Annotated in this window: 60 protein-coding genes and 1 pseudogene (1 of these 61 only partly in view); 22 read left to right on the plus strand and 39 right to left on the minus strand. The window is 48.2% G+C overall.

Going from position 1 to position 57,131, the window contains the following annotated elements; translation table 11 throughout:
- Positions 1-19, minus strand: partial view of a hypothetical protein gene (locus tag JOE49_RS25705; protein ID WP_013311672.1) — the 5' portion only. 341 nt of this gene lie to the left of the window's left edge; the window shows 19 of its 360 coding nt (coding positions 1-19); it begins with the start codon at positions 17-19; its stop codon lies off the left edge, out of view.
- A 163-nt stretch (positions 20-182) separates the two neighbouring features.
- On the opposite strand from JOE49_RS25705, the gene asnB reads away from it, so the two are divergent.
- A complete protein-coding gene (asnB, locus tag JOE49_RS25710) occupies positions 183-2,027 on the plus strand; it encodes an asparagine synthase (glutamine-hydrolyzing) (RefSeq protein WP_028541532.1) in 1,845 nt (614 codons plus the stop codon).
- Between the two features lie 170 nt (positions 2,028-2,197).
- Here the strand turns inward: asnB and JOE49_RS25715 are convergent, their stop codons facing one another.
- From JOE49_RS25715 to JOE49_RS25725, 3 genes are all read right to left on the minus strand, one after another.
- Positions 2,198-2,830 carry an XTP/dITP diphosphatase gene (locus JOE49_RS25715; protein WP_013311674.1) on the minus strand — a complete coding sequence of 211 codons (633 nt, stop codon included), beginning with the start codon at positions 2,828-2,830 and terminating at the stop codon, positions 2,198-2,200.
- Positions 2,830-3,591, minus strand: coding sequence for a ribonuclease PH (gene rph, locus JOE49_RS25720; protein WP_160788899.1), 762 nt, complete (start codon positions 3,589-3,591; stop codon positions 2,830-2,832). The genes JOE49_RS25715 and rph overlap by 1 nt, the downstream gene beginning before the upstream one ends.
- Positions 3,592-3,683: 92 nt before the next feature.
- Positions 3,684-4,742 carry a GerMN domain-containing protein gene (locus tag JOE49_RS25725; protein WP_023990027.1) on the minus strand — a complete coding sequence of 353 codons (1,059 nt, stop codon included), beginning with the start codon at positions 4,740-4,742 and terminating at the stop codon, positions 3,684-3,686.
- A 152-nt stretch (positions 4,743-4,894) separates the two neighbouring features.
- Between JOE49_RS25725 and JOE49_RS25730 the strand changes: the two genes are divergently transcribed.
- Positions 4,895-5,452, plus strand: a complete 558-nt coding sequence (locus tag JOE49_RS25730) for a phosphatidylglycerophosphatase A family protein (protein ID WP_023990028.1) — start codon at positions 4,895-4,897, stop codon at positions 5,450-5,452.
- A 57-nt stretch (positions 5,453-5,509) separates the two neighbouring features.
- The gene (locus JOE49_RS25735) at positions 5,510-5,962 is read left to right on the plus strand and encodes a GNAT family N-acetyltransferase (protein WP_160788900.1); all 453 of its coding nucleotides are present in this window, start codon (positions 5,510-5,512) and stop codon (positions 5,960-5,962) included.
- A 127-nt stretch (positions 5,963-6,089) separates the two neighbouring features.
- On the opposite strand, the gene JOE49_RS25740 is transcribed toward JOE49_RS25735, so the two are convergent.
- From JOE49_RS25740 to JOE49_RS25760, 5 genes are all read right to left on the minus strand, one after another.
- Positions 6,090-6,881, minus strand: a complete 792-nt coding sequence (locus JOE49_RS25740) for an SDR family NAD(P)-dependent oxidoreductase (RefSeq protein WP_023990030.1) — start codon at positions 6,879-6,881, stop codon at positions 6,090-6,092.
- Between the two features lie 105 nt (positions 6,882-6,986).
- Entirely contained in the window at positions 6,987-7,625 is a 639-nt protein-coding gene (locus JOE49_RS25745) for a TetR/AcrR family transcriptional regulator (RefSeq protein ID WP_023990031.1), read from the minus strand.
- 218 nt (positions 7,626-7,843) lie between these two features.
- Entirely contained in the window at positions 7,844-8,479 is a 636-nt protein-coding gene (locus JOE49_RS25750) for an NAD(P)-dependent oxidoreductase (RefSeq protein WP_209943449.1), read from the minus strand.
- 75 nt (positions 8,480-8,554) lie between these two features.
- Complete coding sequence (locus tag JOE49_RS25755) at positions 8,555-9,565, minus strand: MBL fold metallo-hydrolase (protein WP_053325997.1); 1,011 nt, start codon at positions 9,563-9,565, stop codon at positions 8,555-8,557.
- A 23-nt stretch (positions 9,566-9,588) separates the two neighbouring features.
- Positions 9,589-10,374, minus strand: coding sequence for a class I SAM-dependent methyltransferase (locus tag JOE49_RS25760; protein ID WP_028541526.1), 786 nt, complete (start codon positions 10,372-10,374; stop codon positions 9,589-9,591).
- Between the two features lie 259 nt (positions 10,375-10,633).
- Here JOE49_RS25760 and JOE49_RS25765 point away from each other — a divergent pair, with 259 nt between their 5' ends.
- Positions 10,634-11,512: a DUF72 domain-containing protein gene (locus JOE49_RS25765; protein WP_053325998.1), complete on the plus strand. Its 879-nt coding sequence runs from the start codon at positions 10,634-10,636 to the stop codon at positions 11,510-11,512.
- Here the strand turns inward: JOE49_RS25765 and JOE49_RS25770 are convergent.
- The 5 genes from JOE49_RS25770 to JOE49_RS25790 are packed head-to-tail and all read right to left on the minus strand — an operon-like array spanning position 11,504 to position 16,546.
- A complete protein-coding gene (locus JOE49_RS25770) occupies positions 11,504-12,622 on the minus strand; it encodes a tetratricopeptide repeat-containing glycosyltransferase family 2 protein (protein WP_053325999.1) in 1,119 nt (372 codons plus the stop codon). The two genes, JOE49_RS25765 and JOE49_RS25770, sit on opposite strands and share 9 nt — an antisense overlap.
- A complete protein-coding gene (locus JOE49_RS25775) occupies positions 12,619-13,494 on the minus strand; it encodes a class I SAM-dependent methyltransferase (protein WP_209943451.1) in 876 nt (291 codons plus the stop codon). The genes JOE49_RS25770 and JOE49_RS25775 overlap by 4 nt, the downstream gene beginning before the upstream one ends.
- A complete protein-coding gene (locus JOE49_RS25780) occupies positions 13,487-14,836 on the minus strand; it encodes a nucleotide sugar dehydrogenase (protein ID WP_209943453.1) in 1,350 nt (449 codons plus the stop codon). Before JOE49_RS25780 ends, JOE49_RS25775 begins: the two co-directional genes overlap by 8 nt.
- Before the next feature lie 2 nt (positions 14,837-14,838).
- A complete protein-coding gene (locus JOE49_RS25785; RefSeq protein WP_053326002.1) occupies positions 14,839-15,819 on the minus strand; it encodes a polysaccharide biosynthesis protein in 981 nt (326 codons plus the stop codon).
- 19 nt (positions 15,820-15,838) lie between these two features.
- Entirely contained in the window at positions 15,839-16,546 is a 708-nt protein-coding gene (locus JOE49_RS25790) for a glycosyltransferase family A protein (RefSeq protein WP_209943461.1), read from the minus strand.
- 215 nt (positions 16,547-16,761) lie between these two features.
- Between JOE49_RS25790 and JOE49_RS25795 the strand changes: the two genes are divergently transcribed.
- Together JOE49_RS25795 and JOE49_RS25800 are read left to right on the plus strand one after the other, a co-directional pair.
- Entirely contained in the window at positions 16,762-17,475 is a 714-nt protein-coding gene (locus JOE49_RS25795) for a GT-D fold domain-containing glycosyltransferase (protein WP_023990040.1), read from the plus strand.
- A gap of 258 nt (positions 17,476-17,733) precedes the next feature.
- Positions 17,734-18,861 carry an SGNH/GDSL hydrolase family protein gene (locus tag JOE49_RS25800; RefSeq protein WP_209943463.1) on the plus strand — a complete coding sequence of 376 codons (1,128 nt, stop codon included), beginning with the start codon at positions 17,734-17,736 and terminating at the stop codon, positions 18,859-18,861.
- Between the two features lie 151 nt (positions 18,862-19,012).
- Here JOE49_RS25800 and JOE49_RS25805 read toward each other — a convergent pair whose 3' ends face one another.
- A complete protein-coding gene (locus tag JOE49_RS25805) occupies positions 19,013-19,429 on the minus strand; it encodes a hypothetical protein (protein ID WP_028541519.1) in 417 nt (138 codons plus the stop codon).
- Between the two features lie 164 nt (positions 19,430-19,593).
- Here JOE49_RS25805 and JOE49_RS25810 point away from each other — a divergent pair, with 164 nt between their 5' ends.
- From JOE49_RS25810 to JOE49_RS25825, 5 genes and pseudogenes are all read left to right on the plus strand, one after another.
- Positions 19,594-21,573 carry a methyl-accepting chemotaxis protein gene (locus JOE49_RS25810; RefSeq protein WP_209943465.1) on the plus strand — a complete coding sequence of 660 codons (1,980 nt, stop codon included), beginning with the start codon at positions 19,594-19,596 and terminating at the stop codon, positions 21,571-21,573.
- Between the two features lie 56 nt (positions 21,574-21,629).
- Positions 21,630-21,806, plus strand: a complete 177-nt coding sequence (locus tag JOE49_RS25815) for a YjfB family protein (RefSeq protein ID WP_081819216.1) — start codon at positions 21,630-21,632, stop codon at positions 21,804-21,806.
- Between the two features lie 188 nt (positions 21,807-21,994).
- Positions 21,995-23,350, plus strand: coding sequence for a dipeptidase (locus JOE49_RS25820; protein ID WP_025721870.1), 1,356 nt, complete (start codon positions 21,995-21,997; stop codon positions 23,348-23,350).
- 244 nt (positions 23,351-23,594) lie between these two features.
- Positions 23,595-23,726 (plus strand): annotated as a pseudogene (locus JOE49_RS26875) (putative RNA methyltransferase); the annotation flags it as partial.
- A gap of 123 nt (positions 23,727-23,849) precedes the next feature.
- The gene (locus tag JOE49_RS25825) at positions 23,850-24,464 is read left to right on the plus strand and encodes a methyltransferase domain-containing protein (RefSeq protein WP_226887829.1); all 615 of its coding nucleotides are present in this window, start codon (positions 23,850-23,852) and stop codon (positions 24,462-24,464) included.
- A gap of 74 nt (positions 24,465-24,538) precedes the next feature.
- Here the strand turns inward: JOE49_RS25825 and JOE49_RS25830 are convergent, their stop codons facing one another.
- The 3 genes from JOE49_RS25830 to JOE49_RS25840 all read right to left on the minus strand — a co-directional run bounded on the left by JOE49_RS25830 (position 24,539) and on the right by JOE49_RS25840 (position 26,196).
- The gene (locus JOE49_RS25830; protein ID WP_202404018.1) at positions 24,539-24,925 is read right to left on the minus strand and encodes a hypothetical protein; all 387 of its coding nucleotides are present in this window, start codon (positions 24,923-24,925) and stop codon (positions 24,539-24,541) included.
- A gap of 155 nt (positions 24,926-25,080) precedes the next feature.
- Positions 25,081-25,572 carry a hypothetical protein gene (locus tag JOE49_RS25835; protein ID WP_013311697.1) on the minus strand — a complete coding sequence of 164 codons (492 nt, stop codon included), beginning with the start codon at positions 25,570-25,572 and terminating at the stop codon, positions 25,081-25,083.
- Between the two features lie 141 nt (positions 25,573-25,713).
- Complete coding sequence (locus JOE49_RS25840) at positions 25,714-26,196, minus strand: hypothetical protein (RefSeq protein ID WP_023990049.1); 483 nt, start codon at positions 26,194-26,196, stop codon at positions 25,714-25,716.
- Between the two features lie 491 nt (positions 26,197-26,687).
- Between JOE49_RS25840 and JOE49_RS25845 the strand changes: the two genes are divergently transcribed.
- From JOE49_RS25845 to JOE49_RS25855, 3 genes are all read left to right on the plus strand, one after another.
- Positions 26,688-26,948, plus strand: a complete 261-nt coding sequence (locus JOE49_RS25845) for a hypothetical protein (RefSeq protein WP_023990050.1) — start codon at positions 26,688-26,690, stop codon at positions 26,946-26,948.
- Entirely contained in the window at positions 26,945-27,166 is a 222-nt protein-coding gene (locus tag JOE49_RS26605; protein ID WP_235322313.1) for a hypothetical protein, read from the plus strand. The genes JOE49_RS25845 and JOE49_RS26605 overlap by 4 nt, the downstream gene beginning before the upstream one ends.
- Positions 27,167-27,470: 304 nt before the next feature.
- A complete protein-coding gene (locus JOE49_RS25855; protein ID WP_075154672.1) occupies positions 27,471-27,719 on the plus strand; it encodes a hypothetical protein in 249 nt (82 codons plus the stop codon).
- A 216-nt stretch (positions 27,720-27,935) separates the two neighbouring features.
- Here the strand turns inward: JOE49_RS25855 and JOE49_RS25860 are convergent, their stop codons facing one another.
- A complete protein-coding gene (locus JOE49_RS25860; protein WP_007431813.1) occupies positions 27,936-28,163 on the minus strand; it encodes a helix-turn-helix domain-containing protein in 228 nt (75 codons plus the stop codon).
- A gap of 305 nt (positions 28,164-28,468) precedes the next feature.
- Here JOE49_RS25860 and efeO point away from each other — a divergent pair, with 305 nt between their 5' ends.
- From efeO to JOE49_RS25875, 3 genes are read left to right on the plus strand one after another with little or no spacing between them, the layout of a single operon-like run.
- Positions 28,469-29,347 carry an iron uptake system protein EfeO gene (gene efeO, locus JOE49_RS25865; RefSeq protein ID WP_023990051.1) on the plus strand — a complete coding sequence of 293 codons (879 nt, stop codon included), beginning with the start codon at positions 28,469-28,471 and terminating at the stop codon, positions 29,345-29,347.
- 4 nt (positions 29,348-29,351) lie between these two features.
- The gene (efeB, locus tag JOE49_RS25870; protein ID WP_209943472.1) at positions 29,352-30,716 is read left to right on the plus strand and encodes an iron uptake transporter deferrochelatase/peroxidase subunit; all 1,365 of its coding nucleotides are present in this window, start codon (positions 29,352-29,354) and stop codon (positions 30,714-30,716) included.
- A gap of 24 nt (positions 30,717-30,740) precedes the next feature.
- Entirely contained in the window at positions 30,741-32,570 is a 1,830-nt protein-coding gene (locus JOE49_RS25875; protein WP_209943474.1) for an FTR1 family iron permease, read from the plus strand.
- Positions 32,571-32,660: 90 nt separating this feature from the next.
- Here JOE49_RS25875 and JOE49_RS25880 read toward each other — a convergent pair whose 3' ends face one another.
- From JOE49_RS25880 to JOE49_RS25935, 12 genes are all read right to left on the minus strand, one after another.
- The gene (locus JOE49_RS25880; protein ID WP_053326007.1) at positions 32,661-34,073 is read right to left on the minus strand and encodes a type III PLP-dependent enzyme domain-containing protein; all 1,413 of its coding nucleotides are present in this window, start codon (positions 34,071-34,073) and stop codon (positions 32,661-32,663) included.
- Between the two features lie 83 nt (positions 34,074-34,156).
- Positions 34,157-35,245 carry a Gfo/Idh/MocA family protein gene (locus tag JOE49_RS25885; protein WP_209943476.1) on the minus strand — a complete coding sequence of 363 codons (1,089 nt, stop codon included), beginning with the start codon at positions 35,243-35,245 and terminating at the stop codon, positions 34,157-34,159.
- On the minus strand, positions 35,242-36,402 hold the full coding sequence (locus tag JOE49_RS25890; protein ID WP_209943478.1) for a UDP-glucuronosyltransferase: 1,161 nt from the start codon (positions 36,400-36,402) through the stop codon (positions 35,242-35,244). Before JOE49_RS25890 ends, JOE49_RS25885 begins: the two co-directional genes overlap by 4 nt.
- Positions 36,403-36,419: 17 nt before the next feature.
- Positions 36,420-37,952 (minus strand): hypothetical protein, encoded by a 1,533-nt coding sequence (locus JOE49_RS25895; protein WP_209943480.1) that lies wholly within the window; start codon positions 37,950-37,952, stop codon positions 36,420-36,422.
- Positions 37,953-38,001: 49 nt separating this feature from the next.
- Positions 38,002-38,814 carry an ABC transporter permease gene (locus JOE49_RS25900; RefSeq protein WP_071558329.1) on the minus strand — a complete coding sequence of 271 codons (813 nt, stop codon included), beginning with the start codon at positions 38,812-38,814 and terminating at the stop codon, positions 38,002-38,004.
- 1 nt (position 38,815) lies between these two features.
- On the minus strand, positions 38,816-39,622 hold the full coding sequence (locus JOE49_RS25905; RefSeq protein ID WP_028541504.1) for an ABC transporter permease: 807 nt from the start codon (positions 39,620-39,622) through the stop codon (positions 38,816-38,818).
- Positions 39,612-40,604, minus strand: a complete 993-nt coding sequence (locus JOE49_RS25910) for an ABC transporter ATP-binding protein (RefSeq protein WP_013311708.1) — start codon at positions 40,602-40,604, stop codon at positions 39,612-39,614. The genes JOE49_RS25905 and JOE49_RS25910 overlap by 11 nt, the downstream gene beginning before the upstream one ends.
- Before the next feature lie 69 nt (positions 40,605-40,673).
- The gene (locus tag JOE49_RS25915) at positions 40,674-41,759 is read right to left on the minus strand and encodes a hypothetical protein (RefSeq protein ID WP_245248487.1); all 1,086 of its coding nucleotides are present in this window, start codon (positions 41,757-41,759) and stop codon (positions 40,674-40,676) included.
- Positions 41,760-41,796: 37 nt separating this feature from the next.
- Complete coding sequence (locus JOE49_RS25920; RefSeq protein WP_023990061.1) at positions 41,797-42,042, minus strand: acyl carrier protein; 246 nt, start codon at positions 42,040-42,042, stop codon at positions 41,797-41,799.
- A 17-nt stretch (positions 42,043-42,059) separates the two neighbouring features.
- On the minus strand, positions 42,060-43,436 hold the full coding sequence (locus tag JOE49_RS25925) for a preATP grasp domain-containing protein (protein WP_023990062.1): 1,377 nt from the start codon (positions 43,434-43,436) through the stop codon (positions 42,060-42,062).
- 55 nt (positions 43,437-43,491) lie between these two features.
- Positions 43,492-44,685, minus strand: coding sequence for a radical SAM/SPASM domain-containing protein (locus JOE49_RS25930; protein ID WP_209943484.1), 1,194 nt, complete (start codon positions 44,683-44,685; stop codon positions 43,492-43,494).
- A 49-nt stretch (positions 44,686-44,734) separates the two neighbouring features.
- The gene (locus JOE49_RS25935) at positions 44,735-45,013 is read right to left on the minus strand and encodes an acyl carrier protein (protein ID WP_013311713.1); all 279 of its coding nucleotides are present in this window, start codon (positions 45,011-45,013) and stop codon (positions 44,735-44,737) included.
- Between the two features lie 353 nt (positions 45,014-45,366).
- On the opposite strand from JOE49_RS25935, the gene JOE49_RS25940 reads away from it, so the two are divergent.
- The 3 genes from JOE49_RS25940 to nagA are packed head-to-tail and all read left to right on the plus strand — an operon-like array spanning position 45,367 to position 48,183.
- Entirely contained in the window at positions 45,367-46,233 is an 867-nt protein-coding gene (locus JOE49_RS25940; protein WP_023990065.1) for a MurR/RpiR family transcriptional regulator, read from the plus strand.
- A 1-nt stretch (position 46,234) separates the two neighbouring features.
- Complete coding sequence (gene nagB, locus JOE49_RS25945; protein ID WP_160789215.1) at positions 46,235-46,966, plus strand: glucosamine-6-phosphate deaminase; 732 nt, start codon at positions 46,235-46,237, stop codon at positions 46,964-46,966.
- Positions 46,963-48,183, plus strand: coding sequence for an N-acetylglucosamine-6-phosphate deacetylase (gene nagA, locus JOE49_RS25950; RefSeq protein ID WP_209943486.1), 1,221 nt, complete (start codon positions 46,963-46,965; stop codon positions 48,181-48,183). The genes nagB and nagA overlap by 4 nt, the downstream gene beginning before the upstream one ends.
- 105 nt (positions 48,184-48,288) lie before the next feature.
- On the opposite strand, the gene JOE49_RS25955 is transcribed toward nagA, so the two are convergent.
- Positions 48,289-49,251 carry a YhcN/YlaJ family sporulation lipoprotein gene (locus JOE49_RS25955; RefSeq protein WP_028541499.1) on the minus strand — a complete coding sequence of 321 codons (963 nt, stop codon included), beginning with the start codon at positions 49,249-49,251 and terminating at the stop codon, positions 48,289-48,291.
- 195 nt (positions 49,252-49,446) lie between these two features.
- On the opposite strand from JOE49_RS25955, the gene JOE49_RS25960 reads away from it, so the two are divergent.
- On the plus strand, positions 49,447-51,024 hold the full coding sequence (locus tag JOE49_RS25960; protein ID WP_209943488.1) for an esterase/lipase family protein: 1,578 nt from the start codon (positions 49,447-49,449) through the stop codon (positions 51,022-51,024).
- A gap of 128 nt (positions 51,025-51,152) precedes the next feature.
- Here the strand turns inward: JOE49_RS25960 and JOE49_RS25965 are convergent, their stop codons facing one another.
- From JOE49_RS25965 to JOE49_RS25975, 3 genes are read right to left on the minus strand one after another with little or no spacing between them, the layout of a single operon-like run.
- Positions 51,153-51,800, minus strand: a complete 648-nt coding sequence (locus JOE49_RS25965) for a hypothetical protein (RefSeq protein WP_209943490.1) — start codon at positions 51,798-51,800, stop codon at positions 51,153-51,155.
- 54 nt (positions 51,801-51,854) lie between these two features.
- Positions 51,855-52,097: a helix-turn-helix domain-containing protein gene (locus JOE49_RS26755; RefSeq protein ID WP_209943492.1), complete on the minus strand. Its 243-nt coding sequence runs from the start codon at positions 52,095-52,097 to the stop codon at positions 51,855-51,857.
- Positions 52,040-52,396, minus strand: a complete 357-nt coding sequence (locus JOE49_RS25975; RefSeq protein WP_068941776.1) for a hypothetical protein — start codon at positions 52,394-52,396, stop codon at positions 52,040-52,042. The genes JOE49_RS26755 and JOE49_RS25975 overlap by 58 nt, the downstream gene beginning before the upstream one ends.
- A gap of 186 nt (positions 52,397-52,582) precedes the next feature.
- Here JOE49_RS25975 and JOE49_RS25980 point away from each other — a divergent pair, with 186 nt between their 5' ends.
- The gene (locus tag JOE49_RS25980; RefSeq protein WP_023990072.1) at positions 52,583-52,786 is read left to right on the plus strand and encodes a hypothetical protein; all 204 of its coding nucleotides are present in this window, start codon (positions 52,583-52,585) and stop codon (positions 52,784-52,786) included.
- A gap of 75 nt (positions 52,787-52,861) precedes the next feature.
- On the opposite strand, the gene JOE49_RS25985 is transcribed toward JOE49_RS25980, so the two are convergent.
- The 4 genes from JOE49_RS25985 to JOE49_RS26000 are packed head-to-tail and all read right to left on the minus strand — an operon-like array spanning position 52,862 to position 57,028.
- A complete protein-coding gene (locus JOE49_RS25985) occupies positions 52,862-53,800 on the minus strand; it encodes a DUF4340 domain-containing protein (protein WP_023990073.1) in 939 nt (312 codons plus the stop codon).
- Positions 53,797-55,188 carry a GldG family protein gene (locus JOE49_RS25990; protein ID WP_209943494.1) on the minus strand — a complete coding sequence of 464 codons (1,392 nt, stop codon included), beginning with the start codon at positions 55,186-55,188 and terminating at the stop codon, positions 53,797-53,799. Before JOE49_RS25990 ends, JOE49_RS25985 begins: the two co-directional genes overlap by 4 nt.
- A 5-nt stretch (positions 55,189-55,193) precedes the next feature.
- Positions 55,194-55,916 (minus strand): ABC transporter permease, encoded by a 723-nt coding sequence (locus tag JOE49_RS25995; protein WP_209943496.1) that lies wholly within the window; start codon positions 55,914-55,916, stop codon positions 55,194-55,196.
- On the minus strand, positions 55,913-57,028 hold the full coding sequence (locus tag JOE49_RS26000; RefSeq protein ID WP_068941945.1) for an ABC transporter ATP-binding protein: 1,116 nt from the start codon (positions 57,026-57,028) through the stop codon (positions 55,913-55,915). The genes JOE49_RS25995 and JOE49_RS26000 overlap by 4 nt, the downstream gene beginning before the upstream one ends.
- Positions 57,029-57,131 lie beyond the last annotated feature (103 nt).

Consider the following 57,131-nt stretch of genomic DNA (forward strand, 5'->3'; position numbering starts at 1 on the left):
CATCCTTGATGTAGTACATGGTCTCCCTCCTTCCTTGCGAGTAGACGGGTTTCCCCATCTGTAGTTTTCGGAACGGACAGACATTTTATGCTTCTTTTCGGCATATATACTGATGAACTGGGGATTTAGTTTTTGATTCATTCCAACACTGGATGAACACGACAAAGAGAGGATGAACAGACATGTGCGGAATTACAGGTTTCATACAGTGGAACGGAGACTTAATGCATCAATCTGAGCTGCTGCTGAATATGACACAAACGCTCTCCGATCGCGGACCGGATGCTGCGGGTACCTGGATATCCAACCCGTGTGCCTTCGGACACCGAAGACTGAGCGTAATGGACCCGGAAAATGGCGCTCAGCCCATGATCCGGCAGCTGGAGGATATCACTTATACGATTGTATATAACGGGGAAATATATAACGCGCCTGAGCTGAAAAAAGAGCTGCAACAGCGCGGGCATTTTTTCCGTACACAATGCGACACGGAGGTGCTGCTCGAATCCTATATCGAATGGGGCCCTGAATGTGTGGATCGGTTAAACGGCATTTTTGCGTTTGCGGTCTGGGATAGCGAGCGGGAGCAGGTATTTCTGGCACGGGATCGGCTGGGAGTGAAGCCGTTATTTTATAGCCAGACCGAAGAAGTATTCGTATTTGGCTCAGAACCCAAAGCACTGCTTCAGCATCCAGCAGTAGAAGCAGCAGTGGACGCCGAGGGATTGGCCGAAATTTTTATCATTGGGCCTGCACGTACCCCCGGACACGGCGTCTATTCGTCCATGAAGGAGCTACGTCCCGGGCATACGCTAACCTACACCCGCGACGGCGTGCGCATTCAAGCCTACTGGAAGTTGGAAAGCATTGCGCATGAGGATAACACCGAAGAAACGGCGCTCAAGGTACGAGAACTGTTGCTGGATACGGTGGAGCGGCAGCTCATTTCGGATGTTCCAGTGTGCACCTTATTGTCTGGCGGGCTGGATTCAAGCGCTCTATCCGCATTAGCTGTCGATTATTACAACCGTACCGGGCAAGGACAAGTTCATACGTATTCGGTGGATTATGTGGATAACGACAAGCATTTTAAAGCCCATGCGTTTCAACCCGGAGCCGATGCCCCCTGGATTCAGCGGATGGTGGATGAATTAGGGACAAATCATCACTGGATTGAATTCGATACACCAGAAGTCGTAGCAGCTCTGAACAACTCCACACTAACGCGGGATTTACCCGGCATGGCGGACGTGGATTCGTCGCTGTATCTCTTTTGCCGGGAGATTAAAAAAGGAGCCACGGTCGCTATTTCCGGCGAGGCTGCGGATGAAGTTTTTGGCGGATATCCTTGGTTCCACCGGGAAGATATGCTGAATTCGGGTACATTCCCGTGGGCAGTTGCACCCGATATGAGAGCCAGTCTGTTGTCTCCCGAGGTACGGGACTGGATCAAGCCGCTGGAGTATTTGAACGATCGCTACTCAGACGCGGTAGGAGAAGTGCCGAAGCTACCGGGGGAAACAGGAAAAGCTGCGCAAATGCGCGTCATGTCCTATTTGAACATCACCCGCTTTATGCCTACTCTACTGGATCGCAAGGATCGGATGAGTATGGGAGCTGGACTCGAAGTGCGGGTGCCGTATTGCGATCATCGATTGGTACAATATGTATGGAACATTCCGTGGAGTATCAAGATGACAGGCGGACGTGAAAAAGGTATTTTGCGCAAGGCGCTGGAGGGCGTATTGCCGGATGATGTGCTGTATCGCAAAAAAAGCCCATATCCCAAAACGCATAACCCTTCCTATCTTGAGGCTGTGAAAAAGCAGGCGTTGCAGCTGCTGGATGATTCCTCTTCCCCACTGCTCAAGCTGATCGATGCGCAAAAGGTACGCGATATTGCCGCCTCACCGGAGGCATCCACCAATCTGCCTTGGTTTGGTCAGCTGATGTCGGGTCCCCAGTTGTTTGCCTACTTGGCTCAAGTGGATAACTGGTTGCGCACTTACAAGGTAGCTATTCGATAAGCTACACTGAATGCTGGAGCAATAGAGCTTCTAAGCGGCAGCGGCAATTTTTCGCTGTGTACTATATGGGGAACAGAAAGTACCAAAAAGGCTATCCGCAGCTCATGACTGACGGATAGCCTTTTTTTTCGTTATGTGAATGGGGGGATGATTTCTCCCCTGTTACCAAGCTATGCCTGTGGATTACCCAGCTTTGTTGCCAAATCACGCAGAGCTATCCCTCGGTGACTGATAGCCTGCTTTTGTTCCAACGTCAGCTCGGCCATTGTCTTTTCAAACTCTGGCAAATAAAACAGTGGATCATACCCAAACCCGCCGCTGCCGGCGGTTTCAGTAGTAATCCAGCCTTCCACGGAGCCTGTCGATTCCAACGTCTCGCCAGTCTGCGGATTATATAGAATCAAGGTACAGACGAATTGAGCCGGGCTTAGCAAAGGCTGTCCCGTATCATCACCCAGCTGCTTCGATTCCAGAACGTCGAGCAGCTTAATATTGTTTTCGTGATCGCTGGCACCTTCTCCAGCATAACGGGCAGAGTATACCCCCGGCGCACCGTCCAGCAAGTCCACGCAGAGGCCGGAATCATCGGCCAGCACGGGCAATCCGAGCACATCTCCAACCGCTTTAGCTTTTTTCAGTGCATTTTCGGCAAAGGTTTTGCCATCTTCAACGACATCAGGAATGTCGGGATAATCGTACATGCTTCTGACTTCCTTGCCAAACGGCGCAAAAGCATGGGCAAATTCCCGCACCTTTCCTTTATTTTTCGTAGCGACAATGACGACCGGGCCATCCAGCCGCATTATGCGCCAGCTCCTGTACGTCCAGCACCGATCTTATCAGCAATCGGTCCAAGCACTTCTTTTTGGCGCTCAATCATTTGCAGAATCCCTTGTTCGCCCAAGCTAAGCAGTTGATCCAATTCGTTACGATCAAATGGGCTTTCTTCACCTGTACCTTGCAGCTCAACATATTTTCCGCTGCCAGTCATGACAAGATTCATGTCCACTTTGGCCTTGGAATCCTCTTCATAGTTCAGATCCAGCAATGCTTTTTCACCAACAACCCCTACGCTGACGGAAGCCAGGAAATCGGTAATTGGAAAAACAGGCAGCTTGTGCTGGGTGGCAATTTTATTGACCGCAATCACCAACGCTACGAAAGAACCGGTAATTGAGGTTGTGCGTGTTCCGCCGTCCGCCTGAATGACGTCACAATCCAACGTAATCGTCCGTTCACCAAGCGCCTGCAAATTGACCACTGAACGCAGCGCTCTTCCAATCAGACGCTGAATTTCCATGGTACGGCCTGTCAGCTTGCCACGCGCTGCTTCACGCTGATTACGGCTATGAGTCGCACGCGGAAGCATGGAATACTCTGCGGTTACCCAGCCTTTTCCTTGTCCCTTCATAAAGGGTGGTACGCGTTCTTCTACAGTAGCCGTGCAAATGACTTTCGTCTCGCCAACCTCTATAAAAACAGAGCCCTCCGCGTATTTATTTACTCCTGCTGTCAATTTCATCGGGCGCAGCTCATCACCGTTTCGTCCGTTAGATCTACTCATGCTTTTTCCTCCTACGTCGTATGCAACCTGTTCTTATATGTTTATTTTACCAAAGTGTGCAGGCAAAAGCACCCCAAGGACGATTCCCGCCCTTAAAGAGGGATTTCGTTAATATGTTGCGGCTTGGCTACAGGCTCTCCATAATTTTGATTATTTTGTCCAATCACGCTTTTTTCACCATTTAGTTCAATCCGAATTTTTGTTTTGACCGCATCATCTGAATTGTCTGCCGCTGTCAGCACAACCGATTCCAAAAATTCAGCAGGCACGGCTTCTCCCTTAGCAAACATATCATCCGAAAGAGATACCGTAATTACGTTGTCTTTGGAGCGTTCTACCGATTTCAGCGCCGTCTCCCCTGTCATCACTTCTTGTAGCCCATCCTTGGTCTGCGGCCCTTGAATCAATTGATGCAGCGCTGACTGGACACGATCTTTCTCAGGGCTAACCAACCGTGTTACAGGTACATAGTATTGAACTCCAGCAGGAGAAGAAGAAGAGAAATACACGGTGACTGGACTGGAATCCAGGGGTGTCACGCCATGACCAATTTCCAAATTAATACCTACTGCACGCGTCAATGGATGATCCAGCGGTGTGCCGCCAACAGGCATTTCGTTCAGTTTCTTGCCATCCACCCAGATCTGTACACTCTCAATATCGGGACGGTCGGTCAGGGTCCAGGTCAAACTCTCCATTAATTTTCGTTCTTCCTGTGGCTTATAGTTCGCGAAAGATTTATTGAACTCGACAACAGCCAGCTTGTTGTTCTTGTCCACCGTCACACTTTTCACTTCTGTACCCTGGGGTATTACACCTTTAAATCCCTCTGGTAATAATCCAGCATACGGCCCGCCCTCAACTAATGTTTCCAGCGCTGACTTGGCATCTGCCTGCACATCACCTGTAGCAATCGGTAAAGATACCGGGGCCAGCAAACCGTTATGATCTTGCAAAAAAACAGCCCTCAGTTGCCCCGTACTGGCGGGTGCTTTTCCCGTTACAGCCTTAATCATCGACTGCTCTGTCGTGGACGGCGGGGGGTCAATGGATGCCGATTCGTTGCCGAAAAGGCTGCAGCCCGACAACAACAGGGGTAGGGATAGCAGTCCAGCTACAGAGGTCATACGCCATGGGTGTTTTATATTCATAAGTGAAGTTCCTCCCTAACAATTTTGTACAGATTGTACTAATATGTATACGAGCCTCGCGTAAAAAATAACTACTTTTTCAGCAGACTGGACACACTGGTCATAATTGCAGTAGAAATCAGGATCTATACGAGGAGGGGAACTTCAACTTTATGGACAAGAAAAAAGCACCTTACAGCCTGAATAGTAAAAAGGTAGCCGATGCCACCCGCGAGTTGCTGCACAAGCGTGGTGTGAACCTGACTGAAATTGCAGAACTGGTCATGCTTTTACAAAAAAAATATTACCCGACCCTAACGATGGAAGAATGTATGGAGAATGTGGACAAGGTACTGATGAAGCGCGAGGTTCAAAATGCCGTGCTCACGGGCATCCAACTGGATATCCTTGCTGAACAAGGCGCTCTTCTTCCCCCATTGCAGGACATGATTGAGAATGATGAGGGATTATACGGTGTGGATGAGATTCTGGCCTTCTCCATCGTAAATGTGTACGGTAGCATTGGATTTACCAATTACGGTTATGTTGATAAACTCAAACCCGGTGTGCTGGAACGCCTGAATGATAAAAGCCTCGGGCCGATCCATACGTTCCTGGACGACATCGTGGGCGCTATCGCAGCTTCGGCCAGCAGCCGTATCGCCCATCGCAAACAGGCAGAGCGCGAGCAGGAGCTTGGGGAAGAAAGTGCACCGAATACAACACGTTAAATAACAAACAACGCTTGGAATACAACAGATATATACAGGGTTAGAGGAGAACTAGACATGGCAAACGTAACTGAAGGATATACATTCCGTACGATGCAGGCTGACGACTATGATCAGGCCATTGACCTTTGGAATGGCTTAGACGGATTGGGATTAAGCGAGGCCGACTCACCGGAGCGGATTGCACGCTTTTTACAACAGAACGAAGGACTTAGCTTTGTCTGTGAGCATGATGGAAGCATCATAGGCACGATTTTGGCGGGTCACGATAGTCGCAGGGGGTTTCTGTATCATCTGGGTGTAGCCACAGCACATCGTGGTCAAGGGATCGCGCCCAGACTGGTGGATAAAGCGTTATCTGCTTTGCTGAGAGAAGGCATTGATAAATGTCATCTGTTTGTGATGGAGCATAACGCAGGGGGTCAACGCTTCTGGTCAGCTAACGGCTGGGAGAAACGGGATGGAATTTTACTATATTCCCGAGAACTAGAACTAGGATCTAACGCTTGATCTATACAAATAGGAACACCGGGTCTGATTCAAGTCGAGCTATAAACGATCAGACCCGGTGCATAAAACTCACAGCTTATTCATTGGTATTCTAACATTTCAAGCTCAGATTACCTTTATTCATAAATTACAATCCATTTTGTGGACGCAGTGCACGTTCTACAATTCCCAGCGTGGATTGACGAGAGAAGAACCGGGACACCTGAGCTACCCAATAGTTTTGGCGACCGGAAATGATGTGACTACGCCCCTTTTCAAATGCTCTCAACGCGTTCTTCACAACGGTTTGGGGAGTTTCCCTAATTCCAATTGACGCTTCACTTGCGCCAACAATATCAAAAAACGGCGTTTCCGTTGAGCCTGGACAAAGGGCCAGAACTCTAAGCCCCCGTTTCCGATTTTCGGCCCATAGCGCTTCAGTAAAAGAAAGCACAAATGCTTTGGTTGCTCCATACACCGCCATATAAGGATCGGGCTGAAATGCAGCTGTGGAAGAAACATTGATTAATCCACCATCCCGCTTACGCAATAAATCAGGCATAAATGCATGTGTGATGTCGACTAAAGCAGCCACATTGAGCATCACTTCCTCATGCTGTCGTTCTCCTGAAACCTGCTCAAAGTATCCATAGGTGGCAAAACCCGCGTTGTTAATCAAGAGATCTACCTTTAGCTGTTGCTTTTGAACCTCCTGATGCAATGCTTGGGGTGCTCCTGGTGTGGAAAGATCCAACGCAATCACCGTTGCTTTTACGTTATATTTAGCTGAGAGTTCTTTAGCCAGTGTCTTTAATTTGGTTTCATTGCGTGCTACCAAAATGAGATTACATTTCTTAGCTGCGAGCGAATAGGCAAAGGCCTCGCCAATACCGGATGAAGCCCCTGTGATCAGAGCTATTTTATTTGCGTACATAAACATGATGACAACCTCCAAAGTATCGTTGTTTTATTTTAGAAACATTGTTACCACTACTCTATAATGAACTGAAGTCATCTACTATGACGACCTCAGTACACTTCATATTTACGATGGAGATGAGGATGTTTTAAATGCTACGAGCGCATTCTTCAGTGTAAATGCATACACTCCTTGAGCCATATCTACATCTGAAAAATGACCTGCAAACTGAAGATGTATGACTCCATGTAAAGCAGACCAAAACATCCGGACAACCAGCAGCGGATCATGTTCTTTCAATGCTCCCTGCTCCATAGCGTGTATGACGGTTTGCAGGATTTGAGACAGGGCCGTTGTGGTACCCTCCAAGCTCTGTTCATCCGGCTTGAAATCAGATAATGCCCCGCCAAACATCATTTTGTAATAGGCTGAATGAAGCTGCGCAAATTCCCAGTACGCCCAGCATAGAGCTTCAAGATCAGCGAGTACGCTTTCGGTAACGGGTACTTGCTGAAAGGATTCAGCCAATAGCCGACATCCATCCAGGTACATCTCATTGGCAAGACCATCCTTACTGCCAAAAATACTGTAAATAATCTTGGTGGAACAGCTTAATTTCTGCGCAACTCGCCGCACGGTCACGGCCTCTGGCCCTTCTTCCGCAAGAAGGATACATGCGGCATCAATGACATTTTTACGTAGCAATTGCTGTTGCTGTAGCTTCACTTCCGAATAGGTTTTATAGGGATGCGATGGCTCGGTCATGATTGAATGCACTTCCTTTTGCTTATTAAAAACTGTTGCTTGATGCTACTATAATAAATTTAAGATCTACACAAGATCTCAGGAAACATTGTTTCTGTTAAGAACCATAGTATTCTAAGCCTGAGTGTTTGTCAAATAAAAAAGAACGCAATGAGTAGGTACACTTACCGCGCTCTGGTTGAATGCTTAAAAATGAAGCTATGTTTGGCGTTCCACGATCAGTAGGCAATGCCTACCCGTGTACGGATAAATTCGTAACTCTTGCATTGACGATAGGTAAAATCAGCCGTATCCGCGGTGGTAATTTGTGAGCCGCCTTCAGGCAAAAAATCTTTTTCCACACGATAAATCCCTGTCCGCGCTCCATCCGGCAGATAGGTTGGACATACAATTGTCCAGTCTAGTGGCGATTCACGCAGCAATTCGTACACTCGCCGATGTTCCTCAGCCGCACGAGTGCTGCGTCGCCGGGTCTCGGAGGACTCGTACCGATACAGGTCCGATTCGGTCCGGCTTTGTAAAATCCCTGCCGTTCCTACCGTAATGAGCCGGGAAATGGACTGCTCCTGCATGAGCCGGATCAGCAGGGCTATATTAGCGGATAAGGTAGTCGTTCCATCCGTATTCAGCGCACTGATCACAATCGTCGCCCCACCCTTCAGCGCTTGTGCTACGTCCTCTGCATTAGTGGCATCGCCTTGTACGATTTGCAGCTGATTACCGTATCCGGGTGCGTAATCCTCCAGCTTGTCCGGCGAACGAACAAGGACCGTAACGGCATGACCGTCCTCTGATGCATATTCTAATATATACCGTCCTACGCGTCCGGTAGCTCCCAGCAGCAGCAAATTCATAAAATCCTCTTTTCCGGCATGCATGCCGCTTGTCATGTTGCTTCGTCATGTCACTTGTTGGGTAACTTTCCGTGACTATTGACGGCAAAGGGGATGGAAGCGCGTGACTGAGTCCGTCTCGCACATAGAGGCCCGTTCACGGCGCACCAGTTCCACCAGATGAGCCAACGTCTCGGACATGGCAAACCTTAGCTGGTGAATACCCAGTTTGCCACCAAACATGGCAATGCACAGCTCATAAGCTGTGCTGCCCTCCGGTTGGATCAGCTGCTGGAATTTATCCAGCCGTTCTTCATGATGCGCCAGCAACGCTTGCGTCCGCTCCCGAAAATAACCAAACGGATTGCGGTGCCCCGGATATGCCCACGCTACCTCCAGCTCGCCTAGACGCTGCAAGCCGTCTACATAAGACTTCAACGGCTGGGCATCGTTGCCTGGCAGCAGACTGATATTAGGAGAAATCTGCGGCAAAACTGCGTCACCGCAGAGGATAACGCCGCTATTCGGGTCATATAAGGACACATGTCCGGGCGCATGCCCTCCTGTCTCGACGGGCAGCCAACTGCGTCCAGCCCATTCCAGACGAGCGTCCATTCCGGTAGGAATAACGGTAATCTCAGGCTGTGGATTCACTTGCAAATAAGCCTGCCGTATATGTAATTCCAAGGCCGACACTTGCTCCAAAGGAAAGCCATGCTGGACAAAAAAGCTAGGAAGCCTGTTCTCCATTGCGACCGTCGATTCTGGAGCGTCCCACATCATCATCGCTTCCTTATGGCTTCGAGCTGACATATGTACACGAGCCTGACTTTGCTGCTGCATCCAGCCCGCCAATCCGTAATGATCGGGGTGATGATGAGTTACCACAATGTCAGAGATATCCTCAAAGGACATCCCCAGCTGTTGGAAGACATGCGCCCATTCTGCCTCGGTATCCATATTGCGCGGCCCCGGGTCTACAATCGTAAAACCGTGCTGTCCCTTGAGCACATAGCTATTCACCCAGCGCAGCGGAAAGGACATGGATATTTTGACCTGAAAGCCTCCGTCTATTCGCTCACACGGTGTAAGCTCTGGCATTTTCATGGCTTCCCATCCGCCTTTCTGTTTCAAGCCCGCACGCCGACAAAAATCATTCGAGGCGAAGCATCTTCGATATATTGATCTTCATTATAGCTTCCGTGCACCTGCTCTACGGATAGTCCGGCTTGCTCTAGCAATCCACGGAACTTTTCATACGGATATAGCTTCACTCGTTCATGATACACGCGCGCGGGTTCTCCCTCAGTAGGAGTCGTACCCAGAGCAGAGGCTGCCTCAGTGGCCGTAACAGATGCGGCTGACCGAATCGCAATTTGCTTTTTCACAAAGCCATCTTCAATGACCCGATGCTCCTCAATCCAATTTCCTTCATCCTCCCGTGACGAATGCGGTACCAAATGAGCGGTTACGTAAGCAGGGTTCAAATAATCTATGATAAAGCGTCCTCCCGGCTTCAACAACCGATATATTTCCTTTAGTACTTTAAGCTGCTCCTCATCCTTTTCAAAATAACCGAAGGAGGTGAACAAATTCATCACCGCGTCATAGCTTTCATCCAGCGGCACCTCTCTCATATCCCCTTGATGCCAACTTACCCGTCCTTCGGAATCAGCTGCACGAGCCTCTCTCAGCAGCACATTGGAAAGGTCCACACCTGTCACCTTATAACCTGCATCTGCGAGCGCAAGCGAATGACGTCCCATCCCACAGCATAAATCCAATACGCTGGAGCCTTGCGGTAATTTGAGCCAGGAGATCATTTTTTGTACTTCCTGATAGGCCCCCTGAAAGTCGCGATGCTTGTATACCAATAAATAATCTTCCCCAAAGCTTTGCTCGTACCATTCTGCCATATCGTTTCTCCTCCATGAACTCATTTCGCTCTATTACATACTATATTAGCTTTTTCAAACTGGAAACTCAAAAGCATTACGAATAAGGGTTTTACAAAATCCTGAACAACAAACATGTTACAATAATCGTTATTTGAATCCATTTCATAATACCTTCAGTAGCTTTAATAAAGAGTACATGATCCACCCCATTTTATCATTAAAATGATTCATGGGAACGTCTTTAGAAGTATTCATAAGAGAAAGGAGCAGCAAAGTTATGATTCAAATTGGACTTACGGGTTGGGGCGATCACGATGACTTGTATCCAACGGGCACCAAAGCTAACCAAAAACTAAGCGTCTATGGAAGCCATTTTCCGGTAGTAGAGATGGATAGTTCTTTCTATGCGGTGCAGCCCACAGATCGTATGGCACGCTGGGCGGCGGAAACCCCAGACTCTTTTTCATTTCTCGTCAAAGCCTATCAAGGCATGACTGGACATACCCGCGGCAAGCAGCCTTACTTCAAAACAATAGATGCCATGTACGAAGCACTGCATGCATCCATACAGCCTCTTCGCGAAACGGGCAAGCTCAAAGCCGTGCTGTTTCAGTACCCGCCCTGGTTCGACTGTACACGTGAGAATGTCGCTGTACTGCGAGACACGAAAAAAAGGATGGGAGAGGTCCCATCCGTACTTGAATTCAGACATCAAAGCTGGTTCACACCCGATTTTCGAAAACAAACGCTGGCATTCATGCGTGAGGAAGGTTGGATACACAGCGTATGCGACGAGCCGCAGGCGGGACCGGGGTCAGTTCCCATTGTGCCGTTGGCTACAGACGGTAATCTGACAATCGTACGTCTCCACGGACGGAACATATCGGGCTGGAATCAAAGCTCCGCGCCTAATTGGCGGGAGGTTCGTTATCTGTATCGGTACAATGAACAAGAGTTGACCGAATGGAGAGACAGATTGCTGGAGCTGGAGCAGCAAAGCCGTGAGGTGTGCGTTATTTTCAACAACAACTCAGGTGGAGACGCCGCTGCTAACGCCAAGCAGCTCATGACCATGCTTGGCATGGACCCTAAACCTTTTCCACCTCGCAAGCCACCCGAAGAAGATAACGGGCCGGAACAGCTTGAACTATTTTGAGGAACAGGCTGAGGGTGGGAAGTTGGAAATAGCCTCCCTGAGCTTGCGTGCGTTATCCAGTAAATGCGGGTCGTTAGGTAAATAGCGTAAAGCGGTTTGGTTATGCTCATACGAAGCGTCCAGCTTACCTGCATGGGCGTAGCAATGGCTGAGCCGCACATGAGGTAACCAGGAGTAGCATGGCAGCGGAACAGGTCGCATACCCGGAAGCTGATGCTGTTGCTCCAATGCCTTTTCATACCAGTATGCGGCAGTGCTCCATTCGTTTCGTGTGAAAAACCAGTCACCGATCATGCAGCACAAGTCTGATTGCGGTACACCGTATCGAAAGGAGCGTAACAGACTATCCAGCTGTTGCTCCGGCTTCCCGAGGTGAAGATAGCATTCCGCCGAGCGCGCACAAGCGGTAATCCTCTCCTCCCGGTAGCCGCTCGGCTCCTCCAACAGATGATTGAACGCCTCTGCCGCCTCGGCATATTCTTTACGGTCAAAACATTCATTGGCATGCAAATACAGCAGACGCCCCTCCAGCTTGCCGCTTTCGCTGATCCACCTGGCGAGAATACGTTGATTACGGAGCGTGTGGTCTTGCATTCGGCGGTGTGTGACTGCCACATCTGAATGAACGATTTGCCCTTGAGGTATCACCAAATCCTCATGCAGACGTCCCTCCCAGCGATATTGTCGCTCACGCTTCACGAGACGGATACGGCGTGAGGTGAACAACAGTTCACCCTGCTCCCCCTCTGCCAAATGAAGTGGCATTACCACTGCGTCGATATCCATAGACAAACGCTGCTTCAAGGCACGCAGGCGCTCGCGGTCCGGCTCCAGCAGCACATCGTCCGCATCCAGCCACATGATGTAGGAACACGTCGCCTTATCAAACGATTCATTACGGGCGGCTGCAAAATCATCCTTCCATTCAAACGTATAAAGCCGATCCGTATAGCGGGCTGCTATCGTCTTCGTCTGATCCGTCGATCCCGTGTCCACAATGATGATTTCATCCATCAGGTCTGCGACCGAATCCAGACAGCGTGCAAGTGTCTGCTCCTCGTTCTTTACGATCATGCATAAGCTGATGGTCGTCATTGGATGCTCAGTCATGACTTCACGTCATCCCCTTTACCTTTGGCTGAATCTGCCTTCGTTTTTCCGGTAGACTCGCCATCAGTATATGCGCCTCTCCTTTCAGCCTGCGTCTTGTCTGTCTGTTCGACACGTGCATACCTTTCCAACGGCAAAAGTTGTTCCTCCATATGCCGGATTCGCTGTACCGCCTTGTCGAGTGCGGCCTTTCGCTGATTCATTTTGCGAACATGCTGCTGCTCCACCAGTCGAAATTGTTCCTCGTCCAGTTTCATCCACTCATTCAGATGCGCTACCTCTGGTTTGACCTCACGCAGTTCTTTCGACTTCTTGCGGCCTGCAAAGCACAAATATTTGTGATGTACCTCCAGCGCTTTTTCATCAAAATAAGGATACAACACACGGGAGAGGCTCCCAGCATAGTAAGTCCGCTTGTGATCATGGAACGGATGGTATCCATAAGGTACAGACAAGACGAGCGTTCCCTTTTTATTCAACAAGCGGTAAGCATGAGCCAGCAGGGTGTCGGGATGCGCAAAATGTTCCAAAATCTCCCCTAAAATAATGGTGTCAAATCCACCGGGAGGACGCTCAAATTGTGAAATGTCCTTTAACTGAAAGTGGACTCTTCCCCGGACGGGTGCGGATTCCTGACGAAGTTCTTTTTTCGCATAAGAAATGCTACCCTCTTCCAAATCAATGGCCGTTACCTTAAAGCCTTCTCGCCCAAGCAAAATGGACGTTATGCCCTGACTGCACCCAACATCCAGCACGGTACGCCCCTGTACATGGCGGCAAATCCAGTGAATTCTATTGCGGGTGGCTTCATGAGATTCCTCCGAATTGATCTGTCCGTAATAACGTTCGTTTACCTGATCACGGTTAGCCAACAGCGGCGCCCCCTCCATCACCGGGATGCCCCAAGATCACGACATGTCCACCTGTACAATGTGCGGTCGCATTACGTGTATCGAAGACCAGCGGGGCATGGTCGACCAGCTGTTGGTAATCCACCACAGAATGGTCTGTCGTGATGACTACGATATCTGCACTTTCCCATAGCTGAGCATTTGCCGTTCGAGATGGGATTGCTTCACCGTTCAGCTTAAAGCTCGATACATATGGGTCGGTGAAGCTCACCGAAGCTCCCATTTTTATTAGATGTTCAAACAGGACAAGAGCTGGGGATTCCCGAACATCATCAATGTCCTTTTTGTAGGCCACACCTGCCAGAATGATTTTGGCTTTGTTTATGGCTTTACCTTTCTGAGCGAGCATGGCTTCAATTCGCTCCGCAATATACAGCGGCATACGCCGATTCATGCGATCTGCCAAGTCCACGAATTCCAGTGGAAAACCATGCTGCTCGGATTTCCATGACAAGTATAGCGGATCAACCGGGATACAGTGCCCCCCGATGCCAGGTCCCGGATAAAAAGGCATATAGCCGAATGGCTTGGTTGCCGCTGCATCCAGTACCTCCCATATATTGATGCCAATTTTCTCGCAGGCGGCTGTCAGCTCATTGACCATTCCAATGTTGACGCTGCGGAACGTATTCTCGAACAGCTTGGCGGCTTCCGCCACGGTTGTCGAGCTGACTGGAACAATCTGGTCCAAAAAGGAGCCATAAAAACCCACTCCCGCTGCCAGACAATCCGGCGTGCAACCGCCGATCACCTTGGGTGTGTTGCGAATATTAAAATGAATGCTGCCCGGATCAACACGTTCCGGTGAAAAGCACACATAGAAATCCTTACCTACCGTCCAGCCCCTGCGCTGCTCTATCACCGGCCGAATCAGTTCCTCGGTCGTTCCCGGATAGGTGGTGCTTTCCAGAATCAACAGTGTTTGTCTACGCAAATGAGGTATGGCCTGATCAATAGCCGTTTCAATATAGGACGTATCCGGCTGATGTCCGTCTGTCAGCGGCGTAGGCACACAAATCACGACGATATCCGCATGCTCCAGCACCTTGATATCCGTAACTGGATGCAATTGCTGCCCGATCAGACCTTCCAATGCATCATCGCCAATGTCTATGATGTAAGACTTTCCTTGAAGCAGCTTGGCTACTTTGACAGGATCGGAATCTACACCATATACATCATAACCAGCCTGTGCCATTTCCACTGCCATGGGCAGCCCTACATAACCGAGGCCGATTACCGCAACCTTTACAGTTCCTTTAGTTATTTTTTCCATAAGCTGCAAAATACCCACCTCTTTCATCGTTACTCCATGCCTCGCAGTAGCTCAGCAATTCCAGCGCGATCCATTAACTCATCGTCCGAGCGATATTGATCGAAGCTCACTCGTTCCAATCCACCATATTGGCTCAGTAAGCGCTCGTCTGCTTGCTGGGGAAGAATAACAAAATAACGGTCATCATAGCGATACGTGTGCGGCACCTCATAGGGCGAAATCAGCACCTCATGCAGCTTTTCCCCACCACGTATACCAATCTCCTTCACTTTCAACGCAGGCTGTCCCGCCTGTTCTTTCATCACTTCTGCCAGATCTGCAATATTGCAGCCCTTCATTTTCATCACAAGGGTCTCTCCCCCAATTGCCGTGACAGAAGCCTTCAGCAGCAAGCCAATCGCCTCTCCGAGCGTGAGGAAGAAGCGTGTCATATCTGGGCTCGTCAGCGTTAATTCCTGCCCTTCCGCGATCTGGCGCTTGAACAGGGGCACGACACTTCCACTCGTCCCCAACACGTTGCCGCCGCGAATACACACAAAGCGAGTACGCTCACTTAAAGTGTTGGCGCGGATCATCAGTCTTTCACCGATCGCCTTCGTCATGCCATATACATTCACCGGGTCTACCGCCTTGTCTGTAGAGACATCAATTACCTTGGCGACTCCCTGCTCTATGCTGGCCCGGATCACATTTTCCGTACCGTGTACGTTCGTCTTGAAAGCCTCCTCTGGCTGTCTCTCACACACAGGGACATGCTTTAATGCCGCCAAATGGAACACATAGTCCACTCCGCGACATGCCTCCTGCAATGCCTGAAGATCGCGAATATCTCCAATCATGAAATTCAGGCGAGGATCAGATTGAAATTGCCGCTGCATGGCAATCTGTGCAAATTCACCGCGTGAGAATATCCGGATTTCCGCCGGTCCCTCCTTCAGCAATTCAGCCGTTAGGCGTTGCCCCCAAGATCCCGTGCCTCCGGTCACTAGCAGTTTTTTTCCTTTAAACAATATAATCTCCTCCTGACCGTTACGAATTGGCAATGTCTGTTCCCAGAAATTCAGCCAGCACAGCATTCATTTCATTCTCTGACAGCCGATCCTTCGCCGGCACTTTTTTTACCGAAGTATTTGCGGCATGAATGACGTTCACATAGTTGCGAAGTGGAATGACCTCATGCGGCAGCTCCGTTACATATCCGTGCGTACCCTTCCCAGGAATGACGACACGGTAATCATTTAGAAAATCCTCCACTTGATAGCGAAACACATAAAAAGAAGGCGAACGGTGAAACACCGGTGCCATCTGCCCCTCAACCGCATCCCACAGGTAACCCATCTGGTTCACCAGCGCAACCGTCTCCGGTTGAAACTTGTAATCATGTAACTGTTGTACAAATGACTGGTGGTATAAATCGTCGGAATCTATTCGAGCAATGAGCAGTTCGTCCGCGCCTTCGATGTACGCATGAATTCGACGTTTACTTTCGATGCTCGTACCAAAACGGATGTGGTCGGGAATGGGCTCATGTCGGGCTAGTTCCTCTTCCACAATGTCACTGCATCCGCCCGCCAGCTTGACGACAGATAAGAAATCCGTATTTGTCTGACTGAGTAAACTACGCAGCGTAAAGGTTCTGAATATATCCAGTCGCTCGCTGATCCACTCACGTGTCAGGCGGTAGGGATTCATCCCATAGTTATTAAAATTAATTTCAATTACAATCTTGCGATTCATTGATCTTCCTCCCTTTCAACCGTCTTCTCTCAAGTTATGAAGACGCCTCTGAAACGGCACGTACAGATGCAACGAATCTTGTAAAAATAGGTAGAATCCAAAAATAATAGCCGTTCATACAAAAACCTTTTTGCTTTCGACATATGATAGAATACAAAGTTTTTTGCTCCATCTGAAAAGTTGAACAAGCAGGAACGACAGGGAGGTAACATGTTATGACGAATCCAAGGTATCTGGAGATTGACGAGGTACTGAAACGATTGAAGCTGGCACTCGATCAGCACCAGTCCTTTTCGCTCATTCGTATTGGGGATGGTGAAAATTTGGTGTTGTCGCAGGACACCGTCTGGCCGATGGAAAAGGTATTACAGGAACGTTGGGCGGTCAAAGCCAATCTCGGTCAAAAGGGACTGTTTCTACCGAATACGGAACTACGGGACGCGGTGGCTGAGGCAGTGAGCAAAGCTAGCATTGCTGGCATTTTGCCATATGATGACGAATCTATTAAAGCACCATCCTATATGAAGCGGGAGCTGACCGATCAGGTCTTTGCTCACTATGCTCTTTCCCCCGCGCTGACCTGCCACGCCTGCCTGAATCGGTATTTGGCTGAGACACCCGCTTTCTGGGACATGCTGAAAAATCGACGCATTCTGCTGGTCACCCGGACGGCCGCTGAAGTAAAGCCTGTTCTTGAGGCCGATCCGTACAGGCTGAATATCGCGCACACGCTGGCATTTCATCAATATGAACAAATGCCTGAAACACTCCAATGGATCGCAGCACACAAAGATGACTTTGATATTGCGCTATTCTCTTGTGGTGTCAATGCAGTCGTGTTAGCACAAAAAACAGCAGAGCTAACTGGCAAAGTAGGTATAGACTTCGGCAAGGCGATTAATATCGTCATGTTCGGCAAAGCTAATTAATGAATAAAGATAATTTGTGAAAAAAATCCACTTAACAAGTAATCTTTGCTCCGTATATCAAAAAAGCACTAGCAAATTTCAGTTTGCTGGTGCTTTTTGCTATCATACATTTTCCTAAAGTCCGTGATCGAAAAGAATAATCCATATAAAGCCTTGGGCCCTTGCTTGTTTAGAAATAGAATTTGAGATTTCCTGTCACTTCTTTTACAATATTACAGAAACTAGCATTCATTTAGAAATTATGAGGAGGATGTTGAAATGTCACATAACAAGAGATTGAAGACATATCCACTTACAAAAGCAAAGCATGTAAAGGTTCATGGTCGAACTACGCAAACACGTACACCTCTTACTCTGTTTTGGACAGGCAGTGGCATTGAATTGAATATCAAAGGCTCAGAGCTGTGGATTGAAATTGAGGCCGATTACCAGGTGTTTGAACCCTGGATCAGTATTGTCATCAATGGGGTTCCGATGAGTCGCCTGATGGTGACCGCAGGACGACATTGGATCTGTCTTTTGAGAGGGTTGAACCCTGACACGGTCAAAAATGTCCGTGTGGTCAAGGATGTCCAGCCTATGAGTTCGGACTCGCGCTGCTTGTTGCAAATTCATGCCCTGAAGGTTGATGGGGAATTGCTGCCAGTCACTGATAAGCCCCTCAAGGTGGAATTTATCGGTGACAGCATTACCTCGGGAGAAGGAACGATTGGAGCGAAGGAGGAGACAGACTGGGTTCCCATGCTGTTCACAGCACTACGCAATTATACAGCCATAACAGCCGAAGCACTAAATGCGGACTACCGAGTGTTATCACAAAGCGGATGGGGTGTCCTAACAAGCTGGGATAATAATCCGCATGCGAACATACCGGCATATTATGAGCAGATATGTGGTGTGCTGACCGGTGAGAGAAATGAAGCATTAGGGGCATTTTCAGATCATGATTTTACCTCATGGCAGCCGGACGTGGTCGTAGTGAATTTGGGGACTAATGACGGGGGAGCCTTTTATTCTCCTGCATGGACGGACCCAGCAAGCGGGAAAGTGTACAAGCAACGCTTGAACGAGGACGGCACATTCAATGAAGAAGATTTACAATCTTTTGAAAGCGCTATCGAACGTTTTCTTGTCAAGCTTCGGACCTGCAATCCTGCTGCCCATATTGTGTGGGCCTATGGGATGCTGGGTACTCCGATGATGCCCTCAATCTACCGAGCGGTAGACGCGTACAAGAAAAAAACGAGGGATCGGAATGTGTCTGTATTCCAACTGCCTAACACGACGGAAGAAACGATAGGATCTCGCAGCCATCCCGGGCTCTCCGCCCATGCCAAAGCAGCAGATGAGTTGACAGTGTATTTGCGAGAGATTCTAAAGAAATAGAATCCGAGAAGCACAATCAACTCTGTAATTATAGCCACGAGTCTGCAGCAGATGTCTGTCTATGCTCGTGGCTAGTTAGCGCAGCGGACTATCCTAGGAGAACCACGAACAGGCAGCGAGCATTTACTATAGAAATAATCACCTGATATATTTACAAAAACGGAGTCGAAGCAATGCCCGTGAATACCTCTGGACCATTACGAACAGTGGTCGATACACCAGAAATATAAGAAGAATATACTGTTTGTATTGCCCAGGGAGCAGACAGATCCTGTGCATTAAAAGCTTGCGTTTCATTAGAACCAGTCACGCCCAGTACCCCCTCGGCGCGGTAGACTACCTCACTCGGATCATAGTCGGCTCCACGCACGATTTCAACCGCATACGTATCGCCAAGCTCACCGAGCAGACCAATGGAACCGCTAAAAGTCACAATCGGACCTGGCACAAGAAAGGTTCGCAGGGTGATCAAACCGAACCGCTCCGGTATAGGACCCAGCTGTATATCGGGACCCTCACCTGTTTTTGATGAATTGGTGGAGCTTCTCATATCCAGAAAAAAACCCATACCTTATCCCTCCAAATTGCAAGATACTCCATGCTATGCAAGAAATTCTTTAGCGTATTGGACAAATTAGTAATAAATCTATCAATTCAGCTCAAAATAACCGATAGTAAATACATATGATATAAATATTAGAAATGAATATGTAGATAGAAAGCAGGGGTTTGATGAAACAACTGAGACGACTCAAAACATTAACACTACGCAAGAAATTGACAGCAGCATTTCTACTGGTCATGCTTGTTCCAAGCATTATTGTAAGTTCTTTTTCTTATCAAGCAGCATATAAACAGACGGACCGCCAATTACTCGATAGTGCGACAACTAGCGTTACCGCATCCGATCGTGCAGTTACTCAAACGATTCAAGCCAAAATCGCTGATCTCGAATATTACTCTACGACGATGACGGCTAGTGATAACAGTGCCGAAGCAGATGAAGACATCCTGAAAAGGTTACAAGTGTATTTAAAAATGCATGCGGAAGCTGTTGATATGTTTGTAGGAACTCCCGAAGGAAAACTCATTATTGGCAAAGCCGTAGGCTCCACAAACGACCCTCGTGAACGTCCGTGGTACAAACAGGCCATGGAGAAACCCGGACAAACCGTAATCAGCCCTGTCGGACTCAATACGGCTAAGGTCCCCGTTGTATATATTTCACGTACACTTCCTGACAACAGTGGTGTTCTCGGTCTTTCGCTGAACCTAAATAATTTAAAAGAAATCACAAATTTAAAAATCGGACAAAATGGCTATATTATGATATTAGATGGTACCAAACGTATCGTTACCCACCCGACAGAAGTCAGCGGAAGTACCAAAATGGGGGAAACGATACCCGAATTATTTGCCTCCAAAGAAGGTAGCTTTAGTTACGATATTAATGGCGTAGATAAACACCTGATTTTCAAAACCAATACGCTGACAGGCTGGAGAATTGCTGGAACGATGGACAAAGCAGAAACCAGTGCCTCCGCCCAACCGATTCTTATCACGACGATCATCGTGTTGGTGATTGCAGCCATCATCATTGGTGTGCTCGCAATGTGGCTAATCAGCAGTATACTTAAGCCCATCCAAAGATTACGTAATTCTATGGATGCCATCAGCCAAGGTAATCTTTCGATTAACGTAGCTACGACCAGCACAGATGAAATTGGTGAATTATCAAGATATTTTCAACAAATGGTAGATAACCTGCGTAACATGATTAAAGAAATTCAAGCGATGACAGGCAATTTGTCGGCATCCTCGCAAGAGCTTGCAGCAGGTGCAGAACAAACGACCCGGGCTATCGAGCATGTGACCATAGCCATTCAAGATGTGGCTGCAGGCAGCGAACGCCAAGTGAGCAGCGCTAAAGATAATCAGGAACGGATTAGCGGCATGGCAACAGACATTACCGCTATGACTGAAACCATGGCTGAAATGACCACTTACTCCGCACAGGCCATTCAGGCGTCGGATGCAGGCAGCGAGCATATCGGCAACAGCGTCGTTTCCATTGATGGCATTCGCACTACCGTGGAAGAACTGGATACCATCATCAGTGCTTTGAGTGATCGCTCTGGACGAATCGGAACGATTGTCACCGTCATTACGGAAATCGCCAGCCAGACTAATCTGCTCGCATTGAACGCTTCTATTGAGGCAGCACGCGCAGGGGAGCATGGCAAAGGTTTTGCTGTCGTGGCGACAGAGGTCCGCAAGCTGGCTGAAAACTCAGCTTATTCCGCACAACAAATTCGTGAACAGATTCAAGGGATACAGAGCGGTGTATCTGAAGCCCTGATCGCTATGGAATCCGCCAAGGAACGCGTAAGTGATGGTATTAATTCCATTGACCTATCCGGTCGCTCCTTCTCTCGCATCCGTAGAGCGGTAGCCAAATCAGCGAAGCAGCTCGATAACGTCGCAGCTTCTACCGCTGGAGTCGCAGATGGAACGAGTTCAGTCGTCAGCAGCATGGAGGAAATTACACGCATCGCTGAAGAAGCGGCATCCCATACGGAGACCGTGTCCGCAGCCGCAGAGGAGCAGCTCGCCTCCATGGAAGAGATCGGTTCGTCTGCCGCAGATTTGACCCGTCTGGCGGAGCAGCTTCAAGATTTACTGACACAATTCCAATTAGATGAAACAAAATAACCGTTCCAACCGATAAATACAGAGAAAGAGTCTTCACAATGAGGGAGGGTTGGAACATGGATATCGCAGCATTATCAACAGGTATGAGTCAGGCCAGCTTAGCTCAAGCCGTAAGTATGAAGGTATTAAGTATGGCTAAGGATCAGGCCAGTGAACAAGGACAGGCTTTAGTGCAGATGATGGAAAAAAGCGTACAGCCTCATCTTGGCGGTCAACTGGACATTCGCGCATAAGTACATCCATATGCTTGGTTAAGGGCGATTCTGCTCAGGTCTGGACAGACCCGGGTAGAATCGTTTTTTATCTCCCTATTTTTCGTTCAGTACAAAACGTAGTAAACTAGACATATCGTCCACGACCTCGTTCGGAGGATAGCGCAACATTCACACGATTTACATTGAAAAAGGAGGATACATAGTCTATGAGTTATTCTGATTATTTTGAAAAAGCCAGAGAGCAACAACTGGGCGAGTTACAGGAGTGGTTGTCCATTCCGAGTATCTCAGCATTATCGGAGCACAAAAAGGACATTAACCAAGCAGCTGATTGGCTCGCTGCCAAACTGACTGCTGCCGGTCTGGAAAACGTTGAAATCATTCCAACCAAAGGGCACCCGCTGGTATATGCGGATCATTTGCACGCACCTGGTAAACCAACGATCCTCGTGTATGGACACTATGATGTACAACCCGTAGATCCGCTTCACCTGTGGGAAACGCCACCGTTTGAGCCATCCATCCGTGATGGAAAATTGTATGCGCGCGGAGCGACAGATGATAAAGGGCAGGTTTTCTTGCACATTAAGGCAGTTGAGGCCATTTTGAAGCAGGAAGGCACATTGCCGCTGAACATCAAATTCTGCATTGAAGGTGAGGAAGAAGTGTCCAGTCCGAACTTGCTTGAGTTTTTGCAAACTGGAGCTGAACGTCTGGCCGCGGATGCTGTACTGGTGTCCGACACTTCCTTGATCGAAAAAGGGAAGCCTGCCATTTGCACAGGTTTGCGTGGACTATGTTCACTGGAAGTCGCCATTCACACGGCGAACACAGATCTACATTCCGGCTCTTTCGGTGGCGGCGTGCCGAATGCCCTGCATGCTCTGGTGTCCTTGCTGGCAACCCTGCATGACGACAAAGGCGGCGTAAGCGTCGAAGGATTCTACGACGATGTTGCTCCATTATCGGCAGAGATGAGAGAAGAATTCGTGAAGCAAGGCTTCAATGAGAGCAAGCTGCAACAAGATCTTGCACTTGATTCTCTCTATGGCGAAGAAGGATTCAGCTTCGTTGAGCGTGTTGGGGCACGTCCGACACTGGAGCTGAACGGCGTATACGGTGGCTTCCAAGGGGAAGGCACGAAAACGGTCATTCCAAAAGAAGCTCATGCTAAAATCACGTGCCGCTTGGTGGCTAACCAGAATCCGCAAGACATTCTGGACAAAATCGAGCGCCATTTGCGCGCCCATGTTCAGGCAGGAGCTACCCTGGATATTCAACAGGGTGAAAAAGCGAACGCCTTTAACATCGACCCGTCACACGCGTTTCTGCAAGCGGCGGCCGATGCTTTTGAGAAGGTATACGGTGTGCGTGCCCTCTTTACCAAGGATGGAGGCTCTATCCCAATCGTGGAGACCTTCTCCCGTGTGCTGACTGCCCCAGTCGTGCTGATGGGCTTCGGCTTGCCAGATGAGAACCTGCATGCGCCAAACGAGCATTTTAACTTGGACAATTTTGACAAGGGTCTGCTGACGATTGTAGAGTTTTTGAAATCGGTGTAAGCACATGACAACTTCTTATGACTAAGTTACAATAGAGAGGGCGAAAGCCCTTTCTATTTTTTTTTGAGGAGCGCTACATAATATGATTATTCAGTTTATTCGTTTACGGTAATGTGAGGTACAGTTCATGAAAACTCAACCATTTTTCCGAAAATGGGTTGGGTCTATTTGGCTGTGCCTTTTTTCATTCACCAAATACGAATGAACGGGGTGCTTTTCTGTGTCCAAATGGAATAAACACGAGATGAAGGCTGACCTAATTGGAAAGCATCAACATCTCTTTAGGTGTCCTCTATGCTCTCAACCGATGCGTATGGTGGAAGGTAAAAGCCTCCTATGTACGAATCAGCATTGCTATGATCTCTCAAAATACGGGTATTTACATTTAGCCGCCCGGTCCTATAAGACTAAATATGATAAACAACTATTTTCCTCCAGAAGAATGATGTGCAATAACGGATTTTTCGATCCCTTAAATGAAGCGATAAGCAGCACTATAATGAAATTTATGAAGCCACTGTTTGATCAAAAATCACACCTTTACTTGCTCGATGCAGGTTGCGGGGAAGGCACTCATTTGAGCCACATTCAGGATAAGCTGACCTGGAAGGGAATCACTGAGCTTACAAGCGTAGGTATGGATCTGTCTAAAGAAGGTATTGTGGCCGCAGCCAAAGAATATCCTCATACCCTCTGGTGTGTTGCGGATCTGGCTCATTGTCCGTTTTCAAATCAACAATTTGACGGTGTATTCAATATTTTATCCCCTTCTAATTATGCTGAATTTACAAGAATCCTTTCGGAGGACGGCTGCGTCCTGAAGGTCATTCCCGAACAATATTATCTTCGGGAATTGAGATGCTTGTATGAACAGAAAAAGAATAAGCCTGCTTATTCGAATGACAATATATTAAGCCGATTTAAAGATCATTTTAAACTTCTATCCGCCGAACGGTTAACCTATCGTTTTATGTTAAATGCCGACCTCATGAAACCTTTGCTCCATATGACTCCCTTATCGTGGGGAGCTACGGAAGCAGACTGGCAGCAAGTGCAGGAAATAAATTTACCGTATGTCACAGTAGATTTGCTCATCTTATGCGGTAAAAAATAGAATACTAAAAAGCATTCACAGCATGGAACCATCCATGCTTCGTGAATGCTTTTTTTTTACGTTAGTCCCGTCGCTTAAGAAAAACGGGTGTAGCGCAACAGGTGAGCTAGCCGATTGAGCCGTTCTATCTCCCGATCCAACTCATGCAGCGGCTGTCCAGCCAAAGCAGCGTTTGCTCTCAGATCCCGTAGCGGGTTCATTTTCCGACCAATGAGTTTGAGCACCGTTGCCTTCCCCATGTTATTCACCACCACATATTGCGTTAGCGGATCAAGCTCAATCCACAATACATGATGCTGTTGAAAAAACGATAATAGTTGCTTTTTTAACGCCTCCAGCTCATCAATCTCACCTGTGATTTGCGGATGATGATGAAAAGCCACATAGCCCATCACCCGCAGGTCACTTATGATTTGTTCCAAATGAAGCGTTTCGTTTATGTACACATGGTTCGTGCTCATGCGGTTTCTTGCACCATTCGTATGATCTTCCCGGATGACGTTCACCACCTGACTATCGTTATATCAAGATTTATCTTTCCCCTTTTTCACTATAGCGCAATCGGCTTTGAAAAGTCAGGACATGTACAAACCTTACGAACAAAAAAACAACCGGCTTATACGCCAGTTGTTTCCCGTTCCACAAAATACTTATTGGTCATATAATGGGCCTTGCCTCTGGAAGTATCCACCATTCCCTTTTTGTTGTCGAGAAAAACAATCTCCCGGCATTTGGTGCAGTACCACTTGGTCCGCTTAAAGGGAGATTCTGTTACATACGATGTACCACATTTGCAATCTACTTTAATTAAGGTTTCTGTTGATTTGTAAGCCTGGGACAACTCTTTTAGGCCAGTGTCCGGCTGTTGAATCGGGATAATAACCTCCTGATAGCTTGAATACTGATTATGCACTTTAAAATCAGCCACCAGTTCCGCATGCAGTCCAAAGTACTCTTTGCCGATCTCGGTTACGAATTTTTTTCCAATTCTGTAACACTCAAGCCATTCCTGTATCTGTTGATTAGACAAAGGCACTGTGCCCTTGATACCACTATTTAATGTGTAAGTCATGATGTATAAAGTATCATCTTGTCTATGTCCGTACATGAGAAGCCTCCTTATAATACACTTGATAATGTACTACAAAGCGCAAAAAACATCAATTTTATTATTTGGCAAAAGACTTAATATAGCTCGGTAAGCACATAAGAGGTGTGAGTGTATAGTTAGAAAGCAACTGACAATCTGTCAATTGCTTTGTCTTTCCACATAGTATTTGTTGGTCATGTACCACGCTTTGCCTTTATCCGTATCCACCATGCCCTTTTTACGATCCAGGAACACAATGTTATTACACTCCTTACATGACCACTTGGTTCTTTTATGCGGTGACTCTTCTATATAGGAAGCACCACATTTACATTCTACCTGAATTAATGTTTTATACTGGCTGTACGCCTCTACCAGTGGGTCCAGCTCTACAGCTTTGCGTTCCATTACAGGCTGTATTATGGATATGTGTTCTCGCTGCTCCGAGTATTCATTATGTACCTTGAAATCTGCTACCAACTCAGGGTTTAAACCAAAATACTGTTTTCCCACAACCGTTACAAACTTGCTGCCAATTCGATATGCTTTGATCCATTCCTGCACCTGCTTACTGGTTAGGTCGACAGTTCCCTTTATACCGCTGTTCAGCGTATAAGTCATCAAGTGTTGGTTGGGTGTCATATGTCTTAACGTTCACCTCCGATCAAGAATATACCACAGGTAGCTCTAGGCAAAAGCTACTTCCTACTACCTGAAGCAATGAGCTTTTTCTGCCTTGTGATTCTTCTTCAACACCTATATATAAAAGTATAGCTCAAAACCTGATCCATCTTCCATCCTGTCGTCATGCTGAATACTGCTTTGTAGGGATTTATATTCTTAGACTATCACCAGATGCATTTCTATCTTAGTATAACTTTGTGGTACAGTCTTATGTTTTGATCACTCCTGTTAGTTGCACTATGATCTCTAATGGTAGTTTCTTCCTTCTATATATAGTACATCATTTACACGCAAATTCCCACATATTTCAGCGGTTATTCTGTAAAACAAAAGCCTTCATCCTTTTTAAAAGGGTTACGGGACTGATCACATGGTAGAGGTTACTGCTTCCTTGCCGTCCCCCCGATTATGTTATAATAAAATAAAGCAAAAAGAGCGAGGTGAAGTCGATGAAATGGGAAGAAATTGCCGAATCACATCCGAGGCGATTTGTGTTGGTTGAGGCTATAAAAGCCAGTTCCAATAATCGCGTGCGCAATCTTGAAGACATGGCGGTTATTCAGGATTACGACAACCCGAAAGATGCTTGGAGCGGGTATAAACATTTTCACAAACTGTATCCGTCACGCGAACTGTATGTGTTCCATACCAGTCGATCCGATGTCGAGGTTGTAGAAGAGTTTTTCTCAGGAGTACGGCAGCGTACATGAAGATTAACCTCCATAATGGTTTGCCAATTGTTTCCTTAACTTTGAGACATCACAACCAAACTGCTCTATTACCAAACGTATTGTTCGATACAGGGTGCGCTGCAACAGTGTTTGATACGGATTTACTAGCCCAAATCGGCATTCACATTGATTTCATTAACGGGAGAGCAAAGCGGATGTACGGGGTGGGCGGCACAAAATTTGCTACGAACAGGTAATTCCTCATCTAAAAATCGGGCATATTCAATTAGATACATTTCCAATTCAACTAAGCTCTATTCAAGAGCCGTATGGATTTGATGGCATATTAGGCATTGATTTTATGCTAAAAACAAAATTAATTGTTGACTTTGATTTAATGAACATCCACTCCCCACTTTCACCTTTAAAATAATTCCAAGCAGGTGGCCACATGTCTCTTCCTTTAAATCTGATTACCATCATGCTCAGCTCGTAGAAGTATTACTTATACCCTTGGTTTCTCCTGCGGGCTGAGCCTTTGCCCAAGGGAGCGTGATGGTAATGAAACCTAATCAAAAAAATCGGTATCGAGCTTATTTTAGGCACCACAGAAAACGTGTTATTCAGCGTAAAAAACGGCTTTCAGCACACCGGGGATGGGTCGTCAAATTTGATGGTGTATTCTCCAAAGGAAAAATCCATTGTTCCTGCTGGATGTGCAGTAATAAAACAAAACGACTGGGCTATCCCAAATCAGAGCTAGCAAGAATAGATAACTGCCAGGAACAGCTTCAGGATTATCGTTTCTAAACTAAAAAACGATCAAAACAAGCGAATGTCCATTGCTATGACACTCGCTTGTTTTACGTTTACAATAGATTTCCCAGCTTCTCTCCTCAATTTGAAATATAGAATAAACTTACTAGGTTTGATCAGCTAACATACCACAAAACAAAAGCCTTCCCGACCACCCTTCACTGTCGAAGGATCATCGAGAAGACTTTGTACCCCGCAAGGAACGAGAGGTCAGATTTTTAATTCGCCAAGCCTGATTAATTCTACGACCGCCTGTGAACGACCTTTTACGTTCAATTTTTGCATCACATTGGAAATATGGTTTCGGACCGTTTTTTCGCTAATAAATAGCTGTCCGGCGATGTCACGTGTTGTTTTGTCCTGCACGAGCAGTTCAAATACTTCACGTTCACGGTGAGTTAACAAAAACTTGTTTTTGTGGTCGTTACCCTTCGTCAATTTCACCCCTCCTTGCTCGGGTTTTGTGTGGTGTAACAAGGTTAAGGGATACAGTCAACACATTTTATGTCATGTGCTCGGGTATGGTTCAATATGCGGATAAAAATGGGCATAGGCACCTTACTTGCTGCTTTAATGATGGGTTGGACTTTGTGTCTAAATTATGTATTGACAGGCATATGGGCCAGCCTTATGATAAGAAAAACCGCGACTGATAATCATTATCAAAATAAAAATTCGATATAGATATCGCGCAACAGACTATGGTTCAGGGCCAGTTTGGCCAGAAAGGGTGTTCATTGATTATGAAACTACGTTATGCCGTACCGGCCGGAGTGCTGGTCTCTTCTATTCTGTTCGCAGGTTGCGGACAAACCGGAACTGCTACTCAGCAGCCTGCCGCAACGACCAAAGATGCAGGAGCCACAACACAGACAACGACTCCTGCCGCTTCTGCCCCCAATTTTGATCAAGCGGTAACAGCTTACCGCACCTATGCCATCGAGCAATGCGATACATTTGTGAAGAAGACAGAAGAATTCACGAACGCGGTCAAAGCTGGCGAACTGGATAAAGCCAAGGCGCTATATGCCCCTGCACGTATGTACTATGAACGGATTGAACCGATTGCAGAAGCGCTGGGTGATCTTGACCCGAATATTGATGCACGTGACGGTGATGTGGATGCAGCGGATTGGCGCGGCTTTCACCGTATTGAAAAAACATTATGGGAAGAAAACACAACCAAAGGAATGGACGAGTTTTCCGACCGACTGCTGAGTGATGCCAAGCTGCTGCGTGCCAAAGTAGAAACAGTTAATATTGACGCCAGCCTGATGGTAACGGGTGCAGTCGAGTTGTTGAATGAAGTATCTACCTCGAAGGTGACGGGTGAAGAGGAGCGATATTCTCATACGGATTTGTACGATTTTGCTGCCAATGTAGAAGGCGCGCAAAAGATATATGACATTTTGAAAACAGATCTGAACCAAAAAGATGCGGCATTGGAAAAACAAATCGGTGAGCGCTTTGCGGCCTTACAGCAGGAGTTGGCTCCTTTTAAAGACGGAGAAGGCTATGTATCGTATACAAAACTGAAACCGGAAGAAGTTAAAAAGCTGAGCCAAAACCTCGATGCCTTGGCAGAACCGTTGTCCCAAATGGGGAAATTGTTAGGAGTGTAATGATATGAAAGGCTTTAAGCGGCAAAAAGGGCAAGAAAAGCCGCAGTATGCGGAATCCCATAATGAACAGGCTGATCTGGTAAAAAAGGATGCGAAGCTAGTGGAAGATGAGTCGTCAGGAAAAAGCAAATCCGTATCACGCCGAGACCTATTGAAGCTGGCCGGGGTAGGTGGGCTAGGCCTCCTGCTTGGCGGCGGGGGCGTGGGAGCCGTGCTGTCAGCCGGTCAACGCCTCGAAAGCATGATGACGGATGCGGATACCAAAGATGTAATCCCTTTTTACGGTAAGCATCAGGCAGGTATTGTGACTCCGGCGCAGGATTTCATCTGCTTCGCCGCTTTCGATCTAACAACCAGCGACAAGGAACAGATGCGTAGCCTCTTCAAAGCCTGGACGGAAGCAAGCGCTACAATGACTTCTGGCGTGCTGCTTGGCAACGATAATGAAAATCTCAACCTCCCTCCTTCCGATACAGGCGAGGCGGCAGGATTGTCGCCATCCCGCACGACGATCACCTTTGGCGTGGGCCCATCCTTTTTTGATGGACGATACGGCCTGGCAGGGCTTAAACCTGCCGAGTTCCGTGAGCTGCCCCGTTTTCAAGGGGATGCCCTGGAGGAGCAATGGTGCGGCGGCGATATCGGAGTGCAGGTATGTGCCAATGACTTGCAGGTAGCTTTCCATGCCCTGCGTAATTTGGCGCGTATCGCCAGAGGAACGGCGGTGCTTCGCTGGACGCAGGAAGGCTTCCAGCGAACAGCACAGGCCGATCCTGCGGGAAGCACACCACGCAATTTGCTGGGCTTCAAGGACGGTACGGGGAACCCGGACACCTCCAAGGCAGACGAGATGAATCGGCTGGTGTGGACTCAGACCAGTGACGGACCAGCATGGATGGGTAACGGCAGCTATATGGCTGTACGCCGTGTACGCATGCGGGTAGAGGTGTGGGATCGCTCAACATTGGGCGACCAGGAGGATACTTTTGGACGTCATCGCAGCAGCGGGGCCCCACTCGGCAAGGTCAAGGAGTTCGACAAGCTTGATCTGGCGGCCAAAAATCCGGAAGGCAAGCCAGTTACACCTCCCACCTCTCATGTGGCTTTGGCTCATGGGGACGGGAGCATTAATATTTTGCGGAGGTCTTATTCGTATTCAAGCGGATTGGACAAGCAAACAGGGCAGCTGGATGCCGGGCTGCTGTTCATCAGCTACCAGCGTGATCTGTTCAAGCAGTTCGTTCATATTCAGGAGAAGCTTGCACGCAATGACAAGCTGAACGAATACATTGTACACAAAGGCAGTGCGGTGTTCGCCTGCTTCCCGGGTGTATCGCAAGGCGGCTACATCGGGGATACGTTATTTTAGCAGCAGGCAAGGAAGGGGATTTATATGAATCGGCGCAATAAAAGCTTGGGATGGGTGTTTGTGCTGGTGACAGCTCTGCTGCTGACCGTAGCTCCGTTCATGTCCGGCTCCGGGTCGGTCGCTTTTGCACAAACGGATGCCAAAGCTGTCACCAATGATCAGCTGATGCCTGTGGTGGGCGGAGCGCTGGTGGAGGCGGGACAAGCTCAATGGACGGAAGCCTCCAAGGATCTGAAAGAATTCCGCACGCTGTGGGAGGCCGCCAAAACGAATGGCGGAGATTCAGCTCACATCGCGGCTGTAGATCAAGCACTCACCGATGCGGAGCAGACACTCGCCAGTGGCGGCGGGGAACCAGCGAAAGCTGCCTTATCCGTGCTGGCGCGCTCGGTCAATGAGTACGTCACTGCGGCCGAAGGGGACAAACCAGCCCCGGCTGGAGCCAAAGCAGCGGAAAAACTACTTCCCATGGCGAAGGGCAGTCTGGCCGCCATGCAAAAAGGCGATTGGGCTGCTGCCCGGGTGGATTACGATCGAATCGTCAAAGCCTGGTATCAGGTAGAAACACCGATTCGTTTGGACAATTTTCCGGTATACAGTTCGCTCGAAACTAAAATCAGTCTCATTCGCATCTCCATGCAAGCTGAGCCTATTCGCCAAGAACAGGCTCTTAAGGAAATGCAGGAATTAACGACTCTGCTGTCTGATTATAGTCAGGGCAAGTCTGTGAACACAGGCCAAGGAACAGATGCAGGCAATACGGCTACGGGAACGGCAAATGGTTCGGTAGCTTCTCTGACCGATGCAGTCACTTTGCTCGAATCCGCACGCCAAGATGCTGTAGCTAATCAATCAGAGCAAGCGGCTGATAAGGTAGTGCAGTTTATCGCTCTGTGGCCTTCCGTCGAAGGACATGTACAAATTTCCGATCCGACGTCTTACACTGCGATTGAAAATGAAATGACCGAAACTTCCGGATATCTGCTGTCTTCTCCACCGAATACGGACAAAGCCATTCAGACTCTTGATCAGATGCTGAACAGGCTCCGTCCGTTGACGAAAGAACGTTCTTACACTGCGTGGGATGCCGCGCTGATTTTGCTGCGTGAGGGCCTGGAGGCCATCCTCGTGCTCGCAGCTCTGCTGGCGTATGCCAAAAAAAGCGGCGAAGCCGTGGCTGGACGTTGGATATGGGCAGGAGCCGGAACGGGGCTGGTGCTGAGCGGAATTCTGGCAGTGCTGTTCACCACACTGGTGGCAGCTGCCGCATCAGGCAGCATGCGTGAGCTGCTGGAAGGTGTCACCGGGCTGGTGGCGGTCGTGCTGATGCTGACCGTGGGTAGCTGGTTGCATAGCAAATCCAACGCTGCCGCATGGAACCGCTTTGTGGAAAACAGCGTGGGCAACGCGCTGGCACGAGGAAGCCTGTGGTCGCTATTTGCGGTTTCTGCGCTCGCAATTCTGCGTGAAGGAGCCGAGACAGCTATCTTTTATGTCGGTATGGCTCCAGCCATCGAAACCTCACAATTGCTGATCGGCATTGGCTCAGCGACGATTATTCTGGTCATTCTGGCGTTTGCGATCATTAAATTCAGTGTACGATTGCCAATTCGCGCCTTTTTCCTGACTGCCACTGTACTGATTTACTATCTCGTATTCCGATTCCTGGGCGAAAGTATTCATTCGCTTCAGGTGGCCGGTAAGCTTCCGGGGCACACTGCCTCCTCGCTTCCGTCCATTAGCTGGCTGGGAATGTATCCAACTTGGGAAACATTTGTCCCACAAATCGCTGTACTGATCTTTATGGTATGGCAGCTTGTGCGTCAGGAAATGCGCAGCTCCAAGCAACAATAAGTCGATGCTACCCTACTCATCATGTAAAAAACGCCAAATCACAGGTCCGATTTATATCGGTTCCCATGAGTTTGGCGTTTTTTTACATACTTACTGCACATCCTCAGGCAACGGAATCATGCGCTGATGATGCAGCAGGTCTGTGCGGTCACCGTGTTCACGAATGACATGCACCTCCCCACGAAAATCGAGCAGCTCCGTCGGGGTAGCATGTCCTAAAAATTGTAGTGGACTATAGCTCAATCCATAGGCACCTGCATTCGGAAAGGCAATATAATCGCCCTCGTGAATCGGAGGAAGCTGCGCTTTTTTCACAATACAATCCTCGGGTGTACAAAGCGGACCGACAATGCTTACCGTCTCAAGCTCCATGGATGCCTCTTCCAGAGGCCCTCCTATTCGGTTTGCAACCTCTTCTAATGATTGTTCGACAGCAACAGCCGTTTGAGCAGAAGCGTCTCTCTGCCCCATCCATAGGGTTGCTTCCACTTCTCGTTCTTTGGGCTCTTTCAATTCTCCCGCTTGCCTGCGCATAATTCGCACCGGGTAGTTGTCCCTAATGCGGCGTCCTCGAAAAGTAGCTGCGGCGTAGTGATTCATGCCACCATCAGCCACGACAAACTTCTCCCCCTTGGATTCCTTTGTATACAATGCTCGGCAGACATACATGCCCGATTGAGCGACCAGATACCTACCGCTTTCGATGATTAGCTTAACCCCGGGCATGCGGGTTCGGGTCTGCTCCGCGAGTGCATTCAGTCCGTCAATGACGTGATCCATATCGAGCGGTTGCTCATGAGCAAAATAAGGTACACCAAACCCGCCGCCCAAATTGACCGTATGCATTGCCACACCATACTGAGCCTGTACCCGTTCTGCCAACTGCAGCGTATTCGCAAATGAAGCTAAAATCTGATCCGATTTCAACATTTGCGTACCTGTATATACCTGAATACCTTGAAAATTGACGTGCGGGCAATCTTCCAGCACCTTAAAAAAGTGATCCAGCTGCCCTTCATCCACTCCAAAGGGGCGCGGAACACCACCCATTTTAATCGTTGCTCCAGACAAGTCGTTATCGGGATTGATGCGAACCGCTGCCCTGACAAGCTGGCCCGCTTGGGCAGCAATGTCCTCCAGCAGACGCAGCTCCCTCACCGATTCGACATGAATACAGCCGATTCCACAGGCTACCGCCTCGTTCAGCTCGGCTACTGTTTTTCCCGGTCCGGCGTACAGCACGTCTTCCGCAGCATACCCGGCCTCCATAGCGACGAACATTTCTCCAGCCGAAGCAATCTCAACACCACAACCTAACGAGCGCAGCAACCCAGCCAAGGCTACGTTACCATTAGCCTTGAGCGCATAATGTACACGCACGGCCGGGTGCAATCGGGATAGTAACGAGCTGACATGGGCATGCAGCGCATCCCCGTCATAATAGTAAAATGGCGTCGGATGCTCGCCGAAACGCTCCAGTAAGGCTTCGTCCTTTTTATCCATCTACTGAATTCCCCTCCTCTCTTTGCCTTGATACTCAGTATTTTGCATCATTCGCTCCCCACCGCTCGAAAACACAATCATACTCATACTGCATAGATCGTCTCGCCCGAGCGTGCTGCTTCATGAATGGCTGCCAGCAGTCTGACGCGTTCAGCAGCCTCGCGAAAAGGAATGGGCTCCGCTTCTCCCCGGATGATGCTGCAAAAGGTATTCAACTGATTGACATAATAGTTCATAGGCTCGAAAACCGTTTTGGTATGCGAGGATGTCTGTGATAACACAGGCAGTGCGTCCGCATCCGTTATATTCGGCATGATATCCTTCTTTATTTCCGTCTTGAGTGTCATTTTATAAAAACCTAAATTTGCCCGAAAGCAGTCCTTTAAAGTGACTACTCCCGAATCAAAGGTCAGTACATGAGCACAGTGATAAGGGCGCTCAAATGAAAAGAGGGCAGATGCCTTCAATCCGCTCGGATAACGGGCTTGCGCACGAAATGTCCAGTCACAACCATGAGGACCATCAAAATCCGATTGACTGTGGAATTCAGCCTGCTCCAATCCAACGACGGCTTGAAGCAGCTGGAGCCAGTACACGCCCAGATCCCAAAAGCATCCCCCACCCTGCTCCGGACGAGATCTGTAATTGTCCGCATGTCCTTCTTTTGCCGGAATGCATAGACTCGTCTCTATGGAGCATAAGCGACCATAACGCCCCGATTCTACGATCCTCCGCAGCTCATGCTGCCAAGGATGGTGCTGCACCATGACTCCCTCCAGCAGGTAAGCGCTGCTCTGCTCGACTGTGGCTGCCAAGGGAGCCAGATCAGCCGTATTCAGACATAACGGTTTTTCCACCAGCACATGCTTATGAGCCCGTAGTGCTTTGCCAATCCACTCGGCATGCAAGTCGTTGCTGAGCGCAATATATACAGCGTCGATCTCTGGGTCCTTTAGCATATCCTCAGCATGCCGATAAATGACACTGACGCCAAAACGATCTGCCATTTCTCCTGCCTTGGCAACCGTGCGGTTCGCAAGCGCGGTCACGCGTGCCCCTGCAACATGTCGGATTGGTTCCAGTAACGCACGGGGAGCAATGGCAGAACAGCCAATGATCCCAAAGCGAATATCTCGCATCGCAGGCTCTTGCGCAGCCACGGCAGCGTTCATGACCCCTGCTCCATTCCCAGTGAGCTTGCTGGCATTTGGATACTATTCACATAGCACTCTATATAACGCGGCGTCCGACTGCGCAGCTCTACGATCCTACGATGCATATCCTCCAGTATCTGAGCACTACCGTCATAGGTTTGTATCCACGTATCGTACCGCATACCGAGCCCCAGCCGTTCCCATAGATCCGCATTATGCTTTTCATGCACACCAAATGGCTCCAGCATAATGAGTGGAGTGGCTGTAGCGAACGAATCGGTTAGGCTGCCACCACCTGGCTTGCTGACAATGGCCTGGACACGACATGCTTGGTCCAGCATGCTATGGTAATCCGGTCCAACCTGATACACTGTCTTCTCGCCCTTTTTCACCTCTCCGAAAGGCGGAAATGTATGCTCCCTGGCTTCATTTCGCTGCCATGTCCTCCACTGCGGGTCCATCTGAAAATAGCGTATACTGTCCCGCTGTTCATCCGGTTGATCCTGATCATACAGCAGCAGATCCAGCTCCCAGCCCGCTTCTTCCAACCGTCCAACCTTGTCACGGTAGGTGCCCATGCCCCAGCCGCCGCCATGTACGAATAAGCGGGATTGCCGCTCTTCAAACGGAACATACTCCACAGCCGGGACATCAATATAGTGGCTGACTCTATTGTTATCATTTTCAAAAAAGGTCGTTTCTCCACAGCCATCCGCAAAACGCGAGTTATGCTTGGCTAGATTTTTCCAGGAAGGAGAAGGTGTCGAATCCATATACACAATGTCCACATGCACCGACTCCGGTTCTCTGCGCTTGCGATACTCCTCCAGTACATACATCCAATGACCGGATAAGCATATAAAATACCGCCGATCCTCCTCCATCCATTGGTTCAGCAGCACTTCCATCGCAGCGAGATCCAGTGAATTACGCATATCCTGCGGAACCTTCTGCGACATTAAGGCCACCGCAAAATTGTCATGGTAAGCTTTGCGGCTTTTGTCGACCTTGAGACGGGCCGATTCTGGCAGCACATTTTCAAATACATGAATCGCCGTATCCACGCCCAGCCTGCGAAGACCCGCTTGCAACAACAAGCCAGGGGTATAAAAGCCCAATCCGAAACCGGAACACAAAATCGTTACCTTCATAAGCTTATCCGTATTCTTACGCATGCTCATACGCCTCCCGTTTAATTCAGCACTGTAAAATGATGCTCTGCCAAAAAACGCTCCAGCTTTGTAGTCAATCGCATTTTTTCCTCATCGCTCGCAGCAACCAGTTCCAAATAAAGACGACCCTTGCCTCGTACACGTTCGCTTCCAGCGGTTTCTTTTTCACCATTCAAGTCTGGCTTACCCAAGCCGTTCCCTTCTGATCCGCCATCGCTGGCCCTAATCCCGCTCACACGAACCTGCTTGGCAGATGATCTGCCTCCGCGCCCAGTTGCATTTCTGCTTGGCGTGCTTGTTTGGCCCACAATCTTGTTCTCGCCATCTCGTCCACCTGTGTTCACATATAACGTATTGGCACCCAGAGGCATGACGCCTTCTTCACGTTCACCTGTGAACAACAATCCTTCACCTTTCAGCCCTTCCAGCAGTTCTTCATAGGATAGACTGCCATCATGGGACAGCGAATAATTCGTCAGCGTGCCACGCATATTTTTCCTGGCCAGAAAGGTATCGAGCTGATGCTTGATCAAACTCATCGACTTTCTAGCATTAATTTCGATAATTGGCTCCAGCTTCCCACCACGAAGTGTCATGGAATCAATGCAAACATCGCCATAATAACCATCTTGATACAATTGCCGTCCCACATCCTGCATCAAGCTAAAATAGCCCTCGCGCTCCAGCCGCTCCAAAAATGCCCCGTCCGGCGACAAGGATTCCCGATAGGAGAATTGAGTGTTAGCCAGCCATTGTACAGATAAGATATCGACACTCCCATCATCACCAATCGTAAATTGGCATGAAAAATCCTGTTCTTTCTCCAGAAAAGGCTCCAAAAGGAAAAGCACCTGTTTGCCTTTACGCTCCTGTCCACGCAAATACGATACGATCCGGTCCAGCATTTGTGTCGAGGTAATGTGCAGGTTTCCTTTGCCCGATACGCCAAAATCATCCTTGATTAAAAAGCTTCCATCCCGTAGCAGCTTACGCCCCGCCTCAGCAACATCTGCAAACGAAGTCACAATATAGCCCGGGTTGCGCAGACCAAGACTGCGTTTCAGATCAGAGGAATACGTTTTGGCATTTACCTTGCGAATCGTTTCCAGCGGCGGCTGATGCAGTGTTATTCCCCAAGCACGTGCAGCCTCCTCCACATGCGGTAAACCCGCAAACGGGCTAAGCACACAGCCTTCCAGTTGAGGAAACCCCTCTCCGGCATCGGCCTTGCGACTGCCCAGCAGTTCAAATACTGATGCGGTCGACACATTGCCTGCACGCTCCATGCCATCGGTCAAGTCCCGTTCGTTGACAGCCGGATGAAAGCCCAACTGCGCGATATACTGACGCTGTACGGGCGAAATGGCATAACGGGTCAATAACGCATCTCCCGGCTGGCAAAAGCTGAACAGCAGTTCATCCATGGCTGCTACAATCGCAGAAGAAGCCCGGTCAGGCAGAGCTGGCAGGGAAGCTAACTGGGCATCCCGCCAGTAAGCCTCCGCTTCGAACGTTCCCATATACAAATGACGCTGATTCGGTATCGCATTCATATGATTCGCTTCCTTTCCTGCTTCATTATTGGCCTACTACACGGTAGCGCTACTGGCTCGCGCTCGTATAATCACGTAGAGCAAACTGCCATATCAGGCGGATGATCGCCAGCAGCCAGAGAGGTGCGAGAAATGCCCATACCACTAACCCGGTTTCCATTTTGCCGAGAATGAACATGGGCGGAAAATTACAAATGACAAACACCGGAAGCACGAACAAACCGATACGCTGAATCAGATTACTGTACACGGCCATCGGCACATAGTTTGTCTCGAAAATGCTGTTGGACAGCTCCGTAACGCCGTTCGTGCGGATGATCCAGAAGGCCAGTAGTTGGGGGAGCAAAAATACGGAGTATGCCGTAAGCACTCCGCATGCGAGCAGCACAGAGAACCCTCCTACGGTTTCAAAATTAAACGGCAATCCGAGTCGATACCAGCCGATCCCCGTCATAATTCCGCCGCCAATTACATTCGGCACGGTATAGCCCAGTTCAAATTGACGCAGTGTTACCATAAATTGCAGCGATACGGGTTTGGTCATGAGCACGTCCAGTGAGCCGGTACGAATTTTGTCAGGCAGGCTTGTAAAATTACTGTAGAACAATCCACTATAAAATCCGCTCATCATCGTAAATACGCCGATATATAACAATATGGCGTCAGGAGACCAGCCATTAATATCCGTCCCAGCGCGGTATGGAACCGATGCGTACAGCAGCTTGATGAGCAAATAAGCCGTTTCAACCAGAAATGCAGTTATAAAATTAATACGGTATTCCATCTGCGACATGACAGAAAACTGGACAAACTTCCAGTACAGTCTGATGTAGCGCCTAACGTTTCGGAAAACATTTTTCATGTTAACCCCCCACCGAGACAAAGCGTTTGACCCCGGCTTGCCACACCCAGCGTGATAGGGCCGCCAGCACTACAATCCAGAGCCATTGCACGCCAATGCCTTTAGCGGCTTCCAGCACAGTCAGCTTGCCCGTCAACGCATTCACCGGAAAAAATACGGTGTAGCTGAACGGTAGCAGACTGAACAGACGGGCCAAAACATCTCCAAAAATCGTCAGCGGAAACACGGTACCGCTAGCTACGTAAATGACAAGCGACAGCGTATAAAATAGTCCCGCCGATTCCGTCACCCAAAAGGCTATGCCGCTCAGCGCATAATAGACCACAAAATTAAGCACAAGCGCTCCCGGCAACGCCAATATGTAAAGCAGGATGTACGATAGCCCGAAGCTGATTTGTCCTTCCAGGCTAAGACATAACAGCAAAATAGCAGCCGCCAGCAGCACGACCGCAGACTGTATGACTTTGCCTCCGATAAACCGGCAAAAACGGTAAGCAAAATAATGCACAGGCTGTACCATGAATTTTGCCAGTCCACCTTCCTTGATATCTGTAGCAATTTCGTATTCAAAGCCCGTAGCAATCAGTTTTCCAGTTACTCCCGCCATGACCACATACACCAGCATTTCTGGCAGAGAATAGCCCAGCACTCTTGCTTGTCCCGAAGAACCGAATACAGCTAGCCAGAGAAAAATTTGCGTCATGATCGGCAGCATAAATCCCGCCATTTGGAGCCAATAATTAGCCCGATACTCCATTTCGTTTTGCATACCAAGCTGGAGTACCTTCACATATTTGTTATTTCGCATCGGCCAGCCTGCCCCCATCGTACAAATTGGCTATTCCCTCTTCCAGCGGGACGTCCTCAATCGTAAAATCAACGACAGACAGTGCGTCCAAAATCTTTTTGGACCAAGCCAAGGTATCTTCTGCGTCCAGCTCAAATACCGCCTCCAGCTCCGAATTGGAGCGAAGTTTGCCGAGGCTCGCCAACGTTAGGCTGGATACGGGGGTCTCCAGTCGAACCTTGAGTAATTTACGGGCACCGATGACCTCATTCACCTTGTGTAAGTCTCCGTCATAGACCAATCTGCCCCCGCTGATAATGATGGATCTACTGCACAAATCCTCAATATCCTTCATGTAGTGGCTTGTCAGCAGGATGGTCGTCCGGTGCGTGCGGTTATAGGCTTTGAAAAACTCTCGAATCCGCCGCTGAGAAACAAGGTCCAGCCCGATGGTCGGCTCATCCAGCAAAATGACCCGTGGACGATGCAGCAGCGCGGCAATCAGTTCCATTTTCATACGCTCGCCGAGAGACAGCCGCCGAACCTGCACATGAAGCTGCTCCTCCACCCCAAGCAGAGTGACCAGTTCATCTAGTGCCTCTTTATAACGGTTTTCATCGATTTCATAGATAAGCTTGTTCAGCTCGAATGACTCGCTTGCAGGCAAATCCCACCAGAGCTGGTTTTTCTGTCCCATTACAATGGAAAACTGACGTTTAAACTCTTTTTGTCGTTTCCAAGGGGTAAAGCCGAGTACCGATGCTTCCCCGTCCGTGGGATGAAGAATGCCAGACAGCATTTTGAGTGTCGTTGTTTTGCCCGCCCCATTCGGACCGAGAAATCCGACAATTTCGCCTTCCTCAATGCTAAAGCTGACATTTTGCACAGCCTCTTTGGTCAGCTGCTCACGCCTGAACAAGTTTTGTAACGATTTGCGCACGCCCGGCTCCTTTTTGTAGTACGTAAATGTTTTCGACAATTGGTTTAATGTAATGGACGGCAATCAATTCCCCTCCTCTTTCCTCTGTGCAGGACACCTGATGAACGTTTCTTATACGGCCGAATGCTTGGACTACTCGGCTGCTTTCTCTGCTAAAATCATCAGTTCCTCCAGCATATGCCGCTGTCTTTCAATTAAATGCAAAGCTCGTTCCGTAATTTCAGGCATCCGATGCTTGCGCAGTTGAAGCCCTGTTTTGTAAATATGCAGATTAAGCTTGTGCCAATCCGCGTACAGCGCCTGTGCCAATTCAATTACATGCTGTGTTTGTGGTCCCAGCGTGGCTTGATGCAGCAGGCAATAATCAGCTGTATAATCCGTCAAATGTAGGGCGCTGCCCAATCGCAGATTGTAATAGATTTCATGACAGTACGTCCGAAAATCCTGATCCTCCATGTCTGCCAACAGATGGAAGTCACCGACAAATGCCCGGTACCCCTCATCTCCCCGCTTGACCTGCTTGCCTGTCACAGCTTTCCCCGTTTGACTTTCCGACTCATTAGACGTAGGTACGCCTCTCCAGATGGCTTCGTGTCCAGTCAAATACTGTCGAATATGATGAGCACACGCAGCATGCATCTCACTTGGCGAAAGCGGGGCAGGCTGCTCCACCAGCCATGCATACTCAATAATGCCCTGCATCAGATCGTCGAGCCGGGCTGAGCCCACATAAGTCATGGCATGTCCCGAGGAATCGAGCAGGAAGCTATCATTCACCTGTGCTGTCCGTTCTTGCAAGTCCAACCCGCACAACTCAATCACGTGGCCCCTTGGGTAATTTTTCACATATACATCGTGATAGGTTAAAGCGGTGCTCGACGTATGCAGCATGGTACCGTAACCCGATGTGAGTACCTGCAACAGATTGGTTTCATCGCTGACACCAGCGACCCACGGTTCCACCCGAATAACAGGTCCGCCACTGGCTGCCATTTCTTGAAGCTGCTCCGGATATTTCTCAGGTCCGAAGCGCTTCAAATCTCCACCATACTCTGCGCACATACTCCCACACAGCATGAATAGCTCGGATTCGGCCATGTTCACCCCGTACCTCCGCAATGAAGTACGCAGGGAAGAATATACACAATGTTTCCCTGGAAGAGCGTTTGCCACTTCTTCTGCACCATAGTCCACAACAGAATCTTGACGAGTCTCCATATCGGATTCCTGCATCAAACTTGTCTTTTCAGCGCCCTTATGCATATTTGCCCAGCAGACGCTCGATGCCTTGCAGTGTAGATAGATGCTCCAGCACTAGATCGTCGTCCTCCATCGTAATATCAAGCTCATTTTCCAACTCTACAATTAATTCCACAGCGGATAAGGAATTCAGCCCCAAGGTTCGCAGATCCTGATCCGGAGTCAACTGTTCCAGTTCTCCCGGAGCCAGTTTCAAAATCTTTTCCAGCAAGGGTACTACATGGTATACATCTGTTTTCATTTTTGATTCCCTCCAATTTATGAGCATCCTAATCCAGCAATAATACCTTCCAATTTGTGCGCATAAGCATCAGCTTCCTGCCAGCTGTCTGCCAAAATAAGTGTGAAAATCCGGTTCACATAGCCCCGCTTCACAGGAATACCAGACAATGTACCCGCCGTATACACAAACACCCCTTCTGGACGTTCGGGCGTATAGAGCAAGCCCTCCTCCGCGAGCAACCCGCACAAGCGGCTGTAGGTGAGAGGTGTAGCGGTAACGTTGCGGTAATAACGGGATAATGTTTTATGCTGTTCTCCCAGGACGGATGACAGGAACGAAATATAGGTAGACAACGTAAATCTACCATTTATCTCAATGACTGGAACCAGCAAACCTTCTTCGTCAACAAAACCGTCAATAGAGGCCATTCCCGTATACCCAATGGAATAGAGATGCGTACCCAGCTGATAGGCGCAGCGTCTCACTTCTTCCTCCAGCGCATCGCCAATCTCAGCCGGCACTTGAGATCCGATATATACGGTGCCATCCACGTTTTGCCTTTTTAGCGAAAACATCGTCACACCACCGCCCTCGTCAATGCAGAGCTGGTAGTTCAGATCCATCTGCTTATTGTGCCAGCGCTCCACCAGCCAACCGCCGGAAGATGGCGACGAGCCGCCAAAACGCTTCATCACACTCAGCAGTGTGTCCAGCTTGGACAGCTCGTCCAGCATATACATGCCTTGTCCTGAGGCACCGTGCGGTTGCTTGATAATCAGCTTCACAGGTCCATCCGATAAGTCAGCCAGTCTGGCACACTCCCTGCGGATCGCCGATTCGTCTGCACATACAGCGCCTTCGCTGACGGCAAAACCAAGCTTTTGCGCGGTCAGGCGGCTGAATATTTTATCATTCACCTGAGCACTGACCGCGGATGGAGCACCGATCAGCTCTAGCCCGCAAAGCTCCGCAATCGCTTCCTCCTGCGGTGTGACCGCATAGGGGACGAGCCACGCTTTGGCTCCGCCGCTGCTGTGGCCTGCATCTGCAACCGTGCGCAGTCGTGCCAAAAGCGCCTCATCCGCCAGCACCAGCTCTGAAATCGGCGTTAGCGGATCAGAAGGCTCCGGCACCTCAATACGCGGCAGGCTAAAGCCCAACCGTTGGAGCATGTCCAGAAACGCCTCATCCGGCTGTTCCCGAAGTACAATGACATCCTGACTTCGACATAGCAGGAGATTCATTTCCTCCATCCGGTTTACGACTTGTTGTTCATCCCGGTCTACCATGCCCCCCTTGCGGGGGGATGGATGCCACACTTGCTCTGCGCCGATATTAAACAGCCAAATCAGGACTCCATGATCCCGTTCATGCGCAAGCGCTTCCACAAGGTTAATAGTTTTAGTCGTCACGTCTTGTCATCATCCCTCTCTCTTCCATCCAGTAACAAACAACATCCATAGAAAACTAAATGTATTTCAGAGAGCCTGCCCCGTGCAGATACAATACGCTGCATTTGGAGCACACCGGAGTCAATCCTTCATGATTAATCTTTTGACGAGTTTTCTCATACGCATCCGAGTTCCATATCTCCTTCAGACTATGCTCACGCATGCTTCCAATCGTGAATTCACTGAAAAATTTGCAAGGCATGACCTTCCCGTCTGGTAAAATATCTGTTCTGGAGGTGAGCGCCAAACAATGATTGGAACAACGACTGACCATTTCCTCGCCATGGATAAATTTATCAATTTCCTCATAATCCAAACCGGGCTGATAGCGCACGCGAATGTTCCATACTCGCTCATTGATCCGCTGTAGTTCCTGCATCAGAGGATCGATGTTATCTGGGTTGATTTTATATTTGAAAGCATGCCAGCTACTAATATTTTTTTCTTCAAGTTGTCGGAGCCAGGAGAAATTATGTGTGAAATATTCATCCATTTTGAGGGAGGTCTCTTTGGAAATGTACCAGGGGAACGTCAGCAGCACCAGATCCAGCCTTTTGTCCTCCAGCATTTGCAGAAATTCGTACATCCGTCCGATCATGTTATCGTTAATGACCGCATGGACAGTTACCCGTCCCTTGTACAATCCCTGGTCGCGCAGTTCAATCAGCTTATCCATCTGCCGCATTGTTTTTTGAAAGGTGCCTTTACCGCGAATTAGATCGTGTTCTCTTTCAAAACCTTCAATCGCTATTAATAATTCCAGATTTTCGGACAAATTCAAAATCCGGTCCAAATATTTATCAATAAGTAATCCATTTGTACAAAAGGTCATTTCGCGCCGATCTTCCGCCAGCACGTCCAAAATTTCATCAAAACGCCGGTGAAACATCGGTTCGCCGCCCCACATGTACAGTCTGGACTTGGCTTCCTTGGTTTCGCTCAAAATCTGCCGGAGCATGTCCGGAGCAAGATCCATGTTTTGTTCTTCTTTATCCATTTGGTGATGGTAGCCTTCCTCGTTCCATTCAAAGCAGTGTGTACATCTCAGGTTGCAGCGGTTGGTCAGCTTAATGCCGATCGTCTGGGGCATGTCCGTTTTGAAAGTAGGGTCCTGTGTGGCGTTACGGTAAGATACAGAAGCGTTTTTCAGGTTACGCTTGATGAGCTTGAACGCTTTCTCATCAATCAGCACATTGCTTTTGGGCTGCATGCTAACACCTCGTTTAATGGATTTTCAGGCACATGTACCAAGCTGTACGTCAGACCGTCTCCATTCCTTCTAGGTGCGGCGCTTGTTCCGCATCGCTGATCCCCTGAATGTAGCTGCAAAACGCATCTACCGAGCTCAAATGCTCTAGCTCAAAGGAATCAAAATCAATCTCCACATCAAACGCATCCTCCACTTGCAGCATGAAATGAACCAACTGCAACGAATCCAGTCCGGCATCATGAATAATGTCCGAATGTCCATCTAGCTTAGCGACCAGTTCAGGATCTTCCTTGACCGCGCTGATCATTTCAATCACTTGGCTTTGCATAGCAAACTCCTCCTTGTGAATGAGATTATATTTGTTCCGCCCAACGATGTACTCTGCAAAGCTCCTAGATAAATTCCTTCACTGGAACTTTATTCAATTATACTCCTCCAATGAAGAGACAAGTCAATAGGTTGTTTTGTAAATAAAACTCGCAATATGTAAATTAATGTATGATAACTTCTACAATTTTCGCCAGCTATTTTTTCGCAAAATCTAATAAAAATTCTCCTCACATCTCTTGCATGAACGGCAGAATTATTTTACAATACACATGAAAATGTTTTTCCTTATATTCTTCTTGTATACGATACTTTTTTTCATACAAACATTCTACAGCCAAAGGAGCACAGCTCATGTCCCCCATTCTTCATACATTAGCCCATAGACTGGAGCAGCTTCCCGTACAGGAGCGCAAGCTGGCGGAATCCATCCTGCAATCCCCGGAAGATGTGCTGCATTTGGGTATTCGGGAGCTGTCAGAGCGTTGTGGTGTGAGCGCGGCGACCGTTACGCGGTTTTGCAAATCACTACATTTTAAAGGCTATCCCGATTTCAAAATGAAGCTGGCCGCCGAGTTGTCCCACTCCAACCGTAATGGTGAAGAATCCTATCAGGATATTGTCGCCGGAAATTCACTTTCCCGAATCGTGCAGGCTATTCAGGCGAACCATACCGCATCCATTGCGGACACGACCCGACTGCTGGATTACGACAAGCTGGAGCAGGCCATTGCATGGCTGTCAGCCACGAGCCGCATTGATCTCTATGGGATGGCGACATCGTCGATTGTGGCACAGGATTTTTACCAGAAGCTCATCCGTATTGGCAAGAACAGCACTGCCTTTGCAGATTCGCATATGCAGATTACCTCTGCCTCCTCGCTCGGAGCAGGAGATGTCGCCTTTGCCGTCTCTTATTCAGGAGAAACCCAGGAGACCATTGCGGCTCTACGCTGCGCAAAGGAGCAGGGGGCCAAGACATTATCCCTGACCTCCTTCGGAAACAATACGCTGGCAGGTCTTGCAGATATTGCGCTATTTTCCTCCTCATTGGAGGAAGGAATGCGACGTGGGGACATGGCCTCCCGCATCGCCCAGCTTCATATCATAGATATTCTGTTTACAGGTATGGTGAGCGCAGATTTTGACAAATATATTCCGAGATTGGAAGGTTCATATCAACAAGTGAGCAAGCTCAAAAAACAACCAGGGGGTCACTAAGATGAACATACGCATTTTGAACAGCCGTGAAGACCTGAACGCTACTGCCGCCGCTGTGATCGCCAGCTTGCTGCTATCCAAACCACAGGCCATGCTTGGCCTGGCCACCGGTAGTACGCCGATTGGCATTTACCAACATCTTGCAGATATGTACCGCAAGGGACAGGTCAGTTTTGCACGAGCCTATTCCGTGAATCTTGATGAGTATGTTGGTCTTCCCCCAGAACATCCGCAGAGCTATCGAAGCTTTATGAATGAGCACTTGTTCCAGCATATCGATATTCCCATATCCCATACACGTGTCCCTGACGGAAATGCACTGGATCTGGCAGCAGAATGTGCAGCGCACGAGCAGGCCATTTTGGACCATGGACCCGTGGATCTGCAATTGCTTGGCATTGGTCATAATGGTCATATCGGCTTTAACGAACCTGGTCACCGCTTGACTGGAGCCACACATGTTGTAGATTTGAAAGAAAGTACGCGCTCGGCGAATGCTCGATTTTTTGGCGATATAGATGCTGTACCCAGGCAAGCAGTTACGATGGGAGTAGGCACGATTCTTAAGGCGAAGCAAATTATACTGGTGGCTTTCGGTGCGGATAAGGCTGATATTATAAAGCAGGCTTTAACTGGACCCGTCACGACTGAGTGTCCGGCTTCTCTGCTGCAATGTCACCCTAACGTACTTATCTTACTGGATCAGAAAGCAGGAGGAGGATGGTTCAATTGAAGTCAAATGAAATGAGTGGTAACGTACCCCAGCTACTGTATGGGCAAGTTGTCGTTGGAAATGACATCATTGAAAAGGGGGTTGTCGTCATTGAGGGGCAATCCATTGTGTACGCTGGTTCAGAAGAGCATTTACCCGCCGATTGGACAGCGGTAGTCTTGGCAAATCAGGAAGAAACCGCCGCGAAAACCGCAAACATTGTGCGTTTGGAAGGAGGATATCTGCTACCAGGCTTTATTGATATTCATGTTCACGGCGGTAACGGTGAGGACTTTATGGACTCCAGTTCAAGGGTGCTGGATACGATCACCTCCTTTCACGGTTCACAAGGAACGACGGCTATGCTGGCTACCACCATGACCGCGCCCAAGGAACAGATTGACCGGGTATTGAGTGAAGTTCACGCATACATGGCACTACCTATGCCCTATGCTCAGTTGGAGGGCGTACATCTGGAAGGGCCGTTCATCAGTCCGAACTGGCCTGGAGCGCAAAACCCAGAACATATCGTGCCACCGAATCTCTCATGGGTGGCAGAATGGGAGCAGCGCTATCCAGGCCTTGTTCGCCAGCTCACGCTTGCGCCCGAACGGGAAGGAGCGCTGGAACTGATTGCATGGCTGCGTAGCCATGGCATTACCGCGGCTCTCGGTCATACGGATGCTACGTATGAAGAGGTTGAACAGGCAGCGACGGCGGGTCTGAATCATGCGGTGCATGCATTTAATGCTATGACTCCGCTGCATCATCGCAAGCCGGGAGCCGCCGGAGCCGTACTCGCTGATCCGCGCATTGAAGCAGAAATCATCGCGGACGGCATTCATGTCCATCCCGCCGCTATTTCCCTGCTCGCTAAGTTAAAGCAGGATCATAATCTCATTCTCATCACAGATGCCATGTCTGCTACTGGTCTGGAAGACGGTCATTATACGCTCGGCGATTTGCCGGTGATCGTGCAGGGCGGTGTAGCGCGACTGGAGGATGGGGTCACTTTGGCAGGAAGCACACTAACGATGATTGAAGGCTTCCGCTACTTGGTTCAACATGTGGGTATAAGTATTCCCGCGGCATCACAAATGGCCAGCCTGAATCCGGCTCGATCCTTGCACATTGCTGATCGTACAGGTTCGCTTGAAGCAGGTAAACAAGCAGACATCCTGTTACTGGATGGAGACTTAAAGCTGCAAGGCGTATGGATTAAAGGATTGCGCAAATAATTCAGTTATAGTTATCATTCCCCAAAACTAAAGAGCTATCCACCAGCGTATTCGCTGAGATGGATAGCTCTTTCTTTGGCATTGCACACACTTATAGGGTTTGAATTAGCGATGATTCATTGGCGCAGGCGTATGATTTTGTGGGCGTGTGGGTGCTGTATTTTCCATTGGACGGTTTGTACCAGCCGCCGGAGTCGGGAATACACGTTCAATCACATCCACCATTTCATTGCTCAAGCCTCTAATCGGATGACCATTTTGCACACTGTGTGTAAAGTCAGTGGCTTGTTTAACAAAGTCCGGGTTAGCGGATACATACACCTGTTCAATCGAAGGCGCAAATTGCTTCACTTTATTAGCGATACGGCTCTTGACTGCATCACTTGGTTCATATGCAGTTCTTGCTCCCTCGATGGTGGTGTTTCCGGTATTTGCGCGATTGTTGTCCGTCAAGCCACGCAACATACCGTACGAGCCTGTACCCATCGTACCGAATAAACCGTCATCACGACGCGCAGGTGTTCCATTCCCGGTTACTCCATTGTCTGTCATTCCAGGCGTTGTAGTATCCGTAGTACGGTTTCCTCTAGTACCATTAACGCCATTCACACTTGGTACATTCCCGTTACGTCCAATACTATTTGCACTTGGAGTACCGTCAACACTTGGAGCACCAACACCTGTTCCGTTGGCTTGGTCTTTCAAGGAAACGGCTACATAGGCATGCCGTTCACCGACCAGCACTGTCGCAGACTTTACATCCGGCATCTCGGATATACGTTTGGACAAATTGCGATCGACTTGCAGATTACGGACTGGATGTCCGGTTCGGTTGGCATTTTCATTCAATGCCATCCCGTCCATACCATTGGACTTAACCCCATAACGATTGACACCATCCATACCATAACGGTTCACACCATCCATATGATGTGTGCTTTGCGCGTTATAGCGTGTACTGTTCGTACGAACGTTATGATCGGCATTTCCGCACCCGGTCAAAGCAGCCATACTGGCGAGTAAAGCAGCAGAAATCGTAAAACTGATGACCTTCTTAGTTCCTGGCATGAACTCATCCTCCATACATTATAAAATGTGTGACGAGATTATCATGCGCTATGAATCATAGGGATATCCTGACTAAAAAATGACTAAAAAAATAAAATTTTAATGTAAATATGAAATACAATTGATGATTTACCACAAGATGGCATGTATAATAAGCTTGAAAAATACTTTATTTTACAAAGGAGGATTTTCAGTTTGAAAAAGATCACCGTTTTGATGCTCATTTTTTTGTTATCAGTTACTCTTGTCCCCGTTGGCGCTTTTGCAGGCTCCACTACACCCCAACCCCCGAAAGATCCCGCCGGAAGCTGGGCAGAAGGTCCACCACCTAATCGCGTTGATCCAGCCAAGCCCGCACTATTGTTCGTACATGGTTTGAACAGTAGCGCTGAAGTCTGGACCAAGAATGATAACGATATGCTTCAGCGCGCACGTGACGCCGGATACCAGACAGCCACCATTAATCTGTACGATACAAGTGGCACATCCCAAGATATGTGGGACAATGGTAAGCTTCTGGCCGACAAAATTAAGGTCATCAGCAATCACTTTGGAAAAAAGCTTATCGTCATCGCCCACAGCAAAGGTGGAGTGGATACTCAAACCGCTCTCGTATATAACGGAGCCGCTCCTTATGTACAACGTGTCATCACCCTCAGCAGTCCTCATCATGGTTCACAACTTGCAGATCTCGCCTACAGTAGCTGGGCCGGATGGCTGGCAGATATCGTCGGGTCACAAAATCCCGGTACCTCCACTTTACAAACATCTTATATGAAGTATTTCCGAACCAAGACCGATTCACTTAGTAATGCGACTACAGTTCCATTCTTCACATTTGCTGGTGATAACTGGTCTGGCGGCACTGCTTCCTACATACTGGGCGGACTTTACCTCTCCTCCTTTGGTAAGAATGATGGAGTGGTCACAGTCGACAACGCTAAGCTTCCCGGCGGACGTGTAGTTAAAGTCGGATCTTGGGATCATGCCAAGGTTCGCACTGGTTCTTACGTCTTCTCCCTGATCCAACCCTACCTCCAAGCGAACACTCCAGCATTGAATCAGGAAACTGAGGCACTTTCAGCATCTTCCCTGACTGCTTCTGCTCCACAATCCACCTATAGCGAGATCGATAATTCATATTTTATCCGAGGCGGCGATTATAATGGAAAAGCCTCAGAAACCCTCACTGTTGAAAATGGTGTAAAATCCATTGATCTGGACTGGATCAGCGATAAACGTGTGAGTAAACTGGAACTAACCAAGCCTGACGGTACTAGTGAAATTATTAATCTGAAAGCAGGCTATGATGACGATATTTTTGCTGGTGCCTGGCATCATAACGCCGTCATTCAAAATCCAAAACCGGGCACCTATAAACTGAACGTCACGGTTCCTGATAATGGAGCGTATCTCCTGATTGCACGTTACCAGGCTGTTCAAGTTCCTGAGCTGAAATATAATTTGAATGCAGTGGGCCCGAAGCTAAATTTGAAACCACAGGATTCCCCGAACAGCGTTACACAAGTCACCTACCAAGTTCAATATTATGGTGATCCGCAGCAAGGAGTCACTTCTGCATCCAAAGGTTTGACGGTACAGCAAAAAAACGTTAACCCTACCGGACAAATTGAGCTATCCAAAGCGGACAAGCCCGGCATCTATTCTGTAACCTATGAAATTAGCGGCACCACAGAGGCTGGATATCCGTACCGCCGCACAGCTGTTCAATCCATTTATATTGATGCTGACGGCAACAAGTATGTTGACTAAATAAATCTACAACCTAAAAAGCCTGCGAACCCCCATTATAGTTGGGGCGTTTGCAGGCTTTTTTTCATTACAAAACAGCTTGATAGAGATAGTACTTTGCAATCCATTCGTTGTGTTCAATCCGTTGTCTAATTTCTCTGCTTATGAAGCCAATAGTAGCGGTGTAAATCCATAATAAAATGAAAAAGAACACATGCCAGCATCGAGTATACACTTATCAATACTGTGGCAACTAATTGTTGTGTAGCGAATCCGAGGGAAACATTAGCTATCAGATAACCAGCCCCAGTAAATGTAGTGATAGTTACTACAGGTGTTCTCCTGTTTTTTTTCTTAACTTTTGGTTTCTTCTTATGATTTGAAGGATCTTTGAATTTCGCCAAATTATATTTTATAAAGGAATACAAGGCGACTCCATAAAGGGCAAAAGAACCTATAAAATACCATGAAGTATCCAGACCCAATATGCCATAAGCAAACTTTTGTGTCATGATCATGAAGCCAATAGAACAAACCAAACCAAATACACCACGGAATAAAATGTAATTCAACTGCAATTTGCGTGGCATGATGACCAGTACAAGGGCCCAAATGTTTATCATAACAATCGGTGGCAACAGTACATAAACGTAAACTGCAATGTATGGATTTCCCACTAAGGGGATAACTAGAAACAGATCTAACAGTAATGAAACAAGAATGATGACATTGGAACGAATACTGTTGACTGGGTACATCTTCATACTTTTTTCAAAAGAAGCCCTGTTATCACTCATAAACTTATAAGCCCTCCGTTAAATAAGTAAACCTACGGATAAGGATAGCCAAGGCTATATCCATTGTCCACTTTTTACTGTCTTTAACTCTTGTTGCAGTTCTTCTATAAAATCAGTCACAATGCTTTGGACAGCATCTTCACGGGACATACGAATATACCGACTGGTCTTTTGAATGTCTTCCTCGAACAATTGAAGTATCCTACACACGGCCTCCTGATCTCCACTTCGTACTAATTTTAGCAATTGGACGAACTCAGCATCCGAAATAACTCTTTGAGCATTTTCTTTTTCCATTTATTCACCGCCTGTTGGGATAGCTTTAACTCTTTTGCAATCTGTGCTTCGGTTTTGTCTAGTATGTAAAGGTCAAAGATGATCATTTTTCCGATCTCAGAAGATAGAGAGTTGATAAGCTGTAGTGTGTACATATTAGAGTTTGAAGATTCTGTAAAAGATGGGGCGCTGACGGCTTCGTTCTTTTCCATTACAAATTCATGATTGGTTTGTACCCGAGCACGATACTGGATTCTCCAGGCAATGCGGTACAGCTTCTTTCGATATTGTTCCACCAATGTTAGCTGAGACTTTTCCATTGTAAATCACCCTTTCTCTTTGGATTTGACTTTTTCTAAATCCTCATACTATAGGGTAATTTGCAAACCTATTTCACAACCAAAACAGAACATTTGTTCTTATTTATTATACTATTTTTACATGCAGTTGTATATGGTTCTTTTAATTTACCTTCCTTTATATATGGCTAAAAAGGAGGGAATACATTGCAAATGGATGATGCTCTTTCTCTGGTTACCAACGTAGGCTTTCCGGCTGGACTTTGTTTTATTTTGTTGCGGCACATCCTGCACACGATGGAAGAAAAGCTGGATAAGCTGGATCTCTCACTTCATGAGCTGATTCAGGTTATCCAAGATTTAAACGACAATAACAGCTCTTCTTCCAAAAGCAGCAAACCTGACGAATAACGAACACAAAGAAGCTCCAGACGACGATCATCCGCCGTTGGAGCCTCTTTGTGCAGCTAATTTAATTTCTAATGATTATTTTCCAGTCTGAGCTTGGTCGTGGCCATTCTGTTCAGTACGGTTCACGTCAGATACTGACAGACCATAAGCCCAGTTACTTTGTGGCGGCACAACCCATACGGTATCTGGATCATCGTTAAGCGTCCAGCCCTGATAGACCAGCTGGGAATCATCCTTACCCAGCGATATACTCAGCGTAAAGCGGTGAACAGGCTTGCTCAGCTCGGAGGCTTTGCGCAAGGCCTGACTGCTAGCCAGGTTTTTGATTTGCTGCGAGAGGGAAGTCGCCGTGTCATTGGCTACTGACTTTCCGTTCAGCGTCCAAGATGTGGAAGCACTGTCTCCGGTTCCGCTGTTACCGGAGGATTTGAGCATCCATGAAGAATTTTGGCCTTCCCACTCTATTCCGCTCAGCTTGGTATCGTCCCAATCGAACGGCGTTGTATCTATAAAATCATCAGCACCCAGCAACAACCCTGAAAGTGTATCTATAGGTACAGAAGCTATCTCTTTTTTGTCTGATAATACATAAACAGCATCTCCGGAAGGCAACGTTTCACCGAAGGCAAAGGTACGAACGTCGCCCTTCTTGGTCTTAATCTCAATCTGATCATGGGTAGCGCTGATCCCATATTTGGCTACGTCTGTAGGGGAAGATTCCACCACTTCACCCAACTTTACATTTTGAATCGCTGCTAGCCAATTGTCTATTGTATATTGGTTTAGCGGGTAAGTCCGTGGCTTGCTCATACTCCATTGACCATCATGTTGTTCAAGTTCCACCGACTTGCCGTCCTTTCCTGTGATCGCGAAAGACGTAATATTCTCTTGCGTAAGCTGAACCAGCTGGCGAGCCGCCGGCGCTTGTTCACGAAAGAAGTTTTGGCTCTTTGCATAGATTATACCCGCTCCCAATACAACTAACAGTAGCACTGTGGGTATCCATTTTCTCATGCTCTTCTTCGCCTCCACCATAATAAGATTCCGATGACCGCGAATAGCAACGGCAATCCGATGACAGATATGGTCAATATCGTTTTTGCTTGTGCAGGAGTCAAGTAAGCTACCTTATAATCCTGCTCCTGACGAGGACGAATGGTAAGCCCATCAGAATGTTCCTGCACATAATTCAGACTGTTCAGCACAAAGTCTCGATTGCCTCCTGTGTTGATCTCAGTGTCGCTTAAAAGGGCAGACGTTCCGAGAATAACGGCTTTGGGCTTGCCGTCTTTCCCTTCTACCGCATAACCGAGATTCAGCGGCCCCTGCGGGTCCTTGTCATCCTTCTGCGTTTCGTTGTTCAGCAGCCCTTGGATATTCGTTTCGCCATAGCTGGCTGCAGAAGATTTCATCAAAAGCGTCGTCTTCCAATCCTTCTGCTCTCCTGCCTGCAAAGCAATAGACAGTGAGAGAACCGGGTACAGATTGGAAGCCGCCAACTTGTCGGTGATAGCATGACTGCCGAAGGTAGGAACCGTCCATAGAGGTCCAAGTGTATTCGTCTGTTCCTGATCCACCACGATGGCATGAGTGTCCTTCACTCCATAATCAGCCGCTAATGCATCAAGGTTTTTCCAATCGGACCCCATGTTCGGGTGAAAGCCTAGTGCCATAAAAAGCTTTCCGCCATCATTCAGATACGTACGAATACTCTTCAGTTCCGTTGCACTGATATCACGTTCTGGTCCGACAATAGCCAATACAGACGCATCTTTGGGCACGCTCCCCGCCTGATTGAGCTGAACTTGCTCTGTTTTCACATTATCTTGTGACAGTGAGCTACTTAATTCAGTCATTTGGGACAATGGGATTTCCTCATGTCCAGTTAGAAAGGCTACTTTCCCTTGACGGGTAGATGATAATCCCAACAGTCCACTAGTCAGCTTTTCTTCCCCGGTAAATTGGTATGCCCCTTCGCCACTCCCCTGAGCTTGCGTAAATAGACTCCCAATATCTATAACCCGCTTCTTCTCCCCCTGCACCAACACAATAGACGCTGCAGTAACACCATATTGCTTGGCCAGTATCGGTTCCTGATTCAGATCGTATTGCTCGACCTTGAGCTTGTTGTTACGCTTGGCGTATTCATTCAGCATATCCGTAACATCCCGGTTCAGCTTCTGATTTTGTGAAGTGGATACGGTAAAAGCAATGAGCCGTACGTCTTCCTTTACACCCTGGATGGTCGTCAACGTTTGGTCAGACAGCGTATACTGCTTGCCTGCCGTCAGATCCAGTTGAAAGCCACCTAACGACCGCAGAAATAACGTCAATAAAATAAAAATCCCTACAGCAGCAATCGATAGTACCACACTATTGGTATGACCCAGCCATTTTTTCATATTCATTACCTCCACCGTTTCCGTTCAACCACTTGGATGCTGAATAGCAAAAAGAGCACCGCCACCGTCACGTAGTACATCACATCGGCTCCATTCAGCAATCCTTTGGTGAAACTGTCAAACCGTGCGGTTAGTGAAAAAGGTTCCAGCCATTGCTGTACCGCCGCAGATGCACCCGTCTGTCCACCAAACGAATCCAGCATCCAGAACACAAGTAAAATAATAAAACTGACGACCGCCGACATCATCTGATGCTGTGAAAGCGTCGAAGCGAATAAGCCGATCGCCATCATGGCTGCGCCAAGCATGAACAGACCGATCACAGATGTTAATACCAGCGTCCAATCCAGCTTCCCATAAAAGGACATCACGACCGGATACGCTAGACTGCACAGCACCAATATGAGCAACATGCCCAACGACGCCAAAAATTTACCCACGATCATTTCCGTCACACTCACAGGTGAGGTAAGCAGCAGTTCATCTGTACCTTGCCTGAATTCCTCCGCAATCAGCCTCATCGTGAGCAATGGGACGACGAACACCAGCATGGACAAGGTGTCACCGAGTACCAGCCGATAGTCCAGAATGCTAGGCTGATACATAACAAAATTTGTGTAAAAAAGTAACCCCGTCAGCAGCATGTACACTGCAAGCGCAAAATACGTCGTTGGTGTCCACAGATAGGCTTGCAGCTCTTTTTGACAGACCGCGAACAAACGCCTCATGACCGATTACCTCCTGTATCCTTATCTTTTTCAGCCTTATCGTCGCTGAACGCAGCTTCTCCATGCTCCACCGTGATGGCCGTAGGTGCTGCAGTATCCGAGGAATGTAGGTCTTGTACTGCTGGATCGCTGACCTGACCTTCTTCCGTCTCGCGGGTCGTTAACTGCTGGAAGATATTTTCCAAGCTAAGGTTTTCTTTTTTCATCTCCAAAATTGGAAGCTTCGCATCAGACAGCACATAAAATAGTTCTTCGCGAAAATCCTCACCGGAGGCTCCTGTGAGTAGCAATCCGGTCATATCTGGCTCTGCGGCAGTCAGATTCGTGTTCGCTGGAGGCAGCGTGGTCGCCATAGATTCAACCTCTACTTTTCCCCAAGTACGCAGGACATCCAGCACCTGTTCACGCTTGCCTTTAACCTCCACCTTCACCTTGAATCCATCTTCCATCGAACCGCCGAGCGCGTCAGGGCGCCCATCCATGACCAGTTTCCCTTCATGGATGATGAGAACACGATTGCACAAAGCATCCACCTCAGGCAATATATGCGTACTTAGCAATACCGTATGATTTTCGCCAATCTCCTGAATGAGCTGACGAATCTCCAAAATCTGATTGGGGTCCAAACCTGAGGTCGGTTCATCCAGTACCAATAAATCCGGGTTATGAATAATCGCACCTGCCAGTCCCAAGCGCTGTTTATACCCTTTGGACAAACTGCGGACTAATTGTTTTTCCCGCCCATTCAGTCCTAGCCTGGAAATCATCTCCGAAATACGCAGCTTCTGCTCTCTCGCAGGCACGTCCCGAATACTAGCTACAAACTTTAAATAGGATCTTACGGACATATCCTCATACAAAGGGGGAGTCTCCGGCAGATAACCGATTTTGGAACGGGCCTGTCTGCCCTTATCCTGAATCGGGATACCATCAATCGTAATCACTCCCTCGTTGGGCTGAAGATACCCTGTAATCATGCGCATCGTCGTCGTTTTACCCGCACCATTCGGCCCCAGGAAACCAACAATTTCACCGCGCTGCATTTCAAAATCCAACTTATGTACGCCCCGGTTGCCCTCATACCACTTGCTCACCTGCTGCACTTTGAGCACATGTTCCACCCTTTCTTTTATCGTAATCTTCTCCCTGCTGCTCCCCTACTTCCCTCCCACCTAAAATGTTGCATGAGTAGCGGGTAGCAGCGAAGCGGAGGAT

This window comes from Paenibacillus sp. PvR133 (assembly GCF_017833155.1).
GTDB lineage: Bacteria > Bacillota > Bacilli > Paenibacillales > Paenibacillaceae > Paenibacillus > Paenibacillus polymyxa_B.

Coding starts and splice junctions, on each gene's coding strand:
- JOE49_RS25885 (WP_209943476.1), bottom strand. CDS start 35,245: ATGAACGCTGCCGTGGCTGCGCAAGAGCCTGCGATGCGAGATATTCGC.
- JOE49_RS25995 (WP_209943496.1), bottom strand. CDS start 55,916: ATGAGGCGTTTGTTCGCGGTCTGTCAAAAAGAGCTGCAAGCCTATCTG.
- JOE49_RS25975 (WP_068941776.1), bottom strand. CDS start 52,396: ATGGAAAAGTCTCAGCTAACATTGGTGGAACAATATCGAAAGAAGCTG.
- JOE49_RS25740 (WP_023990030.1), bottom strand. CDS start 6,881: ATGTTTATGTACGCAAATAAAATAGCTCTGATCACAGGGGCTTCATCC.
- JOE49_RS25760 (WP_028541526.1), bottom strand. CDS start 10,374: ATGGCAGAATGGTACGAGCAAAGCTTTGGGGAAGATTATTTATTGGTA.
- JOE49_RS25820 (WP_025721870.1), top strand. CDS start 21,995: ATGAGTTATTCTGATTATTTTGAAAAAGCCAGAGAGCAACAACTGGGC.
- JOE49_RS25985 (WP_023990073.1), bottom strand. CDS start 53,800: ATGAGAAAATGGATACCCACAGTGCTACTGTTAGTTGTATTGGGAGCG.
- JOE49_RS25830 (WP_202404018.1), bottom strand. CDS start 24,925: ATGAGCACGAACCATGTGTACATAAACGAAACGCTTCATTTGGAACAA.
- JOE49_RS25835 (WP_013311697.1), bottom strand. CDS start 25,572: ATGTACGGACATAGACAAGATGATACTTTATACATCATGACTTACACA.
- JOE49_RS26605 (WP_235322313.1), top strand. CDS start 26,945: ATGAAGATTAACCTCCATAATGGTTTGCCAATTGTTTCCTTAACTTTG.
- JOE49_RS25825 (WP_226887829.1), top strand. CDS start 23,850: ATGAAATTTATGAAGCCACTGTTTGATCAAAAATCACACCTTTACTTG.
- JOE49_RS25730 (WP_023990028.1), top strand. CDS start 4,895: ATGGACAAGAAAAAAGCACCTTACAGCCTGAATAGTAAAAAGGTAGCC.
- JOE49_RS25875 (WP_209943474.1), top strand. CDS start 30,741: ATGAATCGGCGCAATAAAAGCTTGGGATGGGTGTTTGTGCTGGTGACA.
- JOE49_RS25900 (WP_071558329.1), bottom strand. CDS start 38,814: ATGAAAAATGTTTTCCGAAACGTTAGGCGCTACATCAGACTGTACTGG.
- JOE49_RS25940 (WP_023990065.1), top strand. CDS start 45,367: ATGTCCCCCATTCTTCATACATTAGCCCATAGACTGGAGCAGCTTCCC.
- JOE49_RS25895 (WP_209943480.1), bottom strand. CDS start 37,952: ATGAATGCGATACCGAATCAGCGTCATTTGTATATGGGAACGTTCGAA.
- efeB (WP_209943472.1), top strand. CDS start 29,352: ATGAAAGGCTTTAAGCGGCAAAAAGGGCAAGAAAAGCCGCAGTATGCG.
- JOE49_RS25845 (WP_023990050.1), top strand. CDS start 26,688: ATGAAATGGGAAGAAATTGCCGAATCACATCCGAGGCGATTTGTGTTG.
- JOE49_RS25905 (WP_028541504.1), bottom strand. CDS start 39,622: ATGCGAAATAACAAATATGTGAAGGTACTCCAGCTTGGTATGCAAAAC.
- JOE49_RS25880 (WP_053326007.1), bottom strand. CDS start 34,073: ATGGATAAAAAGGACGAAGCCTTACTGGAGCGTTTCGGCGAGCATCCG.
- JOE49_RS25725 (WP_023990027.1), bottom strand. CDS start 4,742: ATGAATATAAAACACCCATGGCGTATGACCTCTGTAGCTGGACTGCTA.
- JOE49_RS25810 (WP_209943465.1), top strand. CDS start 19,594: ATGAAACAACTGAGACGACTCAAAACATTAACACTACGCAAGAAATTG.
- JOE49_RS26755 (WP_209943492.1), bottom strand. CDS start 52,097: ATGGAAAAAGAAAATGCTCAAAGAGTTATTTCGGATGCTGAGTTCGTC.
- JOE49_RS25840 (WP_023990049.1), bottom strand. CDS start 26,196: ATGACACCCAACCAACACTTGATGACTTATACGCTGAACAGCGGTATA.
- JOE49_RS25770 (WP_053325999.1), bottom strand. CDS start 12,622: ATGACTGAGCATCCAATGACGACCATCAGCTTATGCATGATCGTAAAG.
- JOE49_RS25795 (WP_023990040.1), top strand. CDS start 16,762: ATGACGAATCCAAGGTATCTGGAGATTGACGAGGTACTGAAACGATTG.
- JOE49_RS25765 (WP_053325998.1), top strand. CDS start 10,634: ATGATTCAAATTGGACTTACGGGTTGGGGCGATCACGATGACTTGTAT.
- JOE49_RS25890 (WP_209943478.1), bottom strand. CDS start 36,402: ATGCGTAAGAATACGGATAAGCTTATGAAGGTAACGATTTTGTGTTCC.
- JOE49_RS25735 (WP_160788900.1), top strand. CDS start 5,510: ATGGCAAACGTAACTGAAGGATATACATTCCGTACGATGCAGGCTGAC.
- JOE49_RS25745 (WP_023990031.1), bottom strand. CDS start 7,625: ATGACCGAGCCATCGCATCCCTATAAAACCTATTCGGAAGTGAAGCTA.
- JOE49_RS25805 (WP_028541519.1), bottom strand. CDS start 19,429: ATGGGTTTTTTTCTGGATATGAGAAGCTCCACCAATTCATCAAAAACA.
- JOE49_RS25780 (WP_209943453.1), bottom strand. CDS start 14,836: ATGAAAGAGGTGGGTATTTTGCAGCTTATGGAAAAAATAACTAAAGGA.
- rph (WP_160788899.1), bottom strand. CDS start 3,591: ATGAGTAGATCTAACGGACGAAACGGTGATGAGCTGCGCCCGATGAAA.
- JOE49_RS25990 (WP_209943494.1), bottom strand. CDS start 55,188: ATGAAAAAATGGCTGGGTCATACCAATAGTGTGGTACTATCGATTGCT.
- JOE49_RS25935 (WP_013311713.1), bottom strand. CDS start 45,013: ATGCAAAGCCAAGTGATTGAAATGATCAGCGCGGTCAAGGAAGATCCT.
- JOE49_RS25790 (WP_209943461.1), bottom strand. CDS start 16,546: ATGAATCGCAAGATTGTAATTGAAATTAATTTTAATAACTATGGGATG.
- JOE49_RS25965 (WP_209943490.1), bottom strand. CDS start 51,800: ATGAGTGATAACAGGGCTTCTTTTGAAAAAAGTATGAAGATGTACCCA.
- JOE49_RS25930 (WP_209943484.1), bottom strand. CDS start 44,685: ATGCAGCCCAAAAGCAATGTGCTGATTGATGAGAAAGCGTTCAAGCTC.
- nagB (WP_160789215.1), top strand. CDS start 46,235: ATGAACATACGCATTTTGAACAGCCGTGAAGACCTGAACGCTACTGCC.
- JOE49_RS25955 (WP_028541499.1), bottom strand. CDS start 49,251: ATGCCAGGAACTAAGAAGGTCATCAGTTTTACGATTTCTGCTGCTTTA.
- JOE49_RS25855 (WP_075154672.1), top strand. CDS start 27,471: ATGAAACCTAATCAAAAAAATCGGTATCGAGCTTATTTTAGGCACCAC.
- JOE49_RS25755 (WP_053325997.1), bottom strand. CDS start 9,565: ATGAAAATGCCAGAGCTTACACCGTGTGAGCGAATAGACGGAGGCTTT.
- JOE49_RS25920 (WP_023990061.1), bottom strand. CDS start 42,042: ATGAAAACAGATGTATACCATGTAGTACCCTTGCTGGAAAAGATTTTG.
- JOE49_RS25715 (WP_013311674.1), bottom strand. CDS start 2,830: ATGCGGCTGGATGGCCCGGTCGTCATTGTCGCTACGAAAAATAAAGGA.
- JOE49_RS25815 (WP_081819216.1), top strand. CDS start 21,630: ATGGATATCGCAGCATTATCAACAGGTATGAGTCAGGCCAGCTTAGCT.
- JOE49_RS25915 (WP_245248487.1), bottom strand. CDS start 41,759: ATGGAGACTCGTCAAGATTCTGTTGTGGACTATGGTGCAGAAGAAGTG.
- JOE49_RS25750 (WP_209943449.1), bottom strand. CDS start 8,479: ATGAATTTGCTGCTGCTGGGAGCTACCGGACGCGTAGGACGGTATATA.
- asnB (WP_028541532.1), top strand. CDS start 183: ATGTGCGGAATTACAGGTTTCATACAGTGGAACGGAGACTTAATGCAT.
- efeO (WP_023990051.1), top strand. CDS start 28,469: ATGAAACTACGTTATGCCGTACCGGCCGGAGTGCTGGTCTCTTCTATT.
- JOE49_RS25800 (WP_209943463.1), top strand. CDS start 17,734: ATGTCACATAACAAGAGATTGAAGACATATCCACTTACAAAAGCAAAG.